Annotated in this window: 45 protein-coding genes (1 of these 45 running past the window's edge); 16 read left to right on the plus strand and 29 right to left on the minus strand. The window is 44.8% G+C overall.

Going from position 1 to position 57671, the window contains the following annotated elements; translation table 11 throughout:
* The 3 genes from AB4512_RS07245 to AB4512_RS07255 all read left to right on the plus strand — a co-directional run.
* The coding region (locus AB4512_RS07245; RefSeq protein WP_372174691.1) for a transposase at positions 1 to 306 on the plus strand (306 nt) is incomplete at its 5' end.
* A gap of 434 nt (positions 307 to 740) precedes the next feature.
* Positions 741 to 2048 (plus strand): TolC family outer membrane protein, encoded by a 1308-nt coding sequence (locus AB4512_RS07250; RefSeq protein WP_017095900.1) that lies wholly within the window; start codon positions 741 to 743, stop codon positions 2046 to 2048.
* Positions 2048 to 2659, plus strand: a complete 612-nt coding sequence (locus tag AB4512_RS07255) for an OmpA family protein (protein ID WP_017060388.1) — start codon at positions 2048 to 2050, stop codon at positions 2657 to 2659. The genes AB4512_RS07250 and AB4512_RS07255 overlap by 1 nt, the downstream gene beginning before the upstream one ends.
* A gap of 220 nt (positions 2660 to 2879) precedes the next feature.
* On the opposite strand, the gene nhaA is transcribed toward AB4512_RS07255, so the two are convergent.
* From nhaA to AB4512_RS07280, 5 genes are all read right to left on the minus strand, one after another.
* A complete protein-coding gene (nhaA, locus tag AB4512_RS07260; RefSeq protein WP_372074202.1) occupies positions 2880 to 4043 on the minus strand; it encodes a Na+/H+ antiporter NhaA in 1164 nt (387 codons plus the stop codon).
* A gap of 275 nt (positions 4044 to 4318) precedes the next feature.
* The gene (locus tag AB4512_RS07265) at positions 4319 to 5467 is read right to left on the minus strand and encodes a lipocalin-like domain-containing protein (RefSeq protein WP_017068753.1); all 1149 of its coding nucleotides are present in this window, start codon (positions 5465 to 5467) and stop codon (positions 4319 to 4321) included.
* A complete protein-coding gene (locus AB4512_RS07270) occupies positions 5457 to 7910 on the minus strand; it encodes an ABC transporter permease (protein ID WP_137001714.1) in 2454 nt (817 codons plus the stop codon). Before AB4512_RS07270 ends, AB4512_RS07265 begins: the two co-directional genes overlap by 11 nt.
* Positions 7891 to 8562: an ABC transporter ATP-binding protein gene (locus AB4512_RS07275; RefSeq protein WP_017060385.1), complete on the minus strand. Its 672-nt coding sequence runs from the start codon at positions 8560 to 8562 to the stop codon at positions 7891 to 7893. The genes AB4512_RS07270 and AB4512_RS07275 overlap by 20 nt, the downstream gene beginning before the upstream one ends.
* Before the next feature lie 122 nt (positions 8563 to 8684).
* A complete protein-coding gene (locus AB4512_RS07280; RefSeq protein WP_017060384.1) occupies positions 8685 to 10058 on the minus strand; it encodes an MATE family efflux transporter in 1374 nt (457 codons plus the stop codon).
* Between the two features lie 98 nt (positions 10059 to 10156).
* Between AB4512_RS07280 and AB4512_RS07285 the strand changes: the two genes are divergently transcribed.
* Positions 10157 to 11587 carry a DUF2867 domain-containing protein gene (locus tag AB4512_RS07285; protein ID WP_017066073.1) on the plus strand — a complete coding sequence of 477 codons (1431 nt, stop codon included), beginning with the start codon at positions 10157 to 10159 and terminating at the stop codon, positions 11585 to 11587.
* 167 nt (positions 11588 to 11754) lie between these two features.
* On the opposite strand, the gene AB4512_RS07290 is transcribed toward AB4512_RS07285, so the two are convergent.
* The 3 genes from AB4512_RS07290 to rsuA all read right to left on the minus strand — a co-directional run bounded on the left by AB4512_RS07290 (position 11755) and on the right by rsuA (position 14527).
* A complete protein-coding gene (locus tag AB4512_RS07290) occupies positions 11755 to 12414 on the minus strand; it encodes a DUF2913 family protein (RefSeq protein ID WP_017060382.1) in 660 nt (219 codons plus the stop codon).
* Positions 12414 to 13631: a Bcr/CflA family multidrug efflux MFS transporter gene (locus tag AB4512_RS07295; protein ID WP_102333192.1), complete on the minus strand. Its 1218-nt coding sequence runs from the start codon at positions 13629 to 13631 to the stop codon at positions 12414 to 12416. The genes AB4512_RS07290 and AB4512_RS07295 overlap by 1 nt, the downstream gene beginning before the upstream one ends.
* Before the next feature lie 200 nt (positions 13632 to 13831).
* Entirely contained in the window at positions 13832 to 14527 is a 696-nt protein-coding gene (gene rsuA, locus AB4512_RS07300) for a 16S rRNA pseudouridine(516) synthase RsuA (RefSeq protein WP_017060380.1), read from the minus strand.
* Positions 14528 to 14624: 97 nt separating this feature from the next.
* On the opposite strand from rsuA, the gene AB4512_RS07305 reads away from it, so the two are divergent.
* The 4 genes from AB4512_RS07305 to AB4512_RS07320 all read left to right on the plus strand — a co-directional run bounded on the left by AB4512_RS07305 (position 14625) and on the right by AB4512_RS07320 (position 19118).
* Positions 14625 to 16367, plus strand: a complete 1743-nt coding sequence (locus AB4512_RS07305) for a DEAD/DEAH box helicase (RefSeq protein ID WP_017066075.1) — start codon at positions 14625 to 14627, stop codon at positions 16365 to 16367.
* Positions 16368 to 16547: 180 nt separating this feature from the next.
* Positions 16548 to 16946 (plus strand): PepSY domain-containing protein, encoded by a 399-nt coding sequence (locus AB4512_RS07310; protein WP_017066076.1) that lies wholly within the window; start codon positions 16548 to 16550, stop codon positions 16944 to 16946.
* 61 nt (positions 16947 to 17007) lie between these two features.
* The gene (locus tag AB4512_RS07315) at positions 17008 to 17667 is read left to right on the plus strand and encodes a response regulator transcription factor (RefSeq protein ID WP_017060377.1); all 660 of its coding nucleotides are present in this window, start codon (positions 17008 to 17010) and stop codon (positions 17665 to 17667) included.
* Between the two features lie 104 nt (positions 17668 to 17771).
* Positions 17772 to 19118 carry an ATP-binding protein gene (locus tag AB4512_RS07320; protein WP_017060376.1) on the plus strand — a complete coding sequence of 449 codons (1347 nt, stop codon included), beginning with the start codon at positions 17772 to 17774 and terminating at the stop codon, positions 19116 to 19118.
* 77 nt (positions 19119 to 19195) lie between these two features.
* Here the strand turns inward: AB4512_RS07320 and AB4512_RS07325 are convergent, their stop codons facing one another.
* Together AB4512_RS07325 and AB4512_RS07330 are read right to left on the minus strand one after the other, a co-directional pair.
* On the minus strand, positions 19196 to 20503 hold the full coding sequence (locus AB4512_RS07325; protein WP_372132156.1) for an LssY C-terminal domain-containing protein: 1308 nt from the start codon (positions 20501 to 20503) through the stop codon (positions 19196 to 19198).
* Between the two features lie 14 nt (positions 20504 to 20517).
* Positions 20518 to 21246, minus strand: a complete 729-nt coding sequence (locus tag AB4512_RS07330) for a glycosyltransferase family 2 protein (protein WP_372132153.1) — start codon at positions 21244 to 21246, stop codon at positions 20518 to 20520.
* A gap of 367 nt (positions 21247 to 21613) precedes the next feature.
* On the opposite strand from AB4512_RS07330, the gene rplY reads away from it, so the two are divergent.
* On the plus strand, positions 21614 to 21892 hold the full coding sequence (gene rplY / locus AB4512_RS07335) for a 50S ribosomal protein L25 (RefSeq protein WP_017060373.1): 279 nt from the start codon (positions 21614 to 21616) through the stop codon (positions 21890 to 21892).
* A gap of 168 nt (positions 21893 to 22060) precedes the next feature.
* Here rplY and AB4512_RS07340 read toward each other — a convergent pair whose 3' ends face one another.
* From AB4512_RS07340 to AB4512_RS07375, 8 genes are all read right to left on the minus strand, one after another.
* On the minus strand, positions 22061 to 22453 hold the full coding sequence (locus AB4512_RS07340; RefSeq protein WP_372174693.1) for an NUDIX hydrolase: 393 nt from the start codon (positions 22451 to 22453) through the stop codon (positions 22061 to 22063).
* 61 nt (positions 22454 to 22514) lie between these two features.
* Positions 22515 to 23276 (minus strand): nucleotidyltransferase domain-containing protein, encoded by a 762-nt coding sequence (locus tag AB4512_RS07345; protein ID WP_372174695.1) that lies wholly within the window; start codon positions 23274 to 23276, stop codon positions 22515 to 22517.
* Positions 23277 to 23290: 14 nt separating this feature from the next.
* Complete coding sequence (locus AB4512_RS07350; protein ID WP_102320615.1) at positions 23291 to 23827, minus strand: GNAT family N-acetyltransferase; 537 nt, start codon at positions 23825 to 23827, stop codon at positions 23291 to 23293.
* A 50-nt stretch (positions 23828 to 23877) separates the two neighbouring features.
* Positions 23878 to 24273: a DUF3465 domain-containing protein gene (locus AB4512_RS07355; RefSeq protein WP_017067223.1), complete on the minus strand. Its 396-nt coding sequence runs from the start codon at positions 24271 to 24273 to the stop codon at positions 23878 to 23880.
* A gap of 58 nt (positions 24274 to 24331) precedes the next feature.
* A complete protein-coding gene (locus AB4512_RS07360) occupies positions 24332 to 24583 on the minus strand; it encodes a TIGR03643 family protein (RefSeq protein WP_017065384.1) in 252 nt (83 codons plus the stop codon).
* Between the two features lie 123 nt (positions 24584 to 24706).
* The gene (locus AB4512_RS07365) at positions 24707 to 25228 is read right to left on the minus strand and encodes a GNAT family N-acetyltransferase (protein ID WP_017065383.1); all 522 of its coding nucleotides are present in this window, start codon (positions 25226 to 25228) and stop codon (positions 24707 to 24709) included.
* A 146-nt stretch (positions 25229 to 25374) separates the two neighbouring features.
* Positions 25375 to 26187, minus strand: coding sequence for a hypothetical protein (locus AB4512_RS07370; protein WP_017065382.1), 813 nt, complete (start codon positions 26185 to 26187; stop codon positions 25375 to 25377).
* Between the two features lie 218 nt (positions 26188 to 26405).
* Complete coding sequence (locus AB4512_RS07375; protein ID WP_017065381.1) at positions 26406 to 26831, minus strand: hypothetical protein; 426 nt, start codon at positions 26829 to 26831, stop codon at positions 26406 to 26408.
* A 528-nt stretch (positions 26832 to 27359) separates the two neighbouring features.
* Between AB4512_RS07375 and AB4512_RS07380 the strand changes: the two genes are divergently transcribed.
* Positions 27360 to 27551: a hypothetical protein gene (locus AB4512_RS07380; RefSeq protein WP_017065380.1), complete on the plus strand. Its 192-nt coding sequence runs from the start codon at positions 27360 to 27362 to the stop codon at positions 27549 to 27551.
* Positions 27552 to 27757: 206 nt separating this feature from the next.
* Complete coding sequence (locus tag AB4512_RS07385; protein ID WP_017067227.1) at positions 27758 to 28177, plus strand: BLUF domain-containing protein; 420 nt, start codon at positions 27758 to 27760, stop codon at positions 28175 to 28177.
* 106 nt (positions 28178 to 28283) lie between these two features.
* On the opposite strand, the gene AB4512_RS07390 is transcribed toward AB4512_RS07385, so the two are convergent.
* The 3 genes from AB4512_RS07390 to AB4512_RS07400 form a co-directional block, all read right to left on the minus strand.
* Complete coding sequence (locus AB4512_RS07390) at positions 28284 to 29234, minus strand: OmpA family protein (RefSeq protein ID WP_372125361.1); 951 nt, start codon at positions 29232 to 29234, stop codon at positions 28284 to 28286.
* A 62-nt stretch (positions 29235 to 29296) separates the two neighbouring features.
* A complete protein-coding gene (locus AB4512_RS07395; protein WP_372174697.1) occupies positions 29297 to 32812 on the minus strand; it encodes a hypothetical protein in 3516 nt (1171 codons plus the stop codon).
* Between the two features lie 27 nt (positions 32813 to 32839).
* Positions 32840 to 43234, minus strand: coding sequence for a hypothetical protein (locus tag AB4512_RS07400; protein WP_372174714.1), 10395 nt, complete (start codon positions 43232 to 43234; stop codon positions 32840 to 32842).
* A 306-nt stretch (positions 43235 to 43540) separates the two neighbouring features.
* On the opposite strand from AB4512_RS07400, the gene AB4512_RS07405 reads away from it, so the two are divergent.
* Positions 43541 to 45400, plus strand: a complete 1860-nt coding sequence (locus AB4512_RS07405) for a helix-turn-helix domain-containing protein (protein WP_372111051.1) — start codon at positions 43541 to 43543, stop codon at positions 45398 to 45400.
* A gap of 28 nt (positions 45401 to 45428) precedes the next feature.
* Here the strand turns inward: AB4512_RS07405 and AB4512_RS07410 are convergent, their stop codons facing one another.
* Positions 45429 to 46295: a LysR family transcriptional regulator gene (locus AB4512_RS07410; RefSeq protein WP_372111049.1), complete on the minus strand. Its 867-nt coding sequence runs from the start codon at positions 46293 to 46295 to the stop codon at positions 45429 to 45431.
* 141 nt (positions 46296 to 46436) lie between these two features.
* Here AB4512_RS07410 and AB4512_RS07415 point away from each other — a divergent pair, with 141 nt between their 5' ends.
* Positions 46437 to 46811 carry a nuclear transport factor 2 family protein gene (locus AB4512_RS07415; protein WP_372111046.1) on the plus strand — a complete coding sequence of 125 codons (375 nt, stop codon included), beginning with the start codon at positions 46437 to 46439 and terminating at the stop codon, positions 46809 to 46811.
* A gap of 204 nt (positions 46812 to 47015) precedes the next feature.
* On the opposite strand, the gene proX is transcribed toward AB4512_RS07415, so the two are convergent.
* Genes proX through proV form a run of 3 tightly spaced genes read right to left on the minus strand, consistent with a single transcriptional unit; the run spans position 47016 to position 50301 of the window.
* A complete protein-coding gene (gene proX, locus AB4512_RS07420) occupies positions 47016 to 48023 on the minus strand; it encodes a glycine betaine/L-proline ABC transporter substrate-binding protein ProX (RefSeq protein ID WP_017065955.1) in 1008 nt (335 codons plus the stop codon).
* Positions 48016 to 49110 carry a glycine betaine/L-proline ABC transporter permease ProW gene (gene proW, locus AB4512_RS07425; RefSeq protein WP_102333175.1) on the minus strand — a complete coding sequence of 365 codons (1095 nt, stop codon included), beginning with the start codon at positions 49108 to 49110 and terminating at the stop codon, positions 48016 to 48018. Before proW ends, proX begins: the two co-directional genes overlap by 8 nt.
* A 3-nt stretch (positions 49111 to 49113) precedes the next feature.
* Positions 49114 to 50301, minus strand: coding sequence for a glycine betaine/L-proline ABC transporter ATP-binding protein ProV (gene proV, locus AB4512_RS07430; protein ID WP_372111044.1), 1188 nt, complete (start codon positions 50299 to 50301; stop codon positions 49114 to 49116).
* Positions 50302 to 50940: 639 nt separating this feature from the next.
* On the opposite strand from proV, the gene AB4512_RS07435 reads away from it, so the two are divergent.
* Positions 50941 to 51678 (plus strand): HAD-IIB family hydrolase, encoded by a 738-nt coding sequence (locus AB4512_RS07435; protein WP_017068049.1) that lies wholly within the window; start codon positions 50941 to 50943, stop codon positions 51676 to 51678.
* Between the two features lie 40 nt (positions 51679 to 51718).
* Here AB4512_RS07435 and AB4512_RS07440 read toward each other — a convergent pair whose 3' ends face one another.
* The 3 genes from AB4512_RS07440 to AB4512_RS07450 form a co-directional block, all read right to left on the minus strand.
* Complete coding sequence (locus tag AB4512_RS07440; protein WP_017071930.1) at positions 51719 to 51931, minus strand: TIGR02450 family Trp-rich protein; 213 nt, start codon at positions 51929 to 51931, stop codon at positions 51719 to 51721.
* A gap of 141 nt (positions 51932 to 52072) precedes the next feature.
* Positions 52073 to 54520 (minus strand): molybdopterin guanine dinucleotide-containing S/N-oxide reductase, encoded by a 2448-nt coding sequence (locus AB4512_RS07445; protein WP_017071931.1) that lies wholly within the window; start codon positions 54518 to 54520, stop codon positions 52073 to 52075.
* 22 nt (positions 54521 to 54542) lie between these two features.
* On the minus strand, positions 54543 to 55637 hold the full coding sequence (locus AB4512_RS07450; protein WP_017060332.1) for a NapC/NirT family cytochrome c: 1095 nt from the start codon (positions 55635 to 55637) through the stop codon (positions 54543 to 54545).
* A gap of 307 nt (positions 55638 to 55944) precedes the next feature.
* Between AB4512_RS07450 and AB4512_RS07455 the strand changes: the two genes are divergently transcribed.
* Together AB4512_RS07455 and AB4512_RS07460 are read left to right on the plus strand one after the other, a co-directional pair.
* Positions 55945 to 56220, plus strand: coding sequence for a nitrogenase-stabilizing/protective protein NifW (locus AB4512_RS07455; protein WP_102333174.1), 276 nt, complete (start codon positions 55945 to 55947; stop codon positions 56218 to 56220).
* Positions 56221 to 56355: 135 nt separating this feature from the next.
* Positions 56356 to 57480, plus strand: a complete 1125-nt coding sequence (locus tag AB4512_RS07460; protein ID WP_136974637.1) for a M14-type cytosolic carboxypeptidase — start codon at positions 56356 to 56358, stop codon at positions 57478 to 57480.
* Between the two features lie 142 nt (positions 57481 to 57622).
* Here AB4512_RS07460 and AB4512_RS07465 read toward each other — a convergent pair whose 3' ends face one another.
* On the minus strand, positions 57623 to 57671 hold the end of the coding sequence (locus AB4512_RS07465; RefSeq protein ID WP_017060329.1) for a hypothetical protein. It continues 308 nt past the right edge of the window; 49 of the gene's 357 nt are visible here — the last part of the coding sequence; its start codon lies off the right edge, out of view; it ends in the stop codon at positions 57623 to 57625.

The following is a 57671-nucleotide window of genomic DNA, read 5'->3' on the forward strand; positions in this document are numbered from 1 at the left end:
TATATACTCGGGGCACAGCTCAAAGAGCTTTGGTATTGTGAATCAGAAGCACATGCTAAAGGGCTCTGGGAGGCGTGGTGGGCACAAGTACAAGAGAGTGGAATTAAGCCATTGAAAGAGTTCGCACGAAAACTGAGTCCTTATCTTCACGGTATTATCGCATCGGCAAGTTATCCGCTAAACACCTGCACCCTAGAAGGGATAAACAACAAGATAAAGCTAATTAAGCGAATGGGGTATGGGTATCGAGATACCGACTACTTCTTCTTGAAGATAAAAGCGGCTTTCCCCGGAAAGCCGCGATGAACCTTTTTTTTTGTTTGTTGTTTGGGACGAGAGTGAGCCTTACTTACCCCTCTTCACAGCTACTAACTACAACCTGAACAGCGCGACCGCCTCTTTATATGCTGTCATTTCTTCCTAAGAGTCGAACTACCATGCTTGGCACATTGTTATCACTGGAACTCGTATTTCAAACAACCTACTAGCCAACGTTTACCTATCTGAGTCCAAACCTAATACTACGTTTCCTCTATTTACGGTGCATCCATTCGAAGCTTGCCACTTGCTACTATTGGTAAATTAATCAATAAGGATAGAGACTTACATTCGAAATAAAGCCAACAAACTTAGCAATTTCTTGCAGATGTCCTAAGCTTCGTTTAATACCCTTTTCAATTAAGTAGTTAAACGCTTGTTGGGAAGCGGCGGGAGCTTTTAAAAGTAGAAGGAGACCTACTTTGAGACTGTTGAAATTACCTATTATGTGTTGCTTAGTTATTGCAGCTCCACTCTCTGCTCAAACTTTAGAACAGGCCGTAGCCATTACCTTGGCTACCAATCCTGAGATAAAGAGTATCTTTAATGAGTTTGTGAGTGTACGGAAACGAAATGACGCCGCAGGTGGTGCTTATAGACCTAGTATCGACCTGGATGCTGGTATTGGTTACGAAGGCATAAACCCTGCACCAAATAACGGCCCCGATACCGATCTCACAAGAAAGGAAGCGACGATTTCCCTCACTCAGTTGCTGTGGGATGGTTCATCGACTCTCAATGATATTGATCGTACTGCCGCAGAAGCAGAATCGGTTCGTTTGCAATTGCTCGCGGATGCCGAAGACAAAGCGCTAGAGGTCACACAGATCTACTTAGACGCAGTCAAAGCAACTGAAGTTTTAGCCCTTTCGGAAAGTAACCTCGCTATCCACAAGAAAATCTATAAAGACATCAAAAAGCGTGCAGTCTCAGGCATAGGCTCAACCGCAGATGTATCTCAGGTAGAAGCAAGGATTGCAAAAGCTCACGGCAACTTATTAGCCGCACAGAACAACCTAATTGATACCCACACCCAATTTAGAAGAATAGTGGGTCAAGAACCGCTTGGCTTAGTCTACCCAAGAGCCGATATTTCTATGATTCCTCTGTCATTATCAGACGCGCTTGTTGATGCTCTGGACCAACACCCAGTCATCAAAGTCGCGACTGCAGATGTCGATTCAGCGCACTTCCAGTACAAACAATCAAAAGGGGTTAACTACCCGACGTTCTCTATCGAGGCATCTCAATCATGGCGAGATGATGCTGGAGGCGATGAAGGTTCGAGCCAAGAGACTTTGGCAATGTTGAGAATGCGATACAACCTCTACAACGGTGGTACCGATAGTGCTAATTCAGAAGCTGCAGCTTACCAACTCAATAAAGCAAAAGATCTAAGAGATCGTGCTTATCGACAAGTTGAAGAAGGCCTTCGCCTCTCTTGGAGTGCATTGGATCTGACGTTACAACAAAAGAACTTCTTGTCTGATCACGTGGATTCGGCATCAGAAACCGTTATCGCTTATGAGAAACAATATCGAATCGGTAAACGTACGCTACTGGATCTGCTTAACACTGAAAACGAATTGTTTGAAGCCCGCAAAGATTACTTAGATGCGCATTACTCTGAACAGTACGCTAAATACCGTGTAATGAACGCGACAGGCTCTCTATTGAACGCTCTACTGGTCGACATTCCAGACGAGTGGACAACGGCAGTGGAGTATTAATGATGAAGAGACCTTATTTATTACTTTCCGCATTAACGATAACGCTATGTGCATGCTCTAGCCAAAATGAAGAGCCCTACATAGAAACGCCAGAAGCGGAGCAAATTTCTGACCTGCAAGACGATGATAACGATGGTGTGGTCAATGCACGAGACACCTGTCCTGGCACACCAGAGTCGTCTCTGGTAGACAACGAAGGCTGTGGAGAGACGGTTAGCTCGCAAGAAGTCAGACGGCTGAACATCCTTTTCGCCAATGACTCCTATGAAGTTAACCCTATCTTCTCAGATCAAATCACCACTATGGCTGAGTTCTTAGAAACCTACCAAAGTGCATCGATAGAGATTCAAGGTTACGCCAGTAAAGTCGGCGCGAGTCAATACAACTTAGAGCTATCAAAGAAACGCGCTCACCACGTTGAAGATGAACTGTTGTCGAATGGTATCGACCCGAGCCGAGTAAGAGTTGTTGGTTACGGTGAAAACCGCTTAGAGAGCGATGGCAACGATGCTACGTCTCATGCACTGAACCGCCGAGTAACAGCCACAGTTGTCGGACTAAGCGAACAGATCGTCGAGGAGTGGACCATATTTACCACGCTTGAAAAGTAGCGTGACATTGTCACTGTGGATCTAGATGTGACATAGAGCGAGTGTCGAACAACAGCAGCTTAGTTATAAGATCAATAAAGCCGTGATAGGGTTGCCCATCACGGCTTTTTTGTTCTTTGTCGTCACATGAGTCGAGGGAGACTCTGTGACTCTTCTTGCTACTCAGAAGTTGACTTGTTACTCAGTGAGTAGGCTCCCTATTAAGCGAGCCGACTACCGATTATAGTTTTACTTCTTGATGCTTAGTTTTCGGTAGAGAAATACTTAGCAGGAAGTAACCTAAGATAGCTGCAGTCGTTGAGCCCATCAGGATACCTAATCGAGCAAGCGTATCAAACTCTACATTCGTTGGGCCAAATGCTAGTGATGAAATAAAGATAGACATTGTAAAACCAATACCACACAGGACAGATACTGCGAAGATGTTCATAAAGTTCACACCTTCAGGGAGCTTAGCAACACCCAATTTCACCGCACCCCAGCTGAATGCAAAGATACCAAGAGGCTTACCAATCAATAGACCCATAGCGATACCAAGCGGTAGCATACCTGTTAGGCTTGAGATTGAGATACCTTCCAATGAAATACCTGCGTTTGCAAAAGCAAAGACTGGCAAGATTGCAAAAGCGACGTATGGGTGCAGAGCATGTTCTAGATGCTTCAGCGGAGAATGTTCACCTTTATTGCCTTTCAGTGGGATAGCAAAACCAATCACTACACCAGCCAGCGTTGCATGAACACCAGACTTCAATACTGCAAACCACAGAATTGCACCAACAATGAGATACACACTCAGCTTAGTTACATGCTTGTTGTTTAGCATGAACAGCACACCAGTTGCGATGAAACCAACCGTTAACGCAAGCGTTGATAGGTCGCCTGAGTAGAACAGTGCAATGATAACAACAACGCCAAGGTCATCGATAATTGCTAAAGCCAATAGGAACACCTTCAAGCTAACCGGTACACGGTTACCAAGAAGAGCCATAATACCCAATGCGAATGCGATATCAGTCGCTGCTGGGATAGCCCAACCTTGAAGCGCTTCAGGGTTACTTGAATTAAATAGCACGTAAATAAGTGCAGGAGCTAGCATACCACCCACAGCTGCGATAGCTGGGAAGATTGCTGTCTCTTTAGACTTTAATGCGCCTTCTAAAAGTTCGCGCTTAACTTCTAAGCCGATTAGAAGGAAGAAGACAGCCATTAAGCCATCGTTAATCCAGTGAGACACAGACATACCAAGAACGTAACTGTGAAGTACACCTTGGTACATTTCGTTCAGTGGTGAGTTTGCTACAAACATTGCGATCGCCGCAGCGATGACTAGTATGATGCCGCCAGCAGATTCCATTTTAAAGAAGTCACGGATGACGTCGGTCATGATTTCGCCCTTATATTTATTATTTAAATAAACGAATAACAAAGAATAACCACGAGTTTATATCCAAGTTTAATTGATAGATAATCACTTCTTCGGATGTTTAACTTCGGTTTTTCCTACAAATACTAAACAATACGTCGTATATTCCATAATGTTGTTATGCACCATGAATTAAGTATAGATGAGATCATCGAACCTGTATGCACAATTCATTGGGGGACGCTAAAAGGCGCAGGCATAAAAAAAGGCTATCAAATTATAGCCTTAGGTGTTTTTTAGTAGCCAGTTAACTGCATAAAGCCTGTCGCTTCATGACTCCCGCTCGCCTTAATCGGCCCTTCCCAATATGGTATGACAAATGGAAGCCACATATCCCTGCGTATAATACGCGTTGTGAGGTTAATATCATGCTTAGGGACGTTAATGATCCACTGCAAAGGCATCCGTCTTCCATTCATCAACGTTGTATTTTGCAATGGTTGAATGGAAATGTCGGATTCCGTTAATTGGTAAACTTTGCCTGAGCGCGTTGCTAATGTCCCGAATATGTAAGGCAACTGTTGGTTATGACGATAGCGGTTAATGCTCAGCGCTGTGCCGTCATCGAGGTTAAATACAAACCAATCCCAACCTTGTTGGCCCACTCCAAGTAAGCCACTGCCCCACTCTTTATGTACCCACGCAGTTCCTTCCACTTCCTTGGTAACGCCGTCTAGGTTCAACACACCACTCAACGATAAAAATGGAGCGCTGAAGTTATAAGACGCGACAGGTAATAAGTCGTGCTTTTTCTGATAACCGTTATCGCCGTTGAGCACATAGGGCCCTTTTGCAATGGTGTCGAGTTCAAGTCCAAACGTGTCTGTTTGCACTTGAAGGCGTCCTGGGAATGGGGTGTTGCCGAGTGCACGCCAGTTCCAGTTATCAATCCAAAGCCTGAATGGACGATTAGTCATTCCCGCTTGGCCAATGCCGCCACGAGCCATGCGCTGTTCTTTCCATACTTTGGACTTAGAAGAGACCACTACATTTGAGATATAGACTTGAGGGCTTTGCCACCCTGGTGTTTCACGTTCGTCCGTTGCGATACGGAAAAAGCTCCACTGGACCGAATAGTCTTTACCATCATCACCTTTCAAAGATGCAAAGTAATGCCACCACTCGTGCTGAAACTCTGGGTGGAACTTAAAATCTTGTGGTAGCGAAACATTACGGTCTGGCAAAACAGGTTCGAACACATTGAAGTGTTCATTAACCAATATTGAGTTAACTTCATTCACGCCCTTTTCACCAGGATCGATGAAATAGGAGTAATAACCCCAAACACTTAAAAAGATGCCGAAGAAACTGATTAATAGCAGAGAAGACAGAATTCGTTGTCTTAACTTAGTTGAAGTATTCCGTAAAAACATACTAAAGCGCATCCCTCAGTGACTTCATCGGAGTGTTCCGAATCATTCTCATCACTGGTAAAGCACCAGCTAGCATCAATGCTGCCATGGCCCATGCAAATGTCTGCAAATAGTCCCAAGGAATCACTTGTAACTCAAGTGACCACCCAAAAGACTGCTTTATCACGATATCAACAATTAGGCTCGCTAGCGCTAATCCGAGCGGAATCGCAATTAAGGAGGAAATAAGCCCAAACACAAACAACTGCAAACTACCTGTCAGGATCAGTTCTTTCGCCGAGACACCCAAACAGCGCTGCAAGGAAATATGCCTTTGGCGAGACACTTCTCCCGCAACCGTCGCAAAGAAAATACCGAAGACGGCGATAACCAAGGTGATGTTACCTAATGTATCTGCAATCGCGAACGTCCTATCGAACACCCGCATCGCTTGACTGTGGATGTTGTTGTTATCGAAAACGCGCTCGGAGCCAAGCCTGAATACGCTTTCTAATCGGCTGCGAAGCCCTAATGAATTCACATCGTCTTTGAGTATTACCCCAAGGCCGACATTACCCCGCCCTGCAAAGCCATACAGCCAGTTTCGATGCGACATCATGACTTGATGGTAAGGATTACCGTAATCGTAATAAACACCGACAACCTGCCAACCAGAGCCGAGACTATCATAGAGGTCAATGTAGTCGCCAGGGCGAATCCCCAGCTTGAGAGACATCGATTCACTGATCAACACGCCTTTAGAGTGATGTAAGTGATACCAGTAATTCGGAATACCTAATTTGATCGTCAGCGCTTCTAGCTCACCTTCAGAAGGCCCCGTACTGACCACCTGAATACTACCGACTGGAGACGCCACATCTTTCTCCCAACGCCACCAAACCGAATCCACTTCAGGTTGGTCGGATAACCAATTACTCATACGAGCAGCGGCATTGTTGGTTGGGTAGATATACAGATCGGCAGCCAAACGCTGTGTTAGCCATTTATCAGTGGTATCTCTAAAGCTACCGACCATGGTTTCTACACCAATATTGGCTGTTAAGGCTAACATAAACGCCATCGTCGCCACGCCACGGTAGCTCATACTGGAAGCTGCATCAGCAAAGAACCAGCGAGCACGAACCCAGCGCAACGAATAAGAGAGGCTGTTAAATAACTTCCACATCAAAAACGGGGTAAATAGCGCCACACTGATCAGCATTAGCGCGATAATCGCAAAACCCGTTTCTTGAGTCTGAGGGGCTTGATACACAGCAACAGCAGCAACCAAGAAGCCACAGCCAATCAACGCTTGCCAAGTGAACTCGGTACCCGCAAAACGCATCAAAGACAAACGAGAAGACAGACGAATCGGTTGAGACTTAAGTAAACGAACCAGTGGCCACGCACACGCTAAGAAAGCACCAATCAATGCCATCAGTAAGCTGTAACCACTCCAACGCCAATTCCAGTCGATCGTTAAGCCGACGTTAGCGTCGTATAAATCGCCCAAGCTTGAAGATACGGCAGGTAACAATTGGTTTGCTAGCATCACGCCAAATACATTGCCGCAGATCCAGCTCAGTAAAACCAATAGCAGTAACTCTAAACAGAGCGCTTTAGTCAGTTGCCAACCAGACACACCCGTTTGTCTTAAAATCCCGACTAACGGTTGACGCTGAATAAAAGAAAGCGACATTGCTTGATAGAAAATGAACAAGCCAACCACAAACGACAGCATACCCATCGCTTTTAGGTTTAAGTGGAACGCACTGGTCAGCGACTCAAGCTCTGCCTTAGAGCTACGAGAGATCGTCAAACCATTAGGTAACATATTTTTAAGACGTTCAAACTTCTCAGTGGGCATGTCTGAACAAGCAATCACTGAAAGCCCAGCACTTCGTTTAAGCATTCGGAGCAAGGAGATATCCGCAATCAACCTTGTACCATTAATCATATTATTTTGATCAACAACCACAGGACCAAGTTCAGAACCATCCATCAAAGGGATGTAATCACCGTTGTGCCATTCCATGTGTTCAGCAAGATCATCACTGACAAGGATTGGATATGGTGGCTTCATGAGGTTCAAAGCGGTGAGATCTTTTAACGCTATACCAGGTTGTAGCTGAAGCATAGAAACAGGATCTATACCGACAACCATGAAGTTTGCGCCATTTTCATCAGTGATACGATGGTGATCAAGAGGAGAACACTGTTGAAAACCTTCACGGCGAAGTTGGATATAAAAGCCTTGCGGGATTTTATTGGCGTTGTGTTTTGGTCGAATACGGTAAGGAAGAGGATTCGAAAAGAGTTTTTCGCCATGCGCATAGCTTTGCTTGGCGTGTTGGTTGATAGCAGTAACACCAACCAAAAGTGATACGCCGAGGGTTAAACCAAGCCATACCAAAATAATCTGCAGTGGGTAACGTCGATAGTGACCGAGTAGTGCCTTAACTACGGGCCATAACATGCAGTTGCCCTCCTTGCAGACGGATCCTACCATCCATATGCAGAGCTACTTTTTCACTGTGTGTTACCAACAGCAACGTACATTCTAATTGACGAGCCAAAGAGGTCAGCAAACGCATTACCGCTTCTGCATTACGCTCATCTAAACTACCGGTCGGCTCATCGGCCAGCAATATTTTTGGTTCCATATACAGCGCACGCGCAATGGCCGCACGTTGTTGTTGGCCACCAGACGCTTCTTCAGGGTAACGGCCAAGTAAAGGCATAAGATCTAAAGCAGAGAGAATCTGTCTCCAGAGACCTTTGTCTTCAGGTAAGCCTTTTAACTGGCGGCAAAAACGGATGTTATCGGCAATATTTAACGTTGGCAGTAAGTTGAATTGCTGAAAAATATGGCCAATGTTGTTTCTGCGATAAGCGGTGCGGTCACGCTCGGTTGAGTCGTGCATATTGAAGTGAGGAAAAGCGATTTCACCTGAGTCCGCTAGGTCTAAGCCCGCGATAAGATTCAGTAAAGTACTTTTACCTGAACCGCTTTCTCCCATTAATGCCAGCTGGTCACCTTGGTTTAATGTTAATTCAGCACCTTGCAAAACAGGGTGAAACTCCCCCCCATCGACATAGCCTTTACATAGGTCTGACAGCTTTAACATTAAACAGCTCGCATTAGTTAGAATTTGGAAGGAGAATCTACACTAATTCCCTGTTAGGAGGAAGTATTTTGAAAGATAGATCACACGCCAACGATAAAGTGATGCGATTGGTGCGCCCTACTTCAACTTCCTATCAAGTTTTTAATCCATTTTCTTGTTTTCATGCGATAGAGCGACCCGCCCCACTTGAGGACTTCTTCCGTTAGGAAAAGCAGATATACCCACTCAGGTGGAAACTTAAAATAGATAGCCGCGATGGCTGCCAATGGGATACCGATCACCCACTGAGCAATCAAATCTTGATAGAGGCAGAACTTCACATCACCACCCGCTCTCAACACCCCAACGATCACAGTCAATGGCACCGAGCGAATGACAATACCCACACAGAGGATCAGAATGAACTTCTCTGAGAGGGCTCTGGTTTCTTCCGTCAGTGCGCTAAAGGCATTAAGTATTGGCGTTTGAACGAAATAGAGAAAAACGGCTACAACAATACTAGTTAAGAAACACAAAATTGTTAAGCCAAGCGCTTGATAGTAAACCGCTTCATTGTTTTTCGCACCAAGTTGATTACCCACCAAAACAGCTGCCGCATTCGAAAGGCCAATCAATAAACTCAATGAGATAGATTCAACCGGCGTCATGACCGATAGCGCAGCCAGACCTTGAACGCCCGATTGCCCCATGATCGCGTGGTAAGCAAACAAACCACCCGCCCATGCTAAGAAGTTAAACGTGGTCGGCAGAGACAGCTTCAAGAAGCGAACCACCTTATCAATCGAAGCTGCCGCTTTAATATCGCAAAACTTAAATGCTAATAAATGCTTAGAGAAATAGAGATAACCAAACAAAGTCGCGACTTCAATCGCGCCACTCAGTACCGTCGCAATCGCCGCACCTTTGATTCCAAGCGCAGGAAAGCCTAAGTTACCGAAGATCAGCACCCAGTTTAAGAACACGTTAGACAGGATGCCGATACCGCTGAAAAATGTACTTAGCCCGGGTTTGTGCATCGCTCTCAAACCCACAGCCATACTGCTGACACACGATACCGCTAGCATGCTAAATGACGTAATTACGATGTATTCAACGCCTAAGTTGATGACCTCTTGAGAGTCGGTCGTCACGCCCATGATTTGTGCAGGAAATGAAACGAAAAACGCGATAGTCAGTAAAGCAAACAGTGTCGACACCAGCCACGTCAGCGCAGTGCTTTCTCTCACACCTTGTCTATTACCCGCGCCCCAATATTGAGCAGTAAGAAGAGCACCGCCCGTGGTAACACCCACCAGCATAATGGTCGTCACGAACATCGCTCGGCTCGCCACACCCACAGCTGCGATGTCTGCTTCGCCAAGTTGACCCAACATCAATACATCCACCAAGCCTCGGCTTGAAAACATAATGCTCTGCAAGGTGATAGGCAGTGCAATCGCAATAAGCCTGCGAACAAAATCACCTCGTGTGTGATGAATAATTGAAGAGAGCAACATAGAGAGATACCTAAACGGAACGTATTGATGAATAAAGATAAATATCGCGCTATTATATCAATGTTCGGTTTTTAACCACAGATATAAATGGAGTAACAATGAAGAAAGTACTGGTTTTAGGGGCTTCTGGATATGTTGGTTCGCAACTCCTCCCTCTCCTGCTTGAGCAAGGCTATCAAGTCACGGCAGCAGCAAGGCATATCGACTATTTAAAGGCACGGACCGAGCCTCACGAAAGCTTATCGCTTGAGTATCTTGATCTGGCCGATCAAGCTGCGACACAAGCCTTAGTCCCCGACTTTGATCTTATCTTCTTTCTCGTCCATGGCATGGCAGAAGGCCACGACTTTATCGATTATGAGCTGAACTTAGCCCGTAACTTTGTTTCTGCTCTTGGGCCAAAGAATCAACACGTCATCTACCTGAGTTCTTTACAGCCTCAGACTGGTGATTCAGAGCACCTTCAAGCGAGAAAGAAAACCGGCGAATTGCTTCGTAAAGGGCCTGTACCCGTTACCGAACTTCAAGCTGGCGTGATCATTGGCCCAGGATCTGCGGCATTCGAGATCATGCGAGATTTCGTGTACAACTTGCCGATTATGATTGCGCCAAAATGGGTTGACTCTAAAGCCAACCCGATTGCTTTGCAGAACCTGAACCACTATTTACTAAAACTCGCACAAGACACGCCTAGCGAAAGCCAAACCTTTGAGGTTGGCGGGCCGGATATTGTCTCTTACCGAAACCAATTTGCTCATATTGCCAAAACTGCCGATCGTCCACTCAGGCTATGGGCGACATCGCTACTGACACCAAAGATTGCTTCATATTGGTTAGGCGTGGTGACTTCTGTACCGTCTAACATAGGTAGAGCACTACTTGCAGGCTTAAAGCACGACTTCATCGCCAGTTCGACCATCATTAGAGAAAAGTACCCTCAGAAGCTTATCTCGTTCGAAAATATGGTTGAACAAGCCATTCACGCTGAAGGAAACTTTGTCAAAAGCAATGTATGGGGCTTTGATAAAACCGCATTCAAACGCTGGCAAGCTGGGTATGGCTATTACCCGAAGAAAACAGGCGCAAGTATCACCTCAAGCGCTTCATTGGAATCGCTTTGGCATGTTGCTCAGCAAATCGGAAGCCCGAAGCAAGGTTACTTCTTTGCTAACACTTTATGGCGCACACGCGAATGGTTGGATGTTCTTTTCGGTGGCGGTGTACCGGTTCGACAAATGCCAGAAGGGCCCAACCTAAAAGTCGGTGACAAAATCGATTCATGGAAGGTCATTCGCTGTGAAGAGAATCAGTTTTTATCTCTGCTTTTCGGTATGAAAGGCCCCGGTTTAGGGCGACTCGAGATTACTGTCTCTGACCACGGTGACTCTCGCGAGCTGAATATCTCGGCTTGGTGGCATCCAAAGGGGTTTCTAGGGTTACTGTATTGGTTTGCTATGATGCCAGCCCACCTGTTTATTTTTAAAGGCATGGTGAAGGCAATTGAGAAGCAAGCTAAAGAACAGGATTAAAAGCAGATGCGGGATTCGAGTGTCGAGATGAGAAAAGATTAAAAGCAGATGCGAGATTCGGGTAACGGGATGCGAAAAGACTTAACAGCAAATTAGCGACACGCGCTATGAGAGACAAAAAAGAGCGGATAATTCCGCTCTTCGTATCTCTCATCTCGAATCCGCTATTAGCCGATAACGCTAATTGGGATCTCAGCCAGTTGGTTGCCTTGGTTAGCAGGGTAAACGATGTATTCACCGTGATACTTCACCGCAGACTTATAGTCCGTTACTTTGTGAAGCATGAAGCCCGCTTCCATCGCCGCTTGGATGAACTCAGCATGGTTGCCACGAACAAACCAGTTCATTGGCTTAACCATCAACTCCCCGTCGAAAGAGTCGTCACACTGTTTACCGCATAAAGCAAAAGAGTGCTCGCCATCGGTGAAGAATTGAATCTTGCCGCCAGTCGTTAGCTCGTCTTCACTCGATACGCTCCAACCCATCTCGTACATTTTGTCCATGAACGCTTCAACATCACTGTCTTTTAGCGTTTTAGGCTCTTCGCCTTCAGGGAAAAAACGTCCGTAAAACGCAGAAATACGTTTAAAGGTAAAAGTTAAATCAGAGTTATTGCCTTTTGAGCGACCCTGTTTCTGCCAGCGAACCAAGTCAGGCACAATCACGCGATCATAAGCTTGGGATTTAATTGCCTTTGTTACCCAACGAACCAAATAAAGGTTGTTCGCGATAGGTGCGTCAATGGCCTTGCCAGACTTATGTAGAGCATATAGCTCGCCTAGCGCATCATTCACTAACTTCTGAATTTCAATATAGTATTTTGACATTATGCCTTCTTTCCTAATGTCCAATATAGTAATGCTGACATTACTGCACATGCAGCCATTACCATAGCCATAGACCCAGCACTGTCACTTGGCAGCATCGCAACGATAGCCCCAACGACAGAACCAGTACCAAATCTTAATGTTCCCGCAAGCGATGAAGCCGTGCCTGCCATGTTTGGATAACCACTGAGCAATAGACCCATAGAGTTACTGCCGATAGTAGAGATGGTGCCAATAAATAGCATCACAAACGGCACGATTCCCCAAAGCCCGAGATCCAGCGCCCAACCGACAAGTAAACCTACGCCAGCCAGTAATTGGATGACCAACGCTGCCCTCAACATTGTATGAGAACCGACCTTCTTAACGATTCGACCATTGATTGTCGTCATCAGAATCATCGCAACAATGTTCAGACCAAATAGGTAACCAAACAGGTCAGGACGTACGCCATAGACATCAATGTAGACAAAAGAGCCTGCAGTTAAGAATGCAAACATCCCAGAGAACGAGAATGCACCCGAGAAAATCAAGCCCATAGCGGTCGGGTTTTTACATAAACGGGCGTAATTACGAATCGTGGTTTTAAAGCGCAATGGTTGTCGGTTTTCTGCAGGAAGCGTTTCTGGGATCTTCATCGATACCGCCAGAATCACGATCACCGCAAAAATAGCCAGAACCCAGAAAATTGAACGCCAACCGAACCACAACGCTAAGTAACCGCCAATCATCGGAGCAACCAATGGCGCAACTGTCATCACCAAAGTAACGAAAGACATGGTTCTTGCGAAATCTTCACGATCGAACATATCTCTTACCACCGCTTGGATGATAACGGCCGCCGCAGCACCAGCAAAACCTTGAGCGGTACGGATGTAAGTCAGCGCTTCAATGCCATGAGTTGTCGCACTCACCATAGAAGCGATAGCAAACAAGAACACACCAATAAGCAGTACAGGCTTGCGACCATAGCTATCCGCCAACGGGCCATGCAGCAACTGCCCCAGCGCGAAACCTGCGGTATAGGCTGTTAGCGTGATTTGTACCTCACCCGCCGTCACACCAAGATCTTTAGCAATGGTCGGCATCGCTGGCAGATACATATCAATGGCTAGCGGAGTAAGTGCACCAATCGCACCTAGAATCAAAAACAGCACTAAGCCTAATTGAGGTGTTTCTAGTTGGGAGCTTTGGCTCTGTGAGGTCGATGTTTGCATGGTTCTCCGAATGTTCAACTGATAGAGCTAGGGACTAGCGTGAGTACGCGAGTCAAAGATTGGCTGAGACTTTCCTAGTACCAGTCAACATCATCAGCCGACGCTATCCATGGTCGGCTTTACAACGAAAGGGCTATTTCCAGCAAAAGTGGTCTCTTGTTAAGAACAATTTCTTGTTAAGAGCAACTTCTAGCTAAGGACTACTTCCAGATTGAATCGACTTCTTCTTGCGTTAGGTAACGGTATTCACCTAACTCTAAAGATTCGTCCATCTCAATTTCGCCAATACGTTCACGGTGTAGTGCTTCTACCTTGTTACCAAGAGCAGCAAACATACGTTTAACTTGGTGGTATTTGCCTTCGTGAATCGTTAGCAATACTTCACGCTCTGCACGAACTTCTAGGTGTGCAGGAAGTGTTAGGCCATCTTCGCTCTTAAGCTGGATGCCCTCTTTGAATTTTTCAACGTAATCGTCTTCAACAGGTTCAACCAACCAAACACGGTACGTCTTCTCGCACTTGTGCTTTGGCGAAGTGATACGGTGAGACCACTTACCATCGTCGGTAATCAATACAAGACCTGTTGTATCAATATCTAGACGGCCAGCAAAGTGCAGCTTGTCCATTTTGATTTCATCAAGTAATTCAAACGCGATACGATTTGCGCCATCTTCATGCGAACAAACAAAGCCTTCAGGCTTATAAAGCATGATGTAACGTGGGCCGTGAACATTCAGTTCATTGCCTTGCCATTCGACAACGCACTCTTCAGTTACCTTGAGTGAACCGCTTTTTTGAATGACATCATTTACTGTCACTGCCTTGGATTTTAATAAGTGTGTTGCTTCTCTTCGAGTGACGCCTAATGCATCGCACAGAAATTTATCTAAACGCATGAATACCTCAACTAATCTAAGTCGGGTATTATAGTCACCTTTGCTCAATTAGTTGAGCTATTTCACACTATTTGTTTTCCTTCTTACAAGACGCGATATGTATACACTCCGCCCGTACCAAGCTGATTCTGTAAAATCAGTGATTCATTACTTCAGAAAACACCAAACTCCGGCAGTGCTCGTGCTTCCGACAGGTGCAGGAAAAAGCCTTGTGATTGCAGAGTTAGCAAGGCTTGCGAAAGGTCGAGTGTTGGTGCTTGCTCACGTAAAAGAGTTGGTTGAACAGAACCATGAAAAGTATGAAGGTTACGGGCTGAAAGGCTCGATTTTCTCTGCGGGTTTAGGACGCAAAGAGACCGACCAACAAGTCGTGTTTGCTTCGGTGCAATCTGTGGTGCGAAATCTCGATTCATTCTCTAACCAATTTTCGCTGTTGGTTATCGACGAATGCCACCGTGTTCCCGATGAAAAGACCAGTAGTTATCAGAAAGTCATCACTCACTTACGCGAGAATAATTCGGGCATCAAGGTGCTTGGATTAACAGCGACCCCATATCGTCTTGGGATGGGTTGGATTTATCAATACCACACTCGCGGTCAAGTGCGTTCAGATGAGCCACGTTTCTTCCGCGACTGTATCTTTGAGCTGCCGATTCGTTACCTGCTCGATGAAGGTTTCTTAACTCCTGCACGCATGATTGATGCACCCGTGTTGAGCTATGACTTTTCGCAGTTAAAGCCCGCGAGCACTGGTCGCTACAAAGAAGCAGAACTCGACATGGTGATCGAGCAATCGAAACGAGCGACCCCACAGATTGTCGATCAGATTATTCACCTAGCCCAAGATAAACTAGGCATCATGGTATTCGCTGCGACCGTTCGACACGCGCAAGAGATCCTCGGCTTATTGCCAGAAGGTGAAGCTTCAATTGTGATTGGTGATACACCAACTCTCGAACGTGACCAAATTATCAGCGACTTCAAAGAACGTAAAATCAAGTTTTTGGTTAACGTATCGGTATTAACCACAGGTTTTGATGCGCCACACGTCGATTTAATCGCGATTTTGCGCCCGACAGAATCCATCAGTTTGTATCAACAAATCGTTGGCCGTGGCTTACGCCTATCTCCGGGTAAAAAAGAGTGTTTGGTGCTCGACTATGCGGGCAACAGTTACGACCTCTACCAACCTGAGGTTGGCGACCCTAAACCCGATTCAGACAGTGAAATCATCACCATCCCTTGCCCTGCGTGCGGCTTCAATAATAACTTTTGGGGCAAGCTAGACAGCAATGGCTTCTTGCTTGAGCACTTTGGGCGCAAATGCCAAGGCTACTTTACCGATGAAGACACGGGCGAGCGCGAGCACTGTAATTATCGCTTCCGAGCGAAATATTGCGGTGAATGTGGTGCTGATAATGACATTGCTGCGCGCATTTGTCATGAGTGCGATGCAACCTTAGTCGACCCAGACAAAAAGCTAAAAGAAGCACTGAACCTAAAAGATGCCTTGGTATTTGAATGCTTGGAAATGGACCTCAACGTGCTTAAAGACGAGAAAGGTAAATCACAACTTAAGGTCACCTATCGCGGAGAAAACCAAGCGCAAGTGCATGAGTTTTGGTCATTAACCAGCAAAAAGCAGAAGCAGAACTTCAAAGACCAGTTTGTTCGCCCTCACCTTGCAGACAGACATCGCCCTTTCGAAGAAGCCTCACCGACGAAAGTGGTTGCTCACCAACATAGATTCCGCCCACCTCAATTCGTGATTGCCCGTAAAGTCGGACGCTTTTGGAAAATGAGAGACAAGATATTCGAAGACGAACTACAGCAGCGTTAAGGTTAAGAATAAAAGTAAGTCTTACGTTCTTAACACTCGGCAATTAATCTTATGTATTAAAGCCTGCGCCATTTAAGCGTTAAGTTTTTCGGTATCAAATTCTCATTATTAATCAGGTTCACTTTCTGTTCAGAATTACTTTTTTATACTGAACGCTATCAACCTTCTCTAGGATTCGCTATGTTTAGTAAAGCTATGATTTCTTTGTTTTCTATAAGCTTAGGCTTATTTGTTTCTGCTGGCGCATGGGCTGACTCACATCATAATGGTCATGAATTAGTGCAGGACGTTCATAAAGCAGGAACCAGCATCGAATTTGAAGAAGATCAAGACGAAGTCTATGAAGCCGTACGAGAAGGCTACATTCGCCCTTTCTCAGAAATGTATGCGGCGGTTGAAAACGATCTTCATGGCAGAATCATTAAAGTAGAACTAGAAGAAGATGACGACATTTGGGTGTATGAACTAAAAATCAATTACCAAAACAACATCATCAAAGTCGAATACAACGCTGAGACGTTAGAAATGCTTATGATCAAAGGCCGCAACTTTAAAGACGCAATTAAACACGGCGACTAGTTACGTACGACGAAGAGCTAAGCACGACGAACAGTCATTAGAAGAAATTAGAAGAACAATTATGAAAATTTTAGTCGTTGAAGATGAGCCTCGTTTGGGCCAACAAATTATTGAAACACTTGAGGGGGCCGACTGGGTTCCAGAGCTCTCTCAAGATGGTATCGACGCACTCTACCGTGCAACGTCAGAAGAATGGGACGCGATTGTCCTCGATTTAGGTTTACCTAAGCTTGACGGCCTAACGGTATTAAAAGGCATTCGAGACGAAAACATCAACACGCCAGTGATTATCTTAAGTGCTCGTGACACGCTAACTCAACGTGTTGAGGGCTTGAACGCCGGTGCTGATGACTACCTAACTAAGCCATTTGAGATGGTCGAGCTGATTGCCCGTATCCGAGCTCAACTGCGCCGAGCATCAGGCAGTGCTGCTCCGATACTTCAAATCGGTGATCTAAGCCTAGACACACGCAGTTCTAAAGTGTTGTGGCAAGGTCAAGCAGTTAGCCTCACGGCGCTGGAATATAAAGTTGTCGCGTACTTCATGCATAACCAAAACAAGGTTATCTCGCGCACTGAGTTGGTTGAGCATATCTACAAGCAAGACTTCGACCGAGACTCAAACACGGTTGAAGTGTTCATCGGTCGTATTCGTAAGAAAATCGCACCAAAGATCATCAAAACCGTTCGTGGCCTTGGCTACCAACTGAATGCTGAATAGCTCAGTCGTCAATCACGCCAAGAGCAACCATTAATTAAGTGGACAGCCTGTTCTGATCATCGCAATACGATAAGTTACGATGAGCAAAGGCAGGTTGGAAATGCATGAATCTAAAGAAACGAACACTTAAAAACATCAGTTTAAAAAGCCGCTTGCTCCTTGCTGCGGCTTTTTGGCTAGGTGCGATGATATTAGCGGCTGGTGTCGGGATTCCGAAACTGGTTAACGACTACCTCGTCGATGACATGAAGCAGCAGCTTGGCTTAACCATGGATGAGTTAACCGCCAATATCGAAACCAATGACAGTGGTAACCTGATCATGGCAGAGCGTCTGTCTGATCCTAGGTTCAACCAGCCCTACAGTGGTATTTATTGGCGCGCCGCTACCCAAGAGCAGATCATTCGATCTCGCTCGCTATGGGATAAAGACCTCACCATCAAGCGTTCACCGATTCACACATCAGTCAAAGGGCCAGAGAAAGAAAAGCTGATTTACATCGAGCAAGATATCTACCTGCCTGAACTGAGCGACCCTGTCACGATCACCATTGGTATTGATGAAGATCCATTAGAATCCACACTGACAGAGCTTACTGGTCAAGTCTGGTTGATCCTAATGTTGCTGTTTGTTGGCGTGCTGATGTTGATCGGTATTCAAGTCAGTTGGTCGTTATTACCGCTCAGCAAGATGCAACGCGAACTGGTAATGCTAAGAAACGGCGAGCAACAAGGGTTAAGCGATAACTACCCGAAAGAGGTTTCTCCATTAGTCTCTGACCTCAATGCCCTGCTCTTTCACTATCAAGAGTTATTAGAACGAGCTCGTAACCACGCGGGTAACTTATCTCATGCGTTGAAAACACCGCTTTCAGTTCTAAAAAATGAGATAGAGCGACTTCCAGAGGATGACAAGGCACTGCTGCAACAGCCCATTCATCAGATTCAAAGCCAAATTGATTATCACCTTGGCCGCGCTCGTATGGCAGGTGCAATGAACATTCTTTCGGTGAAGTCTTCACCTTGTGAGCGTGTTGAAGCTATCTCAATGGCGTTTGATAAAGTCTACGCAGCCAACGAAGTCACCATAATTAACGAGCTAGACTCTGAGATTGAAGTGGCAGTAGAAAAAACCGACCTTGATGAAATGGTCGGCAACCTACTCGAGAACAGTTACAAGTGGGCGGGCAGCATTATTCGCGTCCATGCAAATGAACTCGACGATGGCAACATAGAGTTGGTGATTGAAGATGATGGCCAAGGCATTCCTGAAGAGAAGCTTGAGCAAGTGACCAAACGTGGCGTCCGACTTGATGAAACCACACCAGGAACAGGCTTAGGGCTTAATATCGTAAATGAAATGGCACACAGTTACCGAGGCAGCCTAACGCTCAGCAAGAGCTCAATGGGCGGCTTAAAAGCTTCTCTGGTGCTTAAAGTAAGTAAAGGCTGAACAAGCTAAGTAAAAGTTAAACACAATAAGCCCTAACGTAATGCTAGGGCTTAATTCTATCGACCTTATATACAACTCTATATATCGTTCACAGCAACATCCAAAGTTTGTGAATTATCACTAAGGGTCGTTGCTCCAATCGTTAATACCCGGCCATCAGTGTAATAGTCATGATCGTCATTGATCACTTCCACCGTTGCTAATGGGTACTTGTCTAACTCGATGTCTGGTAGTAACGTTCGTATCTGATTAGCAAGCCGATCTCGCTCTTCATCAACATTAGGCTCAATGTTATGAAGCACGGTCACAATGCCTGAGTAAGGCGTGACTTTAAGGCCATCATCATAGCTAATTGCGCCTAACCACTGAGGCTGGTTAGTTTTAATATCAACACCTGCACGCCACCAACGAATATGGCTGCGCTTCATCAGGTTACCCGGCAATTGAAAAGCCATATCTTGCGGCTTGTCTCGCCAATATAAATCAGACACTGGCGGCGTTTTTTCTCTAAGCAATGCGAGATAACCAACCCATTCAATCTCATTTCGAGAGAAGGTTTGATTCTCTATCCAGCCTAATTGCTTCATTAAGTCTCTTGGGGTTGCTCCAACATAAATTACGTTGATCGCTTGCGCCGAGTAGAACGAAGATTTACCGGGGAACGCTTTATAGGTAACCGAGTTCCAGTCGACTTTGTTTATTTGAGCCGTCTCTGGTTGATTCTGAAAGTCATCCGCTTTCCAGAAAAAGTGAGCGTAGTTCGCAAACAATACCCACGCCAACAACAGCGCACTAGACTTAAGTACTAAGCATCGCCACTTCATTCGGTAACCGATAATGGTGAAGACTAATACCGCGAACACACCAACGATCAAGCTATTATGCTCCGAGATAAATATCTTAAGGCTATTAAGCCACGGGAAGTTTTCAACGCCGTGCGCCAGTAACATGCCCCAAGCAATGAACTGCCCTCCACCAAGGGCCAAACCGATAAACGCCAACACACTAAAATTACGCCACGGTACACGATGCGAGCCAGCTATAAATGGCACAACCCAAGCGATAGGCCCTAATAAACGAGCAAAAAGAATGATGTATGTGCCTTTGCGAGCAACCAGATAGCGGCAGCGCGCAATTAATCTTTTGGTTTTAGGGCGAAACTTAATGAGCCTTCGTTGTACCTTAACACCGTATTTATAACCAATGAAATAACTGAGTTGATCACCAAGCAAACCACCTAGCATCACCAAAACCAACGCCATCCATGCACCTGAATACAGTTGAAAGCCCGCTGCGATAAAGAACGGCTCTCCCGGTACAAATAGGTTTGGGCCAATGAGAGCATCACCCAATGCTCCCAGAAACAGCCCTAGTCCATCAAACATAACAACCTCAATGCTTACTGTTCTTTGTAATGACCGAACTTGTAGTTCATCTCGTTGTTACGCATTTCGCCTTTAAAGAAGCGTCTTACATTGGCTTTAAGATAAGTAGAGCCTGTCTTCACAACGCCATCTTGATCTAATCGACGTGGGTCAAAGCCAAAGGTCATATTTAGGAATCTAAATCGCCATGTTTTGCTCGCACGTTTTACATAATCACAGTCCTCACAAAGGACGATCTCTTCATCAAAACCGCCGATCTCATCATGCGCCCGTTTAGTCGAGAAAATACATGCGCCAATCGCCGTCGGGAAAAAGAACTGAGTAGTAAACAAGCCTGCGTTAAATAGCTCGTAACCAAACTTGTGTACAAGCGGCAAACCTTTCGAGCTCATGTACACACCCGCCACTTCAAGCTTCTTCTCTTCTAGTTCATAAAGCGCTTTCGCAAGGAAGTTTCGAGGCAAGCTCACGTCAGCATCTAAGAAAAGGATTCGGTTGTATTGCGCCAAAGCAGCCCCGGTGTTTCGACCAAGGCTAACACCGCGTTCTTGCATATGGTGGACTGTCAGTTTTGGCAATGCACTTTCATAGGCTTGTGCGACTTCTCGGGTGTTATCTTCACTGTTCGAGTCGACAACAATCACTTCAAACTCTTGGTGGGTTTGCACGCTCAACTCTTCCATTAAGCGGCTAATGCGTTTCTCTTCGTTTAGCGTAATTACGACAATGCTTACCGGTTCCATATTTTCACCTATTCATTCTGCTGTTTAATTGACACTAAGATTAACGAACTAAGACTTAACCAAGTCTTAGGCAAACATTCATTTTCCGTTCATTAACTTGATGATTTAGCAGTGATATAAATAGATAAGGATTGCGATGTAAAAGGGAGTAAAATGCGCTAAACAAGCGTTAGCGAACGTTTTATCTCCAAACGAACCCATTATCGAAGGAAATTCACTTTGAGATGTGCTTCTGACTTGCTCATATTGGAATGTGATGTTAGTATCCGCGCTCGCTTAAGCATGAACTTTTGTGTTTAAGCATTACCACACACTCAAGGTCGCATTGAGGTGTGAAGTTAATTTTTACTAATTTGAGAGTAAAACTATGAAATTTGAAGCAGTAGTACGTACTGAACTAGGTAAAGGTGCGAGCCGCCGCCTACGTCACGCTGGTAAATTCCCAGCTGTAATCTACGGTGGCGAAGCTGAAGCTGTAGCTATCGAACTTGTTCACGCTGACGTGATCAACCAAATGGACAAGCCTGAATTCTACGAAGCAATCACTCTACTGATTGACGGCGCAGAAGTTAAGGTTAAGCCACAAGACGTTCAACGTCACGCGTTCAAGCCAAAAGTTGAGCACATGGACTTCATCCGCATCTAATTCCCTACCAAGGAATAAGATTGGATTAATCCAGCCTTCTGCATAGAAAAGATAATCGATCTTACCAGTCGAGAAATCTAGAAATTCGAAACCCCGATGCTACCAACATCGGGGTTTCACCGTTTTTGAGCCCTCAAAAAACGTCCAAAACATCTTATCGAATCCAAACTAAAGATACCTACCCACGCGCTCTACTTCTTTCAAAGCAATACCATCGGCTGCTATACCAACAGGAGCTGAACCTAGTGAATACCACTTAACATCATCAGTCTCTTGAGCGGTGATATCTCCTTTCCAGTCACTCACGATAAAATAATGAATCAACTGAAGTTCCTTCGTAGGATGGTAAAGCGAACACAAGTATTGGTAATCAATCGGAACAACATTAAGCTCTTCATCAAGTTCACGAAACAGCGCCTGAACCTGGTTTTCACCGTGTTCAATATGGCCGCCAGGTATAGTGATTAAACCGGGATCGGTCTCCCTAGACTCACTACGCTTTTCTAGTAATACCTGCGATTCCTTCAGCATGACAAAAGAAACACACTCGTGGACATCCATCTAATTTTCCTAAAGCCGTTACAAAGGTAGTTAAGTTTGTTGTTCTAGCTTGTGTTAATGCTTAATTTACAACAAGCTTTTTACTCAGCCTTTCATACAATTCAAAAGCTTCTGTTTTAGATATCAAATTTCCGAGAGCGTATTGATGAGCTAGCTCAATATCGTCGCTTTGATTGGAGTAATAGCGCTTGGCGACTGAAGCGCACTGGCTCAGATTGGTGTACCAACTGCCGTCTTGCTCAGCCACAAAATAATACGCCGCTCGCACTAACTTTTTACCAATTACCTTAACGATATCCGCATCAGTCATTGTTTTGAAACTCGAGGGCATTTGCTCAAGAAAAGTAGACAAGTCACCATTGAGAGCTTGAGCGATTTCAATGCTTGGTTTGTATAGTGGGAACTCATTAGATAAATCATTCCCCCAAACACAACAGCAGCAATGCTTGATCCAAAAGTGCCAGTGATACTTTTCCGTGGGTTGCAGAACATCCCGCAGGAAGCCAGGATCGATATCAAGCTTGGTCACTTGCGGATAGGTTTGGGGTATGGTGCCGGAAAGTAGGTTAAATACTTCCTTTTCTCTCTGACCAACAGGCGTAGCGAGTACGATAGAAACATCCAAATCAGAGCGACCAACAATGGCCGTTCCTCTAGGCACGCTTCCATACAAGTAGATACCATCAACTTGACTTGGAAGTTCTCTTAGCAACGAATCAACGACTGCTGACACCACTTCTTGAAATTCAGGCGCAATGTTCTTTGGCGAATAAAGATTTTGAATGAACCCTTCTCGATCGAGCCCTCTATCTAGCTTCTGCATACCACTTTCCATCACTAAGCCTTTTTCCAATCAGAACGTAGAACCGCCAACACAACTGTATCCCACCATTGACCTTTGAAGAATCGATGATCTTTAAAACACGCTTCTTGTTTCATTCCTAGTGACTTACATAATTTAATCGCAGCCAAGTTCTTGCTGATGGTTTCAGCGTAGATACGGTGTATGCCTAACTCTGAGAAACCAAAATCAGCGAGGGCTTCAGAAGCTTCTATAGAAAGCCCTTTTCCCTGAATTTCCCTTGAGAAAGCACAGCCCATTGAAGCTTGTTTATCGCGTTCAAGACGTAAACAAACGGTTCCAATAAACTTCCCCGAATCTTTGCTTTCAACCGCTAGCTGATAGGACTGGCGTGGTACTTCCAAAGCCTGTGCAACAAACAACTGGGTTAGCTCTCGATATTTGTTAGGTTCACAATCACTTTCATCATAGAAACGCTGATACTTAGCGTCTTGAGACATCGCAACAAAGGCACACTCGTCTTCGAGACTCATATCTCGAAGAATCAACCTGTCAGTTTCCAGCTTAAACATCAAAATTCCTTTTTATCTTATAGCCTTGAAAGGAAAAGTCTCGGAGGTGTTTACTCGTATACTTTCCCGTTATGCTTCAACCAACCATGAGTGTGATGATTACGAGGGTCTTTGTGCGTCCAGTGCATTACGCCACCTTTCTTGTTCCATTCATATTCACCATAAAATTCAACTCGATCGCCCTTTGCCAGTCCCTGAACACGAGGCGCTAAGTCAATATTATGTGCGACTAACAAGGTTTGTCCGCTATCGAGTCGCAAAATGAATTTCTGATGTCGAGAGCCTTTATTATCATCAGGAAGTACTCGATACACCGTACCCGATCCGCGCACCTGAACGTCGCTTTGGTGATTTTCGTAAGCTTGCTTAAGTCGCGTATCATTCGCTTGAACATGACTGATGCCGAAGCTAAGCAGCACCAAAAGTAGAGCGCAAAATTGTTTCATTCCTTTCATTTCCCATATCTGTGTGTTGATTTGGGATACTGGCTGGGCATCCCCTCTTTTAACGATGCTTGTACTGAGTCGGACAATAACCTCTCGAAACGTCCGAACTGCGTAGTTTTACATGCTTGGTCGAGCGCCCAGAAACACGTGAACGCCACAGCTTAAAACTGCCAAGCTTGAGATGGCTACGCATAAAACGAATCACTTCCGATTCATTTAAACCAAATTGCAGTTCTATTGCTTCAAACGGCGTTCTGTCTTCCCACGCCATTTCGATAATTCTTGATTCATTCTCTTTAGATAGCATCATGCATACTCTTCCTTAATAAACTGGAAGAAATACGCCCGTCTTAGATTTAAAGATCACAAGTGACTACTTTGAACTCCACGACTTATAAAGTTCAGTAAAACAACAAGCTAACTCAAATTATGGCTATTTGCTTTCCAGCCACTCAGAACGCAATAGACCATACTTAATCGAGTCATAATACTCGCCTTGGTAATAACGCACTTTTCTTAGCCTAGCTTCTTGCTGGAAGCCTAATTTAAGAGCTAGTGACATCATCCGCGGATTACCCGACCAAGTGGTTAAACCGACACGCTCTATCTGCTTGTTTTCGAATAGGTAAGATACCCAAAGAGGAAGAGCTAACGCAGCAATACCCTTCCCCCAATAGTCGGAGTTATAAATGACTACTCCGACTTCAAGCCAACGTGTCTCTTCACACTCCCAATAACAACTGACGGTTCCTACAGGCACATCGTCTACAACCACCAACTGTAAGTCGGATCCATTGAGTAACCGTTGAAACGAACGGCTTTCAAACTCTTCTAGTGATGGCGGTGAGTATGGAAAATAAGGGCCGTTAAACTTCGTCCACTCATCGTTTGAGATAACCAAGGAATAAATGGCTGCCAATTCGCTTGGCATGGCGGGCCTAATACTTACCTGCATTTTCTCTCCTTGGTTTGGTGCTTAGGTATGGTTCTTGGTCTAAGTTCTAGAGGGATTAGTCGCGACCACAGCAGTCATTAATCTCATAATAACCATTAATAATAAAGTAACTAAATCGGATGACTACCAATCTAGCAGCTAGGCAATCATGGGGTTAAATAAGCTTGTGCGAACTCTCTAAGCACTCTCGCATTATTGTGGTATTTGCTATCCCCGCACTTTGTGCCATCTACTCTGATGTCCGGGCTGGAATATGCAGGTATAACATCTCGCTCATAAGACATCACTGTGCCTCTGTCAGCACAAATTGTACCGAATGAATATTGAGGAGCTCTTGGATACGTTCCAGAAATGTAACTTTCTATACTATCAAAATCTTTCAATAACGTTTTATAGTCATGATTAGCACCACTTAAATGGCCAATTTCATGCTCCATTAAGTAATCAGGGCAGTTTATCGCTAAAGAAAAAAAGTAGGATACCGAAGAAGACATACCACAATAATCAGACTCAAAGCTAAAATTATAATTAGAAAATACTATCCCAGTAAAAATGGGGACGCCGTCTTCTGTTGTTTCTGGAATCGGTTCTTCCATCGAGAGTTTTAATAACCTCTCTGCTGCGCCCAAATCTTGAAACCAAAGGCTGTCGATTTCAGACGTATAAGTCACCTTAGTGACTTTTCTCGTCATAGGGACGCAGGAGTTTTTTAACACCAGATTCGAATAGCTTTCCCATGTCGCTATTTTAGAGGCTATAAATGCTTTGGAATATTCATCTAACACCGATTCATCAACATAAAGGTGGATTTCTGTATTCAAAACCTCGCTCTGTACACAAGTAGGAAACTCGATGCTTTGAGCATTGGAGAGTCGACTATTGCTCAACACTATAATCAAAACACAACCAACTAACTGGATGAGCCTTTTAAAAGAACTCTCACTGACTCGTGTATTCATTTCCACCCTCTCCCTATATTCAAAACCACAAAGAGCATCAAAAACGCCGTGACTTAAGATTCATATCAACCCCCATTACACATATAAGCATTGGCCTCTCAAAGTAACCTGCACTACCTGTGTTTTTCAGAAAATAAAAAGCTCGCCATACAATGACGAGCCTTGTTGATTATGGGAGCTTAACGCTTATAAGACCTTAACCTTAACAGATCTAGCCACTAAGACAGCTGATCGCGTAAAGCCAATTCAACGTTTTTCAATACTTTGAACTCTTCTCGAGTACAACCGCGCGCCACGGAAACCCAATGGTCGCCAGTTTCATCGGCCCCTTTAAACTCTGCACGCAACTCATATCGTCGCCATGTAACAAACGCCAAAATAAAGGTCAGTGCAAGCATTGGTAAACCGAACTGAGGAACAAATGCCCAAGTCGCCGCCGAGAGGACTAAAGCCAACGAAACGATATTGATTGCGTTTTCTTTAAGACCCAATTGACGAATTTCTAACTGTTTGATTTTACGTAAGCTATACACATCTTTTTTAACTCGGAGTTCATCAGAACCCACCAGAAAGTCTGATGCTTTGTATGACCTACGAAGTCGCACTAAATTCGCTAACCTGTTGCGTGTTTGGTTCTTATTCATCGCCTTTCTCCATGTTATTTAAAGGTTAGTAAAAACTAATATAATCATGAAGTTAATGAACGAATGCTTGTTTTATAAATCAAACCAATATTAAAATCAAGCCTATGCAATTAATAACAATTATAACAACGCCACTTAGCATATAAAATTCAAATAAAAAGAAGGCTTATTGAGGAGTCTACTCATCGTAAATCGATGTACTTTAGTTAAGTGAGATATAGGCCGATAATATTTCCAATAACCGACCAAACATACCAAACGGCGGGCATAATTCCTCCTGCTTTGTAACCACTTATTTCAACGCGATTTTTGCGACAAACTTCGTGTTCAAGGAATGCTGAACAGTGGTCACATAACGCTCCACTTGTCATAGGTCGCATAACTCCCTTGCCCACTATCCATCCGGCTTTTAAATACCTGAATCACTCAATTGAACATATCAATATAGCTTATCGATTAAGCAATTGATCTCATAATGTAGAGTCTGTACGCTTACACTATGCACACGGTTACCTAATGAAGATCACGATGAACGAACTACTGACATGCGGTATGGAACAGAAACAACGAACAACGGTGACGAGTTTATTCGCAAGAAATGGATTTAAGATCGCAACGACTGACTTTGATGATGTGACTTTCGAACGTGAAAATGTGTTGGTCAACGTTCGATTTGATTCCTCTTCTAACGTTGAATCGATTTCAACTCTAAACAACTAACGAGCTCACAAGCAGGTCGCTAAAATAATTGAATGGCCAACATTCGAGTCATTTTAGCGTATCTTGCAACCTGCCCTTTTCTACTTCATCCCCACCCTCTTCTCTTCCAAAAGCCACCGAGTGACAATTAAATCAATAACTCGCAATTCCATGATCTTGGCTTATATTTATTAATATCCTTTGAAAAAAAATTCGAAATGATGCCTATGTTCCTAACTCGGTTAATTTATGTCAGTACGCTCTGTGAAAGTTGCGATTCTCAGGCTTTGAACGACATTCTTCAGATTTCACACGACCGCAATAAGCAAAGCCATTTAACAGGCCTTCTAAGCCACAATGATAAGTATTTCCTGCAATGTATTGAAGGTTCGAGAACCGCAGTGAACCATACTTACAATCATATCTTGAATGACACGCGACACAAAAACGTCATGATTTTATATTTCAAAGAGATCGATTGTAGGCAGTTTGGTGATTGGTCTATGGGTGATATTCCACAATCTAGCCTAACTGAACTGGTTAATTTACAGTTTTCAACATCAGACCAGTTCAACCCGTATGAGATGTCAGGAGAAAGTGCCTACCGAATGCTTCTGGAATTGAAACAGAATTTGCCATCAGAATAGCTCTTCGACCCAACTTAATCCGTAGAGCAAGCAACAAAAAGCCCCAACGTATGGGGCTTTTTGCGTTTTATTGTAAAGGCAACTATTCGTTATTCTTCGGTGAACTCTAATCGCTCTCGCTGCTCACCGCTTCTTGTTCACTGCCAGCAAGAGCTTGCTGTTCGGCGGTAATATCAGATTCTTTGAACACAATGAACGCGCGGCGGTTTAATGCATCGGCTTTTTCAGAGCGTTCATTAATCGCAGGCTGCAACTTACCAAATGACTTCACTTCCCAGATAAACTGCTTAGGATCGAGTTTGGTTTTGAGGTATTCAACCACCGTTTCTGCGCGGCGCTCTGCCAGCTTTTCATTGTAAGAAAGTGAACCCGATTGGTCGGTGTGCCCTGCCACCATTATGCTGCCTTGCAGGCCGCTCAACTTCGTTGTGAAGTCATCTAACTGAGTTAGATCTTCTTGCTTGAGTACTGACTTATCGAAATCGAAGTGTGGCGTCATTGCCATATAAACTTTACGTTCTGGTTTTGGTGGCTCACAGAAAGGCATCTCTTCGTACTTCTGAGCTTCTTCAAACACAATAAATGCACGGCGGTTCTCCGCTCGGTCTTTATCTGTCTTACCAAACAGAAGAGGTTGAGTCTCACCAAGGTGTTTCACTTCCCAGTCATATTGCGTTGGGTCTAGTTGCCCTTTCAAATAATCTGCGACCGATTTAGCACGGCGCTGTGAAAGACGTTCGTTGTATTCCAGAGAACCTTTGTAATCAGTATGGCCGACAATCGTGATACGCCCTTTGAGGCCTCTGATCTCTTTAACAAAGGTATCCAAGTTGATCTTATCGAGGTCGCGTAATTGATATTTATCAAACGCAAAATGCTCTGCGATGGCGATGTGCACCTCACGCTCTGGCGCCAAACACTCGCTGATTAAAAACTTAGACACGTCTATGCCAGCAAACTTGTCTCGGTTCTCCTGACTCACGTACGTGTCGGTTGCACAGCCGGACAGCAGCAAGGTACTCATCACTGCGCTTATTAGGAAAATAATTGTTTTCATCTTACTCTTAACTGTCACTTCGAATTCTCAACTCTTAACTTTCAAGCCACTTTTGGGCTGGCTTAGATCTTGCCGACTAAGTTAATGAACACACCGGATGCGTCGTAGTCATCATCATTGGTTAAGTCACTATCAAACGCAGAGAAGTTATAACCAATCCCCATTTTGAAGTTCTCGCCAATGTGCTTGTTCACCGAAACTAATGCACCGTGTTCTAGCTCATCGTTGAGAGTGTCTGTTTTCCAGTGGTATTCACCCGTCACATCCCACTCTTTCATCACGCGGTAAGAAGCACTTAATCCGTATAGGTCGATATCGCTTTTAACCAGCTCATTCGAACCAGACGCTCGTTCAAAAGCTTGCTGTTTGTCTTTATGCGCGTATTTAGTGCCAACATCCCAGTGTTGGTCGATCGAATAGATCGCTTCAACTTCAATGATCTGACTGGTTTCGTCTTGATAATCCACATCGCGATCCAGTTGATCGAAATCTGCAATATACGTGTAGCGGCTCAGTAAGTTGAGTCGATCGTTGTAGATCGGACGATACGCGAGGCCGCCAGTGGCTTCAGTAAATTGCGCCATGGTTTCGCCCGTAGTCTCGCTTTCGGTAATGGAGTAGTTGTACTTGCCGAACAATGTGTACTCTTCCGTTAAGTGATGCGTATAACGGTTGGTCGTCACGATTTGTTGAAGTTCTCGTTGAGCGATGTCAGGGTCGTCTTCACTCTTATCCACTCGATACTCAAATTTGTGGCTTAGGGTGATGTCATCTAGGTCAATTGAAGCATTGAAGCTGATGGACTCACGCTCTGTGGTGATGCTCTGGTCATCTTCAATTTCCCCAAGCTGATAACCGATCCCCATCTCGACATCTTCCGTCACATCGTAGCCAAAGCCGTACGAGTCGATACGGCCATGACCATCGTTTTCATCAACAAACTGGTTCTCTTGGTAGAAATCGACACTGCTAGTCAGGTCTGCACGCTGACCAACAATCACGTTGTTTTGGCCTTCGTAGTTATCATCTACATAAGTTACGTAGGTTGAGTGGTCATCGGATACATCGTAAGTCACAGTCGCTTCTGCTACTTGGCCTCGGTCGCCATCGGTGTATTCGCCACCAAGAGACAAGTCTTCCAACACTTGGAATTCAGCACCAATCGACGCGCTGTCGTTTTCATCATAGTCATCCGACTGGTCGACGGTCTTTTGCCCTTTGACGTAAACGCTGTTCTCACTGTCCCACATGTATTCCAAACGCACACCCGCTAAGGTGGCATCACTGTGCTCGTCGTTTTGGTTAAGCTCTTCAGTTTGTTGCCCTGCCGCCGAAACCTTAATGTGCTCGGTGATTTTAACTTGAGTCTCAATCTCAATCGTTTCAGTATCTGTTTCTAGATTACCATCGACATCGCGCTCTTCATTGGTCGAGAAGCGAGAGAGAACCGCCAAGCGATCGGTAGCTTGCAAACGAAGTTCAGCACCGTATGCCTCTTGCTCTAAATCATCGCTGCTGCTTGCGTAGCTGTATCCCGCGTCTTTGTCTCGATACCAAAGTTTCAGGTCATTACCAACAGCACCAAAAATGGTTGGAGCAAGATCGTAAAGGCTGGTGACAGCTGTGATTTGGACACTGTCGCCCTCGCGGTCTTCCAATGTGTCGCCAATTGGCGTAAAGGTTAAGCCGCCATCAACAGAGACAAAATTCGACTCAGTTTGAGTACCTTCACTGTGTGCAAACTCAGCCTTAATGTAGGTACCTTCTGTTGCACGCAACGTTAAGTCCGTACCGTAAGACTCGTAGTCTTGGTTGTCCTTTTCTTGAGTTGCATACGTCACGCCAACACCAACGTAATCGTTGATCCAACCTTTAGCACGACCACCGTAAGACATCGCGTCTAATGAATCTGAACCTTGTGGAACATACTCATAATCGACAACCAGAAAGTTTTCGTAATCATCGCCGTTTTCAATCACGCTACCAAAGCTATCGGATAGGATGTTGTCGAGTGGCTTGGTCAAAATAATTCGACCTTGGTATGGGTCAAAATCATAGTCGACACCCGGCTCAAGTGGGATTTCATTCTGCACTAGGCCAGATTCATCTTTTACTTTTACATAAACCTTGTCGCTTCCTGGTACCGCTTCACCATGACGAAGGAAGTACAGAGAGCCGCCTGTGCCCAAGAACTCATCGTGTGCATACAACGAATCTGCTTCTGCGGTAAAACCGACCACGTTCAAGCGATCTTCACCATATTGTGTAGTATCGCGAGTACGATAATCAGCTTTGAAACCATAGAGGCTACGGTTGTAATCGTTGTTCTCGGTGCCTGTTAAACCCGTGTTGTAGTTACCCCACAAGTATTGAGACTTATCGTATTCCACATTGAGGTAAACCTTGCCCTTGGTGTTGACCACTTTTTCGATGTTTGAGCTATCGCCATAGTTGCCGTAATAAAGCTCATCGTCGTCTTCGAGGATATCAAACACATCCGAATCGTCCGAGGCGAAGGGATGTTTGAACATGTCTTTGATTTCACTTTCTCGCGTATCAAAGTGAGTCGTTACACGAAGTTTGTCGCCAAATTTACCCTGACCAAAGTACGCTAAACGACCTTGGTTATAGATGTCATCTTGGTACTGGTCATCGACACTTAATGCATCGCTATTACCAGACACATTGTTCTTACCAACATAAAGATCAGCCAAACCGGTTTGTGCGTAGTACGTATCTGGAATACGAACGTAAAGCTTGTAACGACGTTCATCACCGTTATCAAACACAACCTTGGTAGGGAAAATGTAGGAGTCTGTAGGTAAGTACTGCTCTGCGTATAAGTTGCCGTCTTCGACATCAAATTCATCTTCACCGATGATAACTTTATCAACGCCTTTCAAACCGGTACCAATGAACTTGGCTAAACCCGCATTGGTCGGGATGTTATGACGCATCAACTTAGCTTGGCCGTAGCTTTTATCTTTACTCTCTTCATCGTCGTTATCGTTTCGATCGATCTCGACTTTAGAGTCCGGCTTGACTAAGTCAGTCACACCAACGGTGGTCACATCCATGTTGCCATCTTTGTCCCACGCTTTTAGGCGGAACATCAGCTGCTCACCGACCTCAAACTGATAATCAACATCAATTTGACCATCCCAATTGATGTCAGAGTCGTTCGCCAGTTTGTCGCCTTCAAGCACAGCGATTGGCTCAGACAAGCCAAAGTCACCCACTCGGTACACTTCCAACTGGTACCTTTTGATGTAGTAACCATAGTTAGTCGTGATGGTGAAACCGACACTGTCTCGCAGTGCGCCCTGCTCGACTTCCAACTCATCGCTGACACTGACATCTAATACTGGGTCAAAGCGAGTGATGTCACGGCTTGCCCAAATAGCGCCTTGTTCTAGGTAAATACGCGAACTATCTTGATCTTGGTTCGGCTTAGTGATTTCAATGCCAGTCGTCTCAGAACCGAGTTTTTCAAGCTTACCTGTGTCTTTCGCTACCGCCATCACAGGAATGGCCGTTAACACACACGTCGCTAAACGAGACTTACTAAATACTTTCATACAATTTCCAGATACGGTTCCAATGGCTTACTTCTGTTCACTTTGTTGGTCTTTACGATGAACGCTAAAGTTGAACTTGGTGAGCTTGTTCGGGGTAATTCGCAACACTTTCGGGTTTTCGCTTACTACTTCCATGGAGGTGGAGAGCGAATCAGTGTCCAACTTCACTAGGAAGTTCTTACCTTTCTTATTGAGTACCCATTGGTCGGGCACGTGGTAACGACCGTACTGGTCTGTGTAAATAACGATTCCCTCAACCGTCATCAACTTAACGCCCGGAATACCATCTTCGTAGATACCTTTGTTCTCGATAACGATTTCCCACAGGTAATCCTCGCCATCGCGATATAGGTTTCTGGTTACATTGAGGTTTTCCGCACTCAGTCCCTTTTTCTTGTCCGATTCATGCTTAAACTGAATCTGACCTTGTGCGTCGAACTCGATGCGAGAGCCCGCATCGGTCGTGACGTAGAAATCAAAGCTCTGCTGTGTGCGAGTTTTAAATTGAATAACCACTTTGCTGGTTTCTGGCAGCGTTCGGTTCACTGAATGTCCCCAAAGATCACCAAGATCCAAGCCTTGCTCAAGTGCAGTGGTTATCGCACCATCTTGAATAGCAACGTCTTGACCATCACGAATGATGTGCGTCGAATCAGCGATGTAGCCTTGCGTTGCTAAGTTCGCAGTTAGCTCAACATCAAACGCGGTTGCATCGGCTTGGAATCCATCTTTGTTGTGATCTTCAAAAACTTTACCGATGATCGATGAGGTATCGAACACCTTGTCCGGCTCTACGGTTACTTTGGCGGTGTCTTCATTAGAAACAGCCGTGCCATCAACCTTTGCTACTGCGGTGTTGATGTAATCACCAAACGTTGCTCCTACCGAGACACGCAATAAGTAACGAATACGCAGCTTCTCGCCCGGATCAAAGTTCAACGATGTGAACATTAACTTGCCCGTGTCTGATGGCTCTTGAGAGATAACCTGATCGTCTTCTGTACCAAACTCACCATCAATGCCGCTTAGCACAACTTCTGATGTATCCACGATGTATTTCAGACCACCTGGGTAACGGTCTTCCACCGTCACGTTCTTAAAGTAAGATTCATTGTTGTTCTCAACGATGATCTCGTACTCAACCGCATCGCCAACTTGCGCGGTATCTTGCAGCGCAGACTTGGTCAGCTCCAACTCCCCAGAGTTATCAGGAATCTTCTTGATGTGAGTAGTTACACTGTCGCTGGTTTCAGTACCGTCAGATTCAGTCGCCGTGAAGGTATTGGTAATGTCATCATCCAAGCCCTTACCTAGCGTGCCCACCACTTCAAACGCGTAAGCATTTCGTTTGTTGGATTTCAGGTTAACGGTGGTGTCTAAGTCTTTATTCGACGGGAAAGAATTACGCTGAATAACCGCGCCCGAGTCGTCGACTTCCACACCTTCAATTGTCCAATCGATAAAGACTTTATTACCTGTGCTGTTTTGTAGCTCACTGATCTCATCGGTTAGACGAACATTGGCCGCGTTACCTTGACCATTGTTAGTCACGGCTAAGTAATAAGTGACACTGTCGTCATCTTCGGTGTATTCAGGTTTATCTGAACGTTTTTCAACAACCAGATCAGCACCCACTGGCGGTAAATCCAAAGCCGATACTTGGTCTGCCACTGCCTGCATCGAGGTTTCAGACGCCAACATGCCCTTAGAACGAGCGCGCATCGCTGGGCTGCCAGTTAAGTCGAGGTAGTAACCAAGCACATCGATGTTAGTCAGCATGTCTTCATTGACCGTCAATGTGAACGTGTAATCAATCTTGCCGCCCGGCGCGATGTCGACCAAGGTGAACAGGTCTTTGTCGTCATCAAAGGTGCCAGGTTGAGTTTCAGCCCCTTCTGATGTTGCCGTTAGTGTCCATTCATCAAACGCATTACTAAAATTACCATCAATATGATCACCCATGGATTCAGAGAACTGGGTGTAAAGCGCGACATCTTTGGCTATACCTCGGCCTATGTTTTGCACCACTAAGTGATACTCAACCTGCTCTCCCGGCACGTAATACGGGGCATCGGTAAACAGCTCAGCTTGAACCACAGCCGCAACTGTTTGAACTGGAGGACTGATAACATCGCCGCCATCTACTTGCGCAGTATTAATGATGTGTCCGGTCGCGGTATCGACTACGGTGCCTTTTGAGCGGAACACAACTGTGCCGTGCGGTGCAATATCCACACTGTACTCAATCGGGCTAATTTGCTCCGTCGTCGTTCCTACCGTGGTTGACTCAACAACCAAAGAAGTGGTTCCAGCAACAAAAGCAGGCCCAGTGGTACCATCGTAATAGCCCACCTCTATCGTGCTCATGTCATCAACAACACTTAAGTCACTGATGTAGTTGTTCGAGGTGTTTTCTATGGTGATCAAGAACTCCAGCTCACCACCCGGTTCATACTCTGTTTGGACATTGGTTTTGGTCGCAACAAACTCAGAGTCTTTCGGTGTAATCGTAACGGTAGAGTCTTGTGGGGCACCGTTGTAAGTGATGGTTGCCGTATTGCTGATATCACCAATCGCTGTCGTGCGAATTAACGCCTTAACATGGAAAGTCACAGTGCTCTGTGGCGCAACATCCATACTCACATCGATGTCTTCACTCAAGTCGAACGTCTTGGGAGTGACAACAGAGCGATCATCCGAGGCGTCAAAGCTCACTTCCCATAGTAGGAATGCCGACTCTTGTTTATCCGCGGTCGTGTCGACTTGAATGTCACTGATGATGTCTTGAAGTTGAACACCAGATGCAAACGCATCAGAGCTGTTGGTTACGGTGATGTCGTAGTTAATCAGCTTGGTTACTTCATACGATGGCGTATCAACCGTCTTCTTGACCGAAACCGTCGCCAACACTGGTGTACTGGTAGCACTGTCATCAAATGTTGTGCCGTCAAAGGTCGCTGATGCGATGTTAGTAATATCGCCTGTCGCCAACGGATTAGTCGCAACTTGAATAGTGAAAACAATACTGTCTTGAGGCGCAATATCGAGCGTCTCATGAAGGTCTTCACCACGGGTTGCATCCGGTACTGGGGTTTCACCGGTTGTCGATACCGCCGATATTTGGATTGAAGCAGGGTCAAAAGCTTGTTCAGTCGTACCACCTGCAATCGTGGTTTCAACCGACTTCAGCGCATCTTCAATAGCAACATCTTCAGCCCAACCTAAGCCGTTATTCTTAACGGTCACGGTGTACTGAAGTGTTTCTCCCGGAAGGTACTCTGCTTTATCGACATCTTTAGTGATCTCAACTTGCGCATCTTCTGGAATGTAGGTCGCGTCTGCAGAGTGCTCACCGTCGTCGCTATCAACTTTAACGACGTTAGTGATCTCGCCTTTGGCCTTATTATTAACAGTGTTGGTCACGACAAATGAATAACTGTCACCCGGGTGAATGCTGTAAGTCGCACTATAACCCTGTGCGTTATTAACCACATCTTTGCGAGCGTTCAGGGCTGGATCGCCACTGCCATCAAGCTGTTCGTCGCTAATGATCCAATTACCTGTCAACGCTTGCTCTTGATCTGGGCTGTTAGCCACCTCTGTCATGATGGTATCGATGCGATCCGTCAGGACTTGATCGACAAGGTAACCTTCACCTGTGTTAGCCACGGTGATCTTGTATGAGATAGGTTGACCCGGTTGATACTTAGCATCAGGTTCTGCAATTGGCGTCGTTTCTTTGGTTAGAACCAATTGACCCGACTTCGGAGTGATAAAGCCTTCTCGTAAGCGAGCGATCTTCGAATCGTCCAAACCATGTCGCAGATAAGCCGTATTGGTAAAGCGCCCAATCGCGTCATCTCGTACCTTGCCTTGGACGTGAATACGGACAACTGTGTACTTATCGCCGCCACCCGTACCGGCATCGTCACGCCCTGCCATCTTGATCGATTCGACAGGTAAATCGATGTCTGGACTGTTTTGAGCAACTAGCTTATCTAGCTCTGAAAAATCATTAGCGTCAGGGTCTGACGGCGCCGAGTTATAAAGCACATCGTAATCAACCGTCCATTCTGTCAATGCCGTTTTCATTGAGCCATCGACGGTTTCGACTTCAAAGCCGCTGATGATGTCACGAATCGAAAACAGGCCAGAATCCACATCGTCATTGGTGATGTCGATGTAGTAATTCACTGTTCCACCCGGCACGTACTCAGGCGTATCCGTCCATTTATCAATCAGGATATTCGAGCGGCCCGGATCAAGTACGATGTCGTTGGTGTTATCACCGTTCACTTGCGCCGTGTTGGTAATAGTGCCTGTCGCTGAAGTCGACACGGTGCCTTTCACGTCAAACACAATACGCTCACCAGGACGAAGATCGACAGTTGCATTCAATGGTACGCTACCGTTGTAGTTACCTTGCACGTCATAAGTGCCAACAGGTTCAACCGCAATAGCCGTTGTCCAGCTAGAGAACGCATCATCGCCATCTTCGGTTTTAATGGTGTGAATCGCATCAATAACGCTCACGTCATTTGCGATGCTATCGCCTGTGTTATCTAACGTAACTTGGTACTCAACATCACCACGTGGTGCGTAAGTACAACCGCTGCCATCGTTTGAAGGAACAGAACACCCTGCCGATTCACCATCGGTATACACCAAGGTTTTGAAGTAATCGAGCTCAGCATCTTTAGGTGGTATCACTTGCGATGTTGCAGAGTCACTTCCTGCGGTCACTTGGTTCGCATCAATCGTGCCCAAAGCGTCGTCACGAACGATACCGGTTAAGTTAAAGGTCAGCGCTTCTCCCGCGGCAATATCGGTATCAATATCAAGGTTGCCGCTGGTGTTGTAGCTTGGTACATAAGTATCAGCGTTGGCATCAATACCATTGCTGACTTCATGGGTGATATCGCCAGAAACAAAAGCGGATTCCGTTTTACCGCCAATCACTTCGACTTGAATGTCTGTGATTGTGTCTTTGATCTGAATATCATTCGCCCAACCGTTTTCAGTGTTAGTGACCACAAATTCATACTCAACTTCGTCACCCGGCAGATAGGTATCCCCATCATTGAACGGGTTGCCGTTAATCGACACCACGCGTTTTTCAACACTGATATTATTTCCTAGTGGCATTAGAGTCGCAGTACGAACCTTACCGTCATAATTCGCTTTGTTTTGAATATCGCCCAACGCATCCTCACGAATCTCAGCATGGATGGTGAACGTTAGGCTTTCTTGAGGCGCGATAACAATGTCGTTATCAATATTGACGTTATTACCAGAAACGAAGTCAACCGCGTCTGTAATCGAACCTACCGCTGCCGTTTTTTCTAGCTGCACTTCCCAACCAGATAAAAATGGCTGGCCGACAGGGTCAGTGCCAGACGTCGAGGCATCTTCTGCAATGCGAGTCTGAATTGCAGAAATAGTATCTTCAAGGCGAGAACCATACTCAATACCATTACCCGTGTTCTTAATTTGAACTCGGTAGTAAACCTCACTTTCACCAGCGACTTGAGAATACTCAGTCTTTGCCGAGGAGAGGCCTGCGTCATAAAATGCTTTCTTAGAGAACGAAATTTCAGGCTCAGCCATCTTTGCAGGTGGAGATACGGCAATTAGTTCATTTCCGTCATCTTCATCGATGTACGCTCGGTTAGTGAAAGAACCTACTGCTTTCGGACTGATCTTGGCTTTTATGACATAGCGGACAAACGCTGACGATGCAGCTCGGCCAAAGTTGTCTGCCGAGATATCGAAGTGAGTATCAATCGGCTTATTGTCTTGGATTGAGTTATCAACATCTGGGTTGGAAATACCTGAGCTATCAGTGAATGTTTCAATCGTCCAGCTATCAAAGGCAGGGCCACGCGTTCCATCAAAGTATTGAGTGTTAATTTGGTCGATGTCATCACGCAAGCTCATATCATCAACGTGGGCGCTCGCAATGTTCTCAATTAAAATTTCATACTCAACATAACCACCTGGCATGTAGTTAGTTGCGCCAACCAGTTCGTTTTCATCCGTGTCGTAATACGCCAGAATGTTCTTTTCAAAATCAACTTTTCGAGCTTCTTGACGAATATCATGAGATATCGTGTCACCATCAACGGTTAGAACGTTAACAACATCACCATTGGCTTTGTCATTGATGGTCGCGACAACTTGGTACTCAAGCTTAGCGCCCATCGGAATATCGGCTTCAACATTTAGGTTACTGTTGGTTGATGTGTAAACATTGCCAGCACCTGCGCCCGCATCCACATACTCAGAATCAGTTCCAGTTGCGATCGATGTGATGGTCCAATCTGAATACGCTGGTCCTGTATTACCATCCACTAAGCTGACCGTAATATCTTCGAGGTTATCGACGATTGGAATATCGTGAGCGTTACCTTTGCCGTCATTCTCAATCACTAAGTGATAGGTCACGGTTTGAGCGGGCTCGTACACCGCTTCATCAGTCGTTTTATCAAAATCTAAATGGTAGTCATCGGGAATCACGACGGTATCTCGATAATGAATATTACCGACCGCATCCGGTCTTACGGTACCTGTTACTGTGTAAGTCACGTCTTCGCCAGCATCGATATCAATCGAGGTTACGATGTCAGTGTCGTTCGCAACATCACCGTCTTTGGTACCATCTGTTGTACCCGCGTTCGCAGGATCGCTCTTAGCAACCGCCACCGTAAACTTGTTTGAACCTACCGAATCATCGAAAAATGGATTACCTGAATTGCCATCTTGTAGCTCCACTGATATGTCATTAATCAGTTCGTTAACGTCTACGTTGTTTCGATAACCATGTCCATCTTGAGAGTTGTACCTAATGGTATAAGTCAACTCATCTCCCGGAGAGTAGCGGTTAATGTTAGTAGTGCGAACAACGCCGCCGTTATTATGTACCTGATGGTTTTCAGCCACGGCACGTTTGGCATACTCACAATCGTCAGTACAACCGGCATTATCATCATGAATCAGCACGGCTTCGTTGCGGATTATGCCGCCGTCTCTGTCCGCTACACCGTTAGATACCGCATTGTCTTTGACATGCGCCTTAATACGCACCGTGACAAAGTCTTTGGCCGGAATTGAAACTGGGAACTCCACATCTTCAGTCGTTTGAGGGCCAAAACCAGAGCCAGTATCAACAGACCAATAGTCAAACGGGTTTTGATTAAGAACATCTTCTACTTCACCATCTTTATCATTCGCTAGCGTAGTAGTGATCTCACTCAGGCGATCCATGAAGATAAGATCAGTCTCATCAGTGTCGCTGTTATTGCCAATAACGATGGTATAGGTGAGATCTTCACCCGGTGTGTAACGGACAACATCGGTCGTTTTAGCTAGTGAAACATTGATGTCATAGGTACTGTGTGAGTTATCTATTTGAGCGGAAGAGCTGTGGTCACGGTCTGTAATAGGATCGTAAACATCAACACGGTTCGATACTTGTTCTTCTTCATAGTCAGACTTAACAATGCCGCTCACCTCATAGTGAACCCACCCTCCGGGAGTGATATCAACGTCGGTATCGATGTCAGTGTCGTTAGCAATGTCACCGTAACGAGAACCCGGTTTATCTGTGTTGGTCGAACCTACAATTGTCCAACTATTAAAGAAGTTAAGCGCTGAAATACTATCTTGTACCGTTGCGTCATTTGCATAGCCAACACCGCGGTTATAGATATAAATATCGAACGTAGCGCGCTCACCTACAACAAAGTCGGTATTTTGAGCGGTCTTAGCGACTACAAGATTCGGCTCGCTAGGATAGGTACGTACCGTATCCGATAGATTAGTATCTGGTCCTGTCACTGTTGCGGTATTGGTGAATGCTCCCCAAAGAATCTCACTGTCGACACTGCGATCGAGTGTCCCAACAATGGTATAAGTAATCGTCGCACCTGGCGGGATCTGAGCGGTGGCATCCAGATCATTGTTATCCGAGAACGATCCAGGGTCAGTCACAGCTTTCACCCACGGAGAGTCTGCCTCTCTTTCTGCACTGATCGTCCACGATGAGAACACGGGCTTGGTTTCACCCGGCTCGTGAAGGAGCTCAGCTTCTATGGTGCTGATTTCATCTTTGACATTGATGTTAGAGGCGAAACCGTTCCCTGCTGGGTTGGTAATGCTGATCGTATAAGTGACAGTATTGGTGGTGTCGGTATACGCGTTTTGTTCGTTATGACCATCAACACGCTTATCCAATACTAAGTAGTAATCTCGTGGGTATGAGCCTCTGTCGGAATAAAGCACGCTGTCGACCGTCACTTCATTACGGATTTCATCATCGGCAATGGGGTTTACGATCGCTGCAATGCTATAAACGATCTTATCGTGTGGGGCCAGCTTAGCCTTCTCGTCCAGGATAAGTTTATTGCTTTGATTACCTTCAATTTGACCAGTAAAGCCGGGATCACTGTTTGTCGAAATTGAGCCGTCAGAGGCATAAGATTTCGCAGTAATAATCCAGCTCAAATACGCTTTAGTCGGTGTATCATTAATAGACTGAGTCATGACAGAGACTAAATCATCATAAACCGGTATATCAATCGCGTAGCCGTCACCGTTATTCTCTACCGTGATGTCGTAGTTCAGGGTGCCGCCAGCTGAGTAGTAACGAGAATCAACTCCCTTTTGGACTTTTAGTTTCGAGTTTGGCATTTGAACGCCAGAGCCCGACTCGCCTAAGTTATCCCCTAAGCACAAGCCGGCATCGGTACCATCATCAACAATCTGACCCACACTGGTGTCTGCCACTTTTGCGGTCAGCTTATAATGAACGTAGCCCTCAGGTGCGAGGTCGACTTTCAAATTGATGTCGTTTGTTGTCCAAGTATTGTAATTAAATGAGCCATAGTTCGATCCGTCACCACTTCTATCGGCGACTTCAAGCTTCCACTCGGAAAATGCTGAAGCGTTAGAGCCATCCGCTTGCTCTGTCACGATACAAGCAAATTTATCGACAACTTCAATATCGTTGGCAAAAAACTCTGTGTCCTTGTTAGAAATAACAATGTCATAGACCACTTCGTTATCACCGGCTATCCCCGGAACATAAGTAGTATCTGTGGTGTTCTTATTACGTGTAATTTGACTTGATGACGTCGTCAGAACGCCTTTCGAATCAAGAATATTAGCCAAAGCATCGCCAGAATCTGCGAGGCCATCAGCATCAACTACTCGGGCAACAACTTGGGGGATTTGACCAATAGACACAGGGCTAACGTCCACCACAACGGAATAAACAATCTGCTCACCGGGATAGATAGACACTTTGTCTTCTAGTGACTTGTTGGACTCCTTTCCAGATGCATTGAGTTCTGAAAGGCTATTAGAACCGATTGAGCTCACTTCATTAGTCCAAAAATCGTAAGGGTTACCAACCGTGTCAGTTGCGTTCTTTTCGTTGCTGACATCGTTACCTAGATCGGTTTCAAGATCTGCAAGAAACTGCTGAACCGAATAATGGTAAGCAATACCGGAGTTTGCTTGGTTGGCAACCGTGACCGTATAGGAAAACTCATCGTCGACTAGGTAGTTATCCGATTGGTTCAAGGTATGTGTCAGGGTGATACTAGGCTCAGTGGGTGGAGTGATAACCTCATCAACTGTAACCAAGTCATCGCGTGTTTCAGCAGTTATGTCGTCATTAACAATGTCGCCGACTAAATTGTCGGCAACAGTTGCTTGAATTTCGTAAGTCACAGACCCGCCAATATCAATCGACGCAGCACTTACTGATAAGTCCCCTGATTCGGCGAAGGTGCCTGGATCGCTTTTGCTGCCTTCAACCTTGCTAACTGAATTAACGTTGTCAGTAAAGGCTTGTTGCAAAGCCCCTTCAATATTGAGTGCCTTTATATCTGAAAGGACATCTTGAACGTCGAGCGCCTGAATAAACGTATCGCCAGTGTTCGAAACCTTAATCTTATAGGTGAGCTTGTTATTGAGTTGATAGTTCGTCTTATCGACCGAAACAACAACATCATGTTGGTACACACCACGCTGAATGGATTCTGTATTTGATTCAACAGCATCCAACAGTCCAGTGCTCGCACTTGCGACGTTATCAATCGTACCGGCTGCGTCACCAGAAACGGTGGCGACCATGGTGTAGGTCACCGACCCACCAGCCGCAATACGCACACCTGATGCATCTAAGTTTCCGAAGCGACTGTAATCACCTGGAGATGAAAGGAAGGAGGATTGCGCTTGAGTCGAGACTTGCGAGAACGCGCTGACATTATTCCCTTGGTCATCTGTCGTTAAGATATTTAACAGCTCATCCTTAACGTCCAACTCAGCAATAGCTTTATCCGACTCATTCGTTAAAACAAGCGTATAAGCCACCTCTTGGTCGTTGTCGTAAGACGCGCTGTCAACAGACAGATCCATAACAAGACCCGTTGTGTCCGCATAGGAGGCAAATGGAATCAATAAAATAGATAAGAAAAAGGCAAGGTTGTATCTGAACATTAACGCGCACTTCACAGTAGATTGACAAGTGTCTAGGCAAAAAGCCATAGATTTGACGTCACTAATTTGGCACTTAGCCTATTAGGGACATGCGCAACATACAGTTCAAATAATCCGAACAATTAACATCTGTAAAAAACAAATTACTGAAGATGTTAAATAGAGAATCTGATGTCTAAATTAGAATCAAGACATTGAGTTAATTATCAGAAGGTTAATGTTTTAATGAGTGAGTTTTCACAGTTGTTACGTAACTTCAGAAAGGAACTTCAATTTACACAAACAGAGTTTGCAACCTACTTAAATCAGCTGGACGACGAGTTTAATGCGGTTGACGTCGTAACGATAAATCGTTGGGAAAACAGTAAGGTAAAGCCTAGTACATACAAAGCACTCAAGATATTACAGTACCTTGGCGGAGATTTGTTTGAGACAATAAGGAGCTTTAATTCCGAACAAAAAGACACGTTAATCGAACTGTTTTTAAACGAATCCTATGGCTCATTTCAAAGTAGAATTTCAGCTCTATCAGGCCTGAATCAACAACAAGGCAAACGCAACTTTAAGTCACTGCCTTTAATGTCAGAGCCGTGTGACACTGGCGTTATCGACAGAATCAAACTACTTTCTAAATTCACAAAAGTCGATATTTCGCCATTGGACCAAATTGATTTATATCTCTACTACTGTGAGAAAAAAGCACATGGTCACAAACTGATCAATGTAGATGGTGACATTGTGAGTCACAACGTAGGCTTTTTCTTTGAAGACCATCAATTTGAAACATTAAAAACTCAAGAGCTAGATCTAAGAATGGCCTGCTCTTTAAATTCAAGCAAAAGCATAAATTATTTTAATATAAGCTCACACTCAGAGACAAGAGATCATGTTATTGAGCATATAGTTTCAGATATACAGTTACTTTCTCAGAACAAAAACATTAAAAAATATTCTGTTTTAGTAAAAGACCCCAATATGATGAGACTCTTGAAGAGTGTGGGGTTTGAAGTATTTAAATTTTCAGAACCTTCTGCTAAAAAATGTAATATTACATTCAAAAATAAATATTATAGCTACTGTATATTAACGATTGATAAAATAGACTATCTGACTAATCGGAACGTAATGTCACTAATCAAAAATGAATATTCTACCATGATGAAATTTCCGCAATTACTGCGCGAAGCGCGCAAAAAATTGAAGTTAACGCAAAAGGATTTTGCGGCATACATTAATCACTTAGATGATGAATTCAGCTCTGTAGATGTCGTAACGATAAATCGATGGGAAAATAGCAAAGTAAAACCAAGTAATTACAAAGCCCTAAAGCTATTGGACTGCCTTGGTCTGGACTTGTATACAACGTTGAAATCCTTTGATTCAGAAGATAACGAAGACAGTGCATTACTTGAAGACTTCCTTCGTGAGAGGTTCTTTTCGTTTCAAAGCCGAATATCGTCTATCTCTAAAGGGGAAATAGAAGAAGGCTGCGACTGTCAGATCATGCCACTAATGACAGATCAGAATGACAAAGCAGTAATAGATAGAATAAAGCTGATTTCACAATATACAAAGATGGATCCTTCAGCCCTTGATACCATAGATCTGTTTCTCTATTGCAGTGAAAAAAAGGCGCATGGCAGAAAAATGGTCGATGTTAATGGCGATATTGTTAGTCATAGCCTAGGTTTTTTCTTCAACGAAGAGGTGTTCGAGCAATACCAAAATAAGCATCTACATATTAAGCAAGCTTGCTCTTTAGATTCTAACCAGAACTTAAATTACATTGTGGTTAGCGGTCACTCTGAGAAGCGCGAACAATCTATTGCGAACCTGATTTCCGATATGAAGCTTCTTGCAAGCAATACTAAGATCAAGAAATTCTCTATGATGATCAAAAACCCAAATGCATTGGAGCTGATGAAAAACCTTGGATTTGAAATATGGAAGTTTTCAGAACCAACAGAACAAAAGTCGAACATCACCTTCAAAAACAAAAACTACCGCTATTGCGTACTGACTATCGACAAGATCGAATTACTGAGTAATAAACATGTTATTTCTTTTATTAGTAAATATGGTTAAGCACCGGATTTTACCAACGATAGAAAGCTTATACTAAATTCTGCTTAAGCTTTTCTTCCAACGCTTGGATACACAGCTTAATGGCGATAGGCGTATTTGAAGCGAATGGATTTAGCGCATAAACCGTGTTGGTGGGTAATTCAAAGCTTGGCAGCACGTCGACAACATCACCAAATAACTGAGGAATGCAGAAATCTGGAATCACACCGATACCAACACCTGATTTAATCAGAGCAAGGCAACTGTGGAACGAATTGGTGACGCAACTAGCTTGCTGTTGGTAGACAAAGTCCTGCTCAGTTTGAGAACTAAAATGATGAGTCACCTGCTTTCCCTGCCATGAGTTAGCAATATAAGGAATTGATTCAAGTTCACGCTCTCGCATGCTTTCTACGCCGCACAACACGTCTTTAAACTCGCCTAACCGTTTCTGCTTAAGATTACTGTCGCGCGAGCTACCCACTCGTACCGCGAGATCAATATCGTGATCCATGAAATCCAAGTGTTGATCATCACTGATCAGCTCAGGCTTTAGTTTCGGGTATTGCTTCATTAAATCCGCAATAACAGGCGCAACCAACAAGTCCATCAGTGCATTTGGAGCAGTAATACGAATCCGACCTTGGGGTTCTTCCAACTCAGCTTTCGCCATATCCCATGCCGATTCGGCGATTACATTAATATCCTTACAGCTTAGATAGAAACGTTCCCCCATACTGGTCAAGGTTTGTCTTCGCGTTGTTCGTTTAAGAAGCGAAGCACCGAGCTCTTGCTCTAAAATTTTTAGATGCTGACTGACAACAGATTTAGACAACTCTAGTTTTTCAGCCGCGGCCGATACTGAGCCTTGTTCCACGATATGAGCGAAAATCGACATCTGCTTTAGCTTACTCATTTTATTGTTCTCTTTTTACAAACAGTATTTTCTATTATCTCTGTTTTTCAAGTTAATTACCAAAGCTAAACTGTATTCAACTTATCGAGATAACCCAATCAAAAACACAGTGTTTCAAAGAAGACTGTTATGGAGAAAACAATGTCAAACAATCAAGTATTAGAAGCGTGTAAGCAAGGCATTAACGCATGGCAAAAAGCATTCAACAGCCAAGACGCGAAAGGTTGTGCAGACCAATATACAGAGAACTGCGTAATGGAAGCGCGTCCATTTGGTACTTTTGAAGGTCATGAAGCGATTCAAGCATTTTGGCAAAACATCATCGACCAAGGTTTCAAAGACGTTGATTACACCGATGTAAAATGGGAAGAGCACCCAGACGGCGGTTACATTCTTACCGCGAGTTGGACAATGAACAAAGCGTTTGGCGTTGTACATCATGAACACTGGGCACTTGAAGCCGATGGCTGCGCTCGCTTAGTCAGCGACAACTTCGAAGTTCAAGGCGAACGCTAGAGCTGTAATTAACAGCTAGAAGCTCAAAAATAGAAACAGAAAACAAAAAGCCAGCAATCCAAATGGACTGCTGGCTTTATAATGTTCACTCTTGTCGCCCTTTCACTTGGTTTGAAGGTGATTGAGTGACTCTACACAATCACTCAACACGCTCATCATTTCAAATCAAAGTGTCTGGTAAGACAGAACAAATACAAGTCAAAGTTACAGTGCTGCTTTCTTCGCTTCTGTAATCCAACCATCGAACGTGCTTTGGTTCGCTTTGATCCAACCGTTTACGTGCGCTTCGATATCCGCAGAGCTGTTCTTACCTTTACTCATCATCATGTTCTGAGCGCTTACATCATTGATGTTAAGTTTGATGATTTCAAAAAGCTTCGCTGCTGATGGGTTGTTCTTAGCAAACTCTTTATTCGCAATAATGCGCATTGAGTTCATTTCGAAGCCGTAGTTTTTGCCGTTAGATAGCGTCGTATCCACGTTCGAACGCTCGCCAGGAAGTGCTGAGAAAGGAACTTCTAACCAAACTACATCTTCGTTAGGCACCAATACGCCACTTACCCAGTAAGGTGTCCACGTGTAGTAAAGGATTGATTCACCCTTTTGGTAACGAGAAATTGTATCTGCAATGATTGCAGCGTAGTTACCTTGGTTGTGAGTTACCGTATCGTCCAGTTTGAACGCTGAAAGTTGGTGTTCAATCACCATCTCACAACCCCAACCTGGGTTACAGCCTGTTAGGTCTGCTTTGCCATCACCGTCCGCATCAAACAGCTTCGCGATTTTTGGATCAGTTAATTGACCAATGTTGGTGATGTTGTACTTTTCAGCCGTTTTCTTATCAATTAGGTAACCTTGAGCAGCGCCGCTTACATATTGGCCTTCACGGTAGAATTTCTCATCACCACCTGCCATTGTGTATTTATCAGCATGAAGCGGGAACCAACCTACCGTTAGGAACGTTGCGTCACCCTTTGCAATCGAGGTGTAGCCTACGTTGTAGTCCACTTCTTGAGTTGATTTCACGTCATAACCCAGTTCTTCTAGAGCACGGTTAACGATCAATGTTTGGAATGTCTCTTCCGCTACAGACGATTGAACAGGCTGAACTGATACGCCATCACCCGGTAGGCTTGCTGCCCACACGTTAGTCGATACCGCTAATGTAGAAACGATGCTTACTGCGAGTTTACTCTTCCATGAATTATTCATTGGTGTTTTTCCTTAATTGAAGTTCTGATTTGTTACCGCGATTAAGTACATTCAGTACAAGGGAAACAGGTCCCATGCGATACCAGCGTAATTTTGTATTACCAGCATTGACACCCAGTACTTGGGTGATTCTGTCTAATAAGATGGCTAAGATAACGATGCCTAAACCACCAACAGCGGCCAGTCCCATATCCAAACGGCCAATACCTCTCAGTACCATTTGACCTAAACCACCTACCGCAATCATTGATGCGATAACCACCATCGATAACGACAACATCAGTGTTTGGTTCACGCCCGCCATGATAGTTGGTAATGCAAGTGGCAGTTGAATTCGGTAAAGCATCTGCTTTTTGCTTGCACCGAATGAGTGACCCGCTTCGATCAATTCTTCCGGAACTTGCTGAATACCCAAGATGGTCAAACGAACAACAGGAGGAAGTGCGAATATGATGGTCACCACGACACCCGGAACGTTACCGATACCAAACAACATGACGATCGGTACTAAATAAACGAAGGCTGGTGTGGTTTGCATAGCATCCAAAATTGGGCGCACGAATTTAGCCGCCGTGTTACTTCGAGCGAGCCATATCCCCATGGGTAAGCCAATCAATAGGCAGAAGAATACGGATGTCATGACCAGTGACAATGTGGTCATTGCTTCAGACCAAGCGCCAATCAAGCCAATGAAAGTCAAAGATACGGCCGTTGCAACGCCAAGCTTCAAGTTTGAAAACTGCCATGCCACTAGAAACAAGATGATCAACATGAATGGTGCTGGCGTAGACACCAACGCCGTTTCAAATGAACTTAGGATAAAATCGATAGGCACACGGATTGCCTGGAATAGTGGGCGTCCGTGCTCAACTAACCAATTCAGTCCAGACTCAACCCAAGTGTCAACAGGCAGCACAGCCTCTGCAAAAGGGTCAAGTGGATCAAAAGGTGTCGTTTCAACGGTTTCGCTGCTTAACCAATCCGCTGACGGTGAGGTATCAGCGGATTGACCCCAAGGATCACTTGCAGGTTGAGCTGGAGGAGCCGATTGAGACCATGGGTCATTATTTGTTTGTTCAGACGACATGATCTACCCCTTATCCAATGTTTGTAACAGTCGTGACTTAGTCACCACGCCAAAGTAATTACCTTGCTCATCCACAACAGGCACTGAGTAAGGCACACCACCAACTAGGCCAAGCACATCATTGATTGGTAAATCAGGGTTCAGCGTTAGTCCATCATCGAGCTGTGCGCTGATGAGTGATTTGTTCTCTTTGTGGGCTTTACGAAGCGAGTCGATAGAGACAATGCCGGAGTAACGGCTGCTCTTCTCAACTACGATGCCGTACTTGCGGTCGTTATCCATCAAAATTTGTAGAGCGGACGCTGGGCCATCGTGTTCTGATTTTTTAAATACCGCAGCTGGCTTCTTACGCGCAATGTCTTTCACAGTAAGTACGCTTGCTACGTTCACACCACGGAAGAAAGCTTCGACATAATCATTCGCTGGGTTACTAAGAATATCGTCTGGAGTACCGACTTGAACCACTTCGCCATTTTGCATAATCGCAATTCGGTCACCGATACGCATCGCTTCATCCAAATCATGCGAGATAAAAACAATGGTTCGTTTATCGTCATTTTGAAGGCGAATAAGCTCATCTTGCATTTCAGTACGAATCAAAGGATCGAGCGCCGAGAACGCTTCGTCCATCAACAAGATATCTGGGTCACATGCTAGTGCACGAGCCAAACCAACACGCTGCTTCATACCACCAGACAACTCATCTGGGTAAGATTCTGAATATGAGCCAAGGCCAACACGCTCAAGTGCTTCAAGTGCTGATTGCTTTCGTTGTTCAACTTCAACACCCGCAAGCTCTAGACCAAACGCGGCATTCTCGATAACCGTCATATGCGGCATCAAAGCGAAATTTTGGAAAACCATGGAGATGTTGTTGCGGCGAACTTCGCGGAGTTCATCTTCTGAGATGTGGGCAATGTCTTTGCCTCGAAGAAGCACATTGCCTTTGGTAGGTTCGATCAAGCGGTTAAGAAGGCGTACTAGGGTTGATTTGCCAGATCCTGACAGTCCCATTATGACGAAAATCTCGCCTTCTTGAATACTAAGAGAAACATCGTTAACGCCGATCGTTAGCCCTGTTTCTTCGAAAACTTTATCTTTATTTGCGCCTTCATTAATCATTGTAAAAGCACGGTCGGTGTCTTCACCAAACACCTTGTACAGTCCCTTAACTTCCAGTATGGGATCCATGTAATCTAATCCTTTATCAGTTATTTAAACTTAAATTGGTTATTTAAACCCGAAAAACAATTAGTACTCTAAGTAATTGACACGTGTAAATCAAGGTTCTTCGTTCGGTAAAACAAGGCAACAGACTGAAACCAGACCAGCAACAACAAGACCAAAAATAAGCAAAAACAAAGCAAGCTACTGATAATAAAAGGGATAAATTAGATAAGCGTACGGCCAATATTATGTATTACGTAGTCGTAGATTATTGAATATTAATTTTACATTAGAGTGATTAATAGGATGAATGAACCAACAAAAGCCATAATTAGTTCGTGCACAAATAATTCGAGCACGAACTATTTATTAAGCTTTCATGATGTTTCCGAGGCGAAAGTTCGCTCGGTAAAAAATATAAGATCAACTCTCAATCTCTACCTAAAAACCAAAGGTCAACCGGCTAAAGTCAGCGAGTTGAAATCAACCTTTTCAACCAAGAATTTTAATACGTCACACCAACTGTGATACTTGCTGCAAACTGTCAATTGGTGATTATCTAAGCTGAACTTCAACTTGTAGAGTGCTCATTGCTGAGCCATTCTTTATAAAAGAAATAAGCATTTTCCCGTGACGAAATAGAGAAAAAGACAAGGAATTCGAATGATAAAAATGTTGGTGTGTGACTTTGACGGTACGCTTGATGGAGGCTCATCTCACGGTGTTAACCAGCTATTTGATTACCTCACAGAACAACCTGATATTCGCTTTATCATCGCGACAGGAAGAACATTACCTTCGATTCGAATGGGTTTAGAATCGGATAACTACCCGAAGCCACACAGTATTATTAGCGATGTGGGCACCAAAATTCATCATGTTCATTCCCAAAAACCAGACCATGTTTGGCATAACCAACTGGAAGCTTCTTGGAACAAATCAAGGGTAGAGACGGCTCTCGCCCCCCTTGATTTTATGGGTGAACGCATAGAAAACCATCAAGGCGATTACAAGATCACCTTTGAAGGAAAGCTTTCAGAGCCTCAACACGAACTGATTGAATCTAGCTTGGAGATGCACGGATTAGATGTTCACCTGACTTACTCTCATGATTGGTACTTAGATATCACACCAAAAGGCGTAAACAAGGCGACTGCGATTCACCACCTACTCGAACAACACGATTTGAGCGTTGCAGAAGTGTGCGTCGCAGGTGACTCAGCTAACGACACCTCAATGCTCACCATTGAAGGCGTAAACTCGATACTGGTTGCTAACCATTACCCAGAGGTTGCTCACCTATCGGATAGAGACAACGTATACACGAGTAGAGCAACACATGCTGAGGGTGTCTTAGAAGGCCTTAAATACTGGCAAGGGCGTGCAGCAGCGGGTAATTAGAAATAAGTAGAGGTGACCGACTGCTCCCTACTTGCTATCCTTATTTCCAACCGGGAAGCCAATGATCCTTGTCGGTGAGATCCCGCCAGTTGATGTCTTCCTCTCGTTTGGTCATCACCGCTTCTATTAAACAACGAATGACCTCCCCTTCTTCAAACTCGACCTCTGTGACCATGAAGTGTTTTTCTTTCTTTATTGGGCTAACGGCCGTCCATTTACTGCGAAGTAGTTTCTTTGGATTGATTCGATTCATGAGCTTACTTCTCGCTTAGATGTCATTGATTATTATGGGATGTCTAGCCGACATTGAGTAATAGTCTTCATCGCAAGAAAAGGATCAAAAAAAGCCAGCGATTAGGCTGGCTTCATTCAGTTAGCTATTACTTGTTAAAGATTAGCCGTTTTTAGGTGGATCAAATGCCGTGAGTTCTAATACTGGACCTGTGTATTTTTCAATCTTCACAAGCGCAGAGTTTGCAGCACAGCCATTCGCCAAACGAGAAGTCGGGATATCTAACGTAAGCACGTTACAGCCACCGTTTTTACATAGGCCTGTCTCTTTATCTAAATCAGGCCAACCGCCTTCATGGATACATACAGAGCCTTGTTTGATGCCGTCCGTCACTAATGCACCCACCAATACTTGTCCACGACCATTATGTGCACGAACCAAGTCACCCGTTTTAATGCCTCGAGCTTTCGCATCTTCAGGGTGAATTGAAATCGGTTCACGGTCTGCAATCGCATACTCTTCGCGGATCTTCGCGTAGTTGAACTGGCTATGCAGACGGTGCGCGGCGTGCGCTGTCATCAGTTGCAGTTCGCCATCTTTAGCGTTGCCTGTGTACTCTGTTGGTTCTAACCAAGTTGGGTGTGCAGGGCAATCATCTAGTTGGTAACCTTCAATGGTTCTTGAGAATATCTCGAACTTGCCACTTGGTGTACCTAGTGGGTTCATGATTGGGTTCTCACGAAAATCAGCGTAACGAACAAACTGTGCGTTCTTCTCGTTCCACTTCATCTCGATCAACTGATTATCTTCCCAGAACTTGCTGAAGTTAGGCATTACGATACGCTGACCACGACCACCTTGCTGTGCGGTTTTGTAGAAACCATACAGCCATTCCATCTCGGTCTTGCCTTCGGTGTACACATCACGACCACCCGGAGCAAGTAACTCAGACATGTCCGCAAATACATCGAAATCGTTACGAGCTTCACCTTGTGGCTCAACCACTTTCTTCATTGGCACTAAGTGTTGGTTACTGTAGTCACCCGTCATCGTCATATCATTACGTTCAAACGATGTAGTAATTGGCAGAACAATATCCGCGTGCTTAGCTGCTGCTGTCCAGTAAGGTTCTGAGATAACAATCAGCTCAGGCTTTTGCCAAGCTTTGATCAAGCGGTTGGTATCTTGGTGGTGAGTAAAGTTCGCACCGCCTGCCCACCAGATCATTTTGATCTCTGGGAACGTTAGGTTGTGACCATTGTGATGGTAGCTTGAACCCGGGTTTTCTAGCGCTTCAACAATACGCGCTACAGGGAATGCGTTCACAGATCCTGAAACAGCCCAATCGTTACCCGCCGAAGAACCACCGCCAAGTGACGCTGAAATCGCAGGAAGTACGCCTGCATCACGAGCAGGGTTACCACCGTTTGAGTAGTGGTAAGAAAGACCGAAACCACCACCAGGCAAGCCAACTTGACCTAGCATTGTCGCTAGCGTAACCAACATCCAGTGACGTTGTTCACCGTATTGTTGACGCTGCATACCCCAGCCAGACATCAGCATAGTACGGTTCTTACTGAAGATATCCGCAAGTAGCTCAAGCTGCTTCACTGGCACACCACAGATCTCAGACGCCCACTCAGCAGATTTTTCTACGCCGTCTTCCTTACCCATCAAGTAAGCTTCGAATACGTCGTAACCTGTTGTGTATTTACCCAAGAATTCTTTATCGTGCTTGCCCTGTTTCACTAACGTGTGTGCGATACCCATCATCATGGCTACGTCAGTCATTGGGTGAGGAGCAATCCACTCTGCGTTGTCACCAAAAAACTCGATAGTCTCAGAGCGCATTGGGTCAATCGCAATCACTGTCTTGCCCGACTTCTTCAACTGGTGGAAGAACTCAAGACCTGCACAGTCGGTTGAGCTCCAAGCGATCTTCAAGGTGTTAATTGGGTTTAGGCCCCAAAGTACCACCACATCACTGTGCTCAAGGATAACTGGGTAAGTCGTCTGCTGTTCATACACCTCAATCGAACCCACAACGTGCGGCATGATAACTTGCGCAGCACCTGTTGAGTAATCACCTAAGTGACCAGAGTAACCACCAGCCATGCTCATGTAACGTTGTAGAAGCGTTTGCGCTTTGTGCAGAACACCACTTGAACGCCAGCCATAAGAGCCTGCGAATACAGATTCCGCACCGTGCTCTTGACGAATACGTGAGTGTTGTTGGTGAATCAATTTGTACACTTCATCCCAAGAGATACGAACAAATTCATCACTACCACGTACACCTTCAGGTGCAGATGGGTTAGCCAAGTAGCCTTTACGAACCATAGGGTACTTAACACGCGCTTTGGTGTGTACTTGATCAGGGCCTGTGGTCTGCAGGCTATTTGGAACCGTTTGTGCCAGTGCATTCGTCGTCGACACTAACTTGCCATCTTTCACTTCACACAGCATTGGTCCCATACGACCTGATGTTAGAACACCAGAACCACGTTTGTCCGAAGCAATTGCGCTCATCGGCGTCAAAGATGTGAATGCCAACGCACCAGCTGTAATACCTGTGCCTTTCATAAATCCACGACGTGTCATATTAGTCATAATTTTATCCTTCTAATTCTCTTTAGTGACCAACAACGTCTTTCGCGTGGTTTTGGAAGTACTTAGTCAGCAGCTCAAGGTTTTGCTCAGAAATGTCTGTACGGTCGCCCATACTTTTCGCAACAGGCCCCCAAGCATTCACAGTGAAGTGGTTTGAAGGAATTTTCGCGTGACACGTTGCACAGTAAACGTTGTCCAACTCTTCTGCGTAAGACCAGATTGGGTCTAGTTTATCGACAACTGGAGAAGTGATATCACCCGTTAGCGCAACTGAACGCCACTCGTTACCATAAGCATCTGCTTTATAGTCACCAGTAGTCAGTGCTTCTTGACCTTTGTCTGTCAATGTCGCAACGATTGCACGTTGGCCTTCACCGAAGTAAAGCACTTGCTCTGCACCTTTCATTTGGAATGCATTCAAAGTCACAGTACGGTTGTCGCCTTCAGCCTTAACCACTTGCAGTTCTGCTGTTGGGTTTACACTGCCGAAGTCACCCATTGCGATATCGGTTACTGGGTAAACCACTTTCGCATCTGCTGGCGTGTTTTTCGTAAATGCGATCAGGGTATCGAACGCTTTGCTATCTAGCTGAGCTTCAGGAGCAAAATGTGCAACGCCTTTGTGACAATCGATACACGTTTGGTTATTTTCACGACCATAAGCATGCATTTTTGCTGCATCACGAGATTGCTCGAACTCTTCCATTGCATCGAATTCGTGACAAGAGCGACAAGTCGCTGAGTCATTCTCGCGGAATTGAGCCCAAACTGTCTCAGCCATCTCTTCACGGTGTGCTTCATATTTCTCAGGCGTGTCTATCTTACCTGAAATAAATTCGTGGTAGATGTCTTTGGACGCTCTTACTTTGGTGATCACGTAGTCAATCGGATCAGTTGGAATGTGGCAATCGGCACATTCAGCTCGAATGCCTTTTGCGTTACTGAAGTGTACAGAACCTTGGTATTCTTTGTGGGGTGCTTCCATTGTGTGGCAAGAAACACAAAACTCAGTGCTCGATGTATAGTGCATAACGGCTGCAGTTCCCCCTAAGGTTAACCAGCCAATACCTATACCAACCGCCGCTATTAGTGCGATATAACGTTTTTTTATTGTCATAATTCTTAATCATCTTCAACAATTGGTTACAATTAAGATCAGAATAGTACTTTAGGGGTAGATCAGTTTGATTTGGATCATAAATCGCATTCTGAGGAACAAAAATTGAACCTTTATGAGAACCCAAGGTCACTTCACGAAATTATTCCCCACCAGATACAATCACCCACCAAATAAGAGGCAGCGGTTAAATATTCATTATTGATTAATCCAACATCAACGAGACAAAACGGCTTTCTAAGTCAAAGAAGTAAATTGTAAATCTATTACAATATTGGCTATCTATTTTTCATAAACTCCTCACTCAATGAGCCAAACAGAATTCCAACAAAAAATAGCGAGTTTCACTGCCATCGAACAAGCGCTTGATTACTTTGAGATTGGCTTTGATAGCAAGTTCATCGACCAAAATAGAGTCGAGCTTATGAAACGCTTTAATGGTTATCTGATCCTGTCAAAACCCGATGATTGGTTCTCTGGACGAAGAGCGCTGAAAAACGCTTATTGTAAGGTTCAACGCAGCAAGTTAGATCGCCACACACGTTCAGCCTGTCGTGGGTGTACAACTTGTCAGCGTCGATAGATAGGAAGTACTGCTCAAAGTAGAGAACTAAAAAGTAGATAGTTGAAATAACATCTCATTCCGATTTAGTTAGTGGTTTGCTCGAAAAAAAGTGTGCTAGTCTTACGGCAACTCAACTACGAGATAAAAACTACAATGAAAATTTTCAGCAATTTCGAAAGCGGCAACATTCACGTCGTTTCTGCAGATTCACCACAAAACATTCAACTGACTATCCCAGCAGACTACCAAACTGAAATCTCTCAGTGGTTTCACTTCCGCTTAGAAAGTGAAGCTCAACAAGCTCACCACTTTGAAATCGGTCAATTGGCAACATCTGCCTACCCTGAAGGCTGGAAAGATTACGATGTAGTTGCATCGTATGACCGTGAAGAGTGGTTCCGTATCCCATCTCAGTTCGATGGCGATACATTAAGCTTCGATATCATCCCTGAACACGATTCAATGTACTTCGCGTACTTCGCGCCGTACTCATACGATCGTCACCAAGATCTTCTGCACAATGCTCAAACGCACCCTGCTTGTAAGCTTGAAACTCTAGGTCAGACGCTAGACAACAACGACATCACTTTGCTAACCATCGGCGAGCCAAGTGAAGAGAAGAAAAACATCTGGGTTATTGGTCGCCAACACCCTGGCGAGACGATGGCTGAATGGCTGATCGAAGGCCTGCTACAACGCCTACTTGATGAAACAGATACGGTTGGTCGCTCTCTTCTAGACAGCGTTGTGTTCAGAGTTGTACCAAACATGAACCCAGATGGCAGCATCCGCGGTCACCTGCGTACTAACGCGATTGGCGTAAACCTGAACCGTGAATGGCAATCACCTTCTATGGAACGCAGCCCAGAGGTATTCCTTGTTCGCGAGCGTATGCTGGAAACGGGCGTTGACCTGTGTCTAGATATTCACGGCGACGAAGCGATTCCATATAACTTTGTAGCAGGTAGCGAAGGCACACCTTCTTACAACGAGCGCATCGCGAAGCTAGAGAGCCACTTCAAGCAAGCACTGCTCACTATCACGCCAGAGTTCCAAGATGAATTTGGTTACGATAAAGACGAACCAGGCAAAGCAAACATGACAGTTGGCACAAACTGGATTGGTGAGCAATTCAAGTGTTTGGCTTACACCGTCGAGATGCCATTTAAAGATCACATCAGTCACGCTGACGAACTTTACGGCTGGTCTCCAGAACGAAGTGTCGCGTTTGGTCACGACATGCTAGCCGCAGTTTGGGCTACAGTAGACGAGCTATAAGGCGAACTAAGCTCATTAGCTTTACCTGTATCGCCTTTGGTTTATAAGAATCTGGGCTATAGATAGAACAAAGCCCAGCACTTGTGAAAGTGCTGGTTTTTTAATATCGGCTTGGATGAGTGAATCTAACTTTAAAAGCTTTCTATGCCACTCTGAGGCTAGCAAAAAACACTGGGTATCTTTGCCTAATG

Origin of the sequence: Vibrio sp. 10N.222.52.B7 (assembly GCF_041474275.1) — a bacterium.
Lineage (GTDB): Bacteria > Pseudomonadota > Gammaproteobacteria > Enterobacterales > Vibrionaceae > Vibrio > Vibrio crassostreae_C.

What these genes read in the sequence shown, in the direction of transcription:
- AB4512_RS07310 (WP_017066076.1), top strand. Translation starts at nt 16,548, where the DNA reads ATGTTTAGTAAAGCTATGATTTCTTTGTTTTCTATAAGCTTAGGCTTA.
- AB4512_RS07255 (WP_017060388.1), top strand. Translation starts at nt 2,048, where the DNA reads ATGATGAAGAGACCTTATTTATTACTTTCCGCATTAACGATAACGCTA.
- AB4512_RS07345 (WP_372174695.1), bottom strand. Translation starts at nt 23,276, where the DNA reads ATGCAGAAGCTAGATAGAGGGCTCGATCGAGAAGGGTTCATTCAAAAT.
- AB4512_RS07435 (WP_017068049.1), top strand. Translation starts at nt 50,941, where the DNA reads ATGATAAAAATGTTGGTGTGTGACTTTGACGGTACGCTTGATGGAGGC.
- AB4512_RS07410 (WP_372111049.1), bottom strand. Translation starts at nt 46,295, where the DNA reads ATGAGTAAGCTAAAGCAGATGTCGATTTTCGCTCATATCGTGGAACAA.
- AB4512_RS07405 (WP_372111051.1), top strand. Translation starts at nt 43,541, where the DNA reads ATGAGTGAGTTTTCACAGTTGTTACGTAACTTCAGAAAGGAACTTCAA.
- AB4512_RS07365 (WP_017065383.1), bottom strand. Translation starts at nt 25,228, where the DNA reads ATGCAGGTAAGTATTAGGCCCGCCATGCCAAGCGAATTGGCAGCCATT.
- AB4512_RS07370 (WP_017065382.1), bottom strand. Translation starts at nt 26,187, where the DNA reads ATGAATACACGAGTCAGTGAGAGTTCTTTTAAAAGGCTCATCCAGTTA.
- AB4512_RS07360 (WP_017065384.1), bottom strand. Translation starts at nt 24,583, where the DNA reads ATGATGCTATCTAAAGAGAATGAATCAAGAATTATCGAAATGGCGTGG.
- proX (WP_017065955.1), bottom strand. Translation starts at nt 48,023, where the DNA reads ATGAATAATTCATGGAAGAGTAAACTCGCAGTAAGCATCGTTTCTACA.
- rplY (WP_017060373.1), top strand. Translation starts at nt 21,614, where the DNA reads ATGAAATTTGAAGCAGTAGTACGTACTGAACTAGGTAAAGGTGCGAGC.
- rsuA (WP_017060380.1), bottom strand. Translation starts at nt 14,527, where the DNA reads ATGCGTTTAGATAAATTTCTGTGCGATGCATTAGGCGTCACTCGAAGA.
- AB4512_RS07415 (WP_372111046.1), top strand. Translation starts at nt 46,437, where the DNA reads ATGTCAAACAATCAAGTATTAGAAGCGTGTAAGCAAGGCATTAACGCA.
- AB4512_RS07395 (WP_372174697.1), bottom strand. Translation starts at nt 32,812, where the DNA reads ATGAAAGTATTTAGTAAGTCTCGTTTAGCGACGTGTGTGTTAACGGCC.
- AB4512_RS07355 (WP_017067223.1), bottom strand. Translation starts at nt 24,273, where the DNA reads ATGAAACAATTTTGCGCTCTACTTTTGGTGCTGCTTAGCTTCGGCATC.
- AB4512_RS07275 (WP_017060385.1), bottom strand. Translation starts at nt 8,562, where the DNA reads ATGTTAAAGCTGTCAGACCTATGTAAAGGCTATGTCGATGGGGGGGAG.
- AB4512_RS07390 (WP_372125361.1), bottom strand. Translation starts at nt 29,234, where the DNA reads ATGAAAACAATTATTTTCCTAATAAGCGCAGTGATGAGTACCTTGCTG.
- AB4512_RS07350 (WP_102320615.1), bottom strand. Translation starts at nt 23,827, where the DNA reads ATGTTTAAGCTGGAAACTGACAGGTTGATTCTTCGAGATATGAGTCTC.
- AB4512_RS07400 (WP_372174714.1), bottom strand. Translation starts at nt 43,234, where the DNA reads ATGGATCTGTCTGTTGACAGCGCGTCTTACGACAACGACCAAGAGGTG.
- AB4512_RS07270 (WP_137001714.1), bottom strand. Translation starts at nt 7,910, where the DNA reads ATGTTATGGCCCGTAGTTAAGGCACTACTCGGTCACTATCGACGTTAC.
- AB4512_RS07285 (WP_017066073.1), top strand. Translation starts at nt 10,157, where the DNA reads ATGAAGAAAGTACTGGTTTTAGGGGCTTCTGGATATGTTGGTTCGCAA.
- AB4512_RS07440 (WP_017071930.1), bottom strand. Translation starts at nt 51,931, where the DNA reads ATGAATCGAATCAATCCAAAGAAACTACTTCGCAGTAAATGGACGGCC.
- AB4512_RS07305 (WP_017066075.1), top strand. Translation starts at nt 14,625, where the DNA reads ATGTATACACTCCGCCCGTACCAAGCTGATTCTGTAAAATCAGTGATT.
- AB4512_RS07340 (WP_372174693.1), bottom strand. Translation starts at nt 22,453, where the DNA reads ATGGATGTCCACGAGTGTGTTTCTTTTGTCATGCTGAAGGAATCGCAG.
- proW (WP_102333175.1), bottom strand. Translation starts at nt 49,110, where the DNA reads ATGTCGTCTGAACAAACAAATAATGACCCATGGTCTCAATCGGCTCCT.
- proV (WP_372111044.1), bottom strand. Translation starts at nt 50,301, where the DNA reads ATGGATCCCATACTGGAAGTTAAGGGACTGTACAAGGTGTTTGGTGAA.
- AB4512_RS07315 (WP_017060377.1), top strand. Translation starts at nt 17,008, where the DNA reads ATGAAAATTTTAGTCGTTGAAGATGAGCCTCGTTTGGGCCAACAAATT.
- AB4512_RS07450 (WP_017060332.1), bottom strand. Translation starts at nt 55,637, where the DNA reads ATGACAATAAAAAAACGTTATATCGCACTAATAGCGGCGGTTGGTATA.
- AB4512_RS07330 (WP_372132153.1), bottom strand. Translation starts at nt 21,246, where the DNA reads ATGGAACCGGTAAGCATTGTCGTAATTACGCTAAACGAAGAGAAACGC.
- AB4512_RS07295 (WP_102333192.1), bottom strand. Translation starts at nt 13,631, where the DNA reads ATGCAAACATCGACCTCACAGAGCCAAAGCTCCCAACTAGAAACACCT.
- AB4512_RS07455 (WP_102333174.1), top strand. Translation starts at nt 55,945, where the DNA reads ATGAGCCAAACAGAATTCCAACAAAAAATAGCGAGTTTCACTGCCATC.
- AB4512_RS07280 (WP_017060384.1), bottom strand. Translation starts at nt 10,058, where the DNA reads ATGTTGCTCTCTTCAATTATTCATCACACACGAGGTGATTTTGTTCGC.
- AB4512_RS07290 (WP_017060382.1), bottom strand. Translation starts at nt 12,414, where the DNA reads ATGTCAAAATACTATATTGAAATTCAGAAGTTAGTGAATGATGCGCTA.
- AB4512_RS07445 (WP_017071931.1), bottom strand. Translation starts at nt 54,520, where the DNA reads ATGACTAATATGACACGTCGTGGATTTATGAAAGGCACAGGTATTACA.
- nhaA (WP_372074202.1), bottom strand. Translation starts at nt 4,043, where the DNA reads ATGACCGACGTCATCCGTGACTTCTTTAAAATGGAATCTGCTGGCGGC.
- AB4512_RS07325 (WP_372132156.1), bottom strand. Translation starts at nt 20,503, where the DNA reads ATGTTTGATGGACTAGGGCTGTTTCTGGGAGCATTGGGTGATGCTCTC.
- AB4512_RS07265 (WP_017068753.1), bottom strand. Translation starts at nt 5,467, where the DNA reads ATGCGCTTTAGTATGTTTTTACGGAATACTTCAACTAAGTTAAGACAA.
- AB4512_RS07380 (WP_017065380.1), top strand. Translation starts at nt 27,360, where the DNA reads ATGAACGAACTACTGACATGCGGTATGGAACAGAAACAACGAACAACG.
- AB4512_RS07385 (WP_017067227.1), top strand. Translation starts at nt 27,758, where the DNA reads ATGTTCCTAACTCGGTTAATTTATGTCAGTACGCTCTGTGAAAGTTGC.
- AB4512_RS07460 (WP_136974637.1), top strand. Translation starts at nt 56,356, where the DNA reads ATGAAAATTTTCAGCAATTTCGAAAGCGGCAACATTCACGTCGTTTCT.
- AB4512_RS07375 (WP_017065381.1), bottom strand. Translation starts at nt 26,831, where the DNA reads ATGAATAAGAACCAAACACGCAACAGGTTAGCGAATTTAGTGCGACTT.
- AB4512_RS07320 (WP_017060376.1), top strand. Translation starts at nt 17,772, where the DNA reads ATGAATCTAAAGAAACGAACACTTAAAAACATCAGTTTAAAAAGCCGC.